The organism is Kitasatospora terrestris (genome assembly GCF_039542905.1).
Taxonomy (GTDB): Bacteria; Actinomycetota; Actinomycetes; order Streptomycetales; family Streptomycetaceae; genus Kitasatospora; species Kitasatospora terrestris.
The window spans coordinates 1,009,641-1,067,311 of the sequence record NZ_BAABIS010000001.1 but is presented as its reverse complement, the minus strand read 5'-3'; the positions used below and the strand labels follow the sequence as shown (position 1 = coordinate 1,067,311).

Sequence of the window (57,671 nt, the reverse complement as noted above, 5' to 3'; positions counted from 1 at the left end):
CTGGCCCGCTTCAACTTCCTCGACCCGGCCTCCCGCCCCTTCTACCCCGACTGGGAGCTCTTCGCCGACATGGCGGTCGCCGTCCTGCGCCGCGAAGCCGGCCGCGACCCCCACGACAAGAACCTGCACGACCTGATCGGCGAGCTGTCCACCCGCAGCACGGAGTTCCGCACCCGCTGGGGCGCCCACGACGTCCGTCGCCACGGAACCGGCACCAAACGCTTCCACCACCCCGCCGTCGGCGACCTCACCCTCGCCTACGAGTCGCTCGATCTCGCCGCCGAACCCGGGCTCCACATGACCGTCTACACCGCCGAGCCCGGCTCCCCTTCGGAAGAAGGCCTGCGCCTGCTCGCATCCCTCGCCGCGACCGAGGCGGTCGGCCCGGCCGTGCGGCGCCCCGCCGGTTGAAAGACCCCGCACGGGATGCGCTGAACCCCTTCCGGCAGCCAGGCGTGACCCAACCGGGCAGTTGGGCGTTTGGAAAGTGAAAGTGTCGAGGTGCACTGTCGGTATCCGGCCCACTTATGACTATTATCGGCGAAAGCTGCTATGTTCTGGGCAGGGCCTGGCCCGGGGTCGGGCGTCGTCGCATTGCGGCGTCGCGTGTGTGGGGAGGGAGGGTTGCTTCGGTGTCCGCGGAGTTCGAGGTCGGAGCCCGGGTCGTGCACTATCGCGACGTGACCCGTACGGGGACGCTCCTCGCGCTGCGGCGCTGGTGGTACCCGCCGGGCCTGCGTGGCTGGTTCGTCCGGTGGGACGGCAGCACGGAACCGGTCCGTGTACGGGCCGGAACGTGGCGCGTACCGGACGTCCCCCGGCACCGCACCCACCTGGTCGGCGCGACGCCGGCCCGGGTGTGACGCTGAAGCGCCCGCCCAGCGCCGCCACTGTGCGGGGGATGGGGCGGAGTCAAGGTAGTGGGAGAACCATGAGGTGGGGGGAGACTGTGCCCGGCAAGGACCGTGGTCCGGACGTCGAGCTCGCCGTCGCCGCTGCCGGGCTGGTGCTGCCCGGAAGCGTGGTGGCGTTGCCGGCCGGTCGGTCGGCCTGCGGCGTCGCGCGCCACCTGCTCGGGATTCCGCGCCTGACCGTGGTGACGAACAGTCTGCCCGCGGCCGGGGTCCTGCGGTACGAGGGCGGTGGGCCGGAGACGGCGGCGCCCGCCGTGCTGCTGACGGGCGGCACCACCACGCGATCCGGCACCGTCCTGGGTCCGTTGGCCGAACAGGCGATCCACTCGTTGCACGCCGATGTGGTGATCCTGGGTGCGCACGGGATCTCGGCCGACGGCATCACGGCGGCCGGACCGGCCGAAGCGCGGGCCGAGCGGGCGTTCCTGGCCTCCGCCCGGCGCGCCGTTGCCCTCGCGGACACCGCGGCCTGGGCCACCGCGGGCAGCGACGCCGTCGCGACGCTCGACGAAGTCGATGTCCTCGTGGTGCACGGCGCCCTGCCGGCGCGCACCCGCTCACGAGTGGCCCGCGCGGTGCGCGACCTCCTCGTGGCCGGGGCCGGCTGACCGCCCGGCGGCAGGTCCAGCCGCAGGTTGTCGGACCTGCGGTCGCCCCGGCACGGCCGCCCTGCGGTCGGCCCCGGCGGGGCCGCACCGGGCCCGGGCCCCAGGCGTGGCGGCCCTTGGCCCCGGCCCAGGCGTGGCCGCCCCGGCACCGCTGCCTCAGGCCTCCGCCCTGGCACGGTGCTCGGCCTGGGTCCGGGCGCCGGGGCCACCGGTGGTCACCCGACGCGACCTGCCGCGTCCGCAGCAGACAGGTCCGCCGGCTCGCCGCGGACCTCGATCTCGCGGTCGGCGAAGTCCGCCACCCGCGGCCGTAGCGTCGCCAGCACCACGGCGATGCCACAATCCACCGTCGCCGCCGTGAAGAGCTCCATCACGAGGTCGCTGCCGCGGCGGTCGAGTGCTCCCGTCGGCTCGTCGGCGAAGATCACGCGGGGCGAGAGGGCCAGCGTCCGGGCGATCGCCACCCGCCGGCACTCGCCGTCGGACAGTTCCTCGGGCCGCAGGCCGGCGAGGTCGGCCACGCCCATGCGTTCCAGCCAGGGCATCGCCTCGCGCTCGGCCTCCTCGGTCGGCCGACCGAGCAGCCGCAGCGGCAGGGCCGTGTTCTCGCGGCAGGTCAGGGTCGGCACCAGGTGCGCGAGCCCGGAGACGAAGCCGAAGGAGGTCCGGCGCAGGTGTCGGAGGTCGCTGTCGCCCATCGCCGTCACGGATCGGCCGTCGAACCGGATCTCGCCCTCGTCCGGGCGGACGATGCCCGACAGGCAGTGGAGCAGTGTGGAGGTGCCGAACGCGGATTCGCCCATGACGGCGACGATCTCGCCCGGCGCGACGGCGATCTCCCCGCCGTCGAGGACGACGGTACGGCCGTAGGACTTGCGAAGGCCTGTTGCGGACAGCAGCGGTTGCTGACGGGGCATGAGGGTGGTGCCTCTCTCCGGGACGACGAGTTCGGCGGGTCGGCCCCCCGCGGTGCCGGGCGGGAGGCGCGGTCGCGGGCTGGTGCCGAAGCGCTCGTGGTGCGCGTGCGGGCGTCCTCCAGGCGCCGGGTGCACGTGCACGCGGGGGCGTGCGGACACGGTCCAGCTAAGCCGTGTCCCCGCGCTCCACGAGAGCGGGGGACGGTCACGGCATGGTGTCGCCCGGGTCAATGCGTGGGGAGACGGTAGGTAGTGCCCTCGTCGACTACCTACCGGACGGTGGCGGAGGGAGGCTACGCGCCCGTGCCCGCGACGGCGAGGTCGACGGCGGCGGGGCTGAGCACGTGTTCGATGACCATGACGGAGGCGCCGATGACGCCGGCGCGGTCGCCGAGTTCGCGGGTGCGGATGGCCAGGTGCTGGGTGGCCAGGGGGAGGGACCGGGTGTAGATCGCCTCGCGGACGCCGGCGAGGAGGTGTTCTCCGGCGTCGGAGATGTCCCCGCCGATGACGATGACGGACGGGTTGAAGAAGTTCACCAGTGAGGCGAGCACCTCGCCGATGTTGCGGCCCGCCTGACGGACCGTCTTGACCGCCGCCGCGTTGCCGCCGCGTACCAGGTGGACGACGGCCCGGCTGTCGTGGGCGTCCAGGCCCTGGGCGCGGAGCTGGGCGGCGAGGGCGGATCCGCCGGCGAGGGCCTCCAGGCAGCCGGTGTTGCCGCAGCGGCAGAGCAGGTCGGTGGCGGCGGGCACCTGGATGTGTCCGATGTCGCCGGCCGCGCCCTGGGCGCCGCGGTGGAGGCGGTGGTCGGTGATGAGGCCGCAGCCGATGCCGGTGCCGACCTTGACGAAGAGCATGTCGGCGACGTCGGGGCTGGCGGCCCAGTGCTCGCCGACGGCCATGATGTTGACGTCGTTGTCGACCAGGACGGGGGCGCCCAGGCGGGGGCCGAGCCGGCCGGGGACGTCGAAGCCGTCCCAGCCCGGCATGATCGGCGGGTTGACCGGGCGTCCGGTGGAGTGCTCGACCGGCCCGGGCAGGCCGATGCCGACGCCGCAGACGTCCGCGAGGCTGTGGCCGGACTCGTCCAGCAGGCGCTGGAAGGTCTCGACGAGCCAGTCGAGGACGCGTTCGGGCCCGTCGGTGATCGGCAGGTCCTGGCCGTACTCGGCGAGGACCCGGGTGGACAGGTCCGTGACGGCCAGGCGGGCGTGGGTGGCTCCGAGGTCCGCGGCGAGGACGATCCTGGCGCCGGCGTTGAAGGAGAAGGCCACGGCGGGCCGGCCGCCGGAGGAGATCGCCTCGCCGCCGGGGGCGATCCACTGCTGGTCGAGAAGGGCGTCCAGGCGCTGGGAGACGGTCGACCTGGCGAGGCCGGTGAGCTGGACGAGCTCGGTCCGGGTCCGGGCGGGGCCGTCGCGCAGGATCGCCAGAATCGCCCCCGCGCCCGCCGGTTCGGTCGTCAACTCCGTGTCTCCTCCGTGTCACGTGCGCTTCTCGGCAACGGACTAATCATACCGAGGATCGCACTTTTGCTTGACGTTCGTCATAAGTCGTTCATACGATCTGCCCCATGCTCGACATACGACGACAGTCGGCGGAAGTCAGGACGGGAATCGTCGGAACTGGCTTCATCGGCCGCATACACGCCCGGGCGGTCCGACAGGCCGGCGCCCGGTTGGTGGGGGTCGCGGGGGCGGACAGGGACGACGCGATCAGGGGTGCCGAAGCGGTCGGGGCAGAGAAGGCCTTCGACTCGGCGGAGGAACTGATCGGATCCGGTCTCATCGACGTCCTGCACGTCTGCACCCCGAACCACCTGCACGCCCCCATCGCCCTCAAGGCGCTCGACGCCGGCCTCGCGGTGATCTGCGAGAAGCCGCTCGCCACCGACGCCGCGACGGCCGCACTCATGGCCGAGCGGGCCCATGACACGGGAGCGGTCGCCGCCGTCCCCTTCGTCTACCGCTTCCACCCGATGGTCCGCGAAGCCCGCGCCCGTCTCGCCGGCCTCGGCCGGATCAGCCTCGTCCAGGGCGGCTACCTGCAGGACTGGCTGCTCGAGTCGAGTGACGACAACTGGCGGATCGACCCCGCCAAGGGCGGCCCGGGCCGCACCATCGGTGACATCGGCTCCCACTGGTTTGACCTGGTGGAGTTCGTGACGGGCGACCGGATCACCCGGGTGTGCGCGCAGACCGCGGTCACCGTCGCCGACCGGGCGAGCGGACCCGTCCTCACCGAGGACCTCGCCACCGTCCAGTTCACCACCGCCTCCGGCGCCCTCGGCACGGTCTGCGTCAGCCAGGTCGCCGCCGGCCGCAAGAACCGGCTCTTCCTGGAGGTCTCGGCCGCGACCGGCAGCCTGGCCTTCGACCAGGAGAACCCGGAGCAGCTCTGGCTCGGCGGCCGCAGCGGCTCCCAGGCCCTGGTCCGCGACCCGAAGACCCTCTCGCCCGAGGCCCTGCGCTACGCGCCGCTGCCCGCGGGCCACCCGCAGGGCTTCCACGACTGCTTCAACGCCTTCGTCGACGACACCTACGCCGCGATCAGGGGCGAGCACCGCGAGGGCCTGCCGACCTTCCAGGACGGCGCGCGCGCCGCCCACCTCACCGACGCGGCCCTGAGGTCCGCGCACGAGGGCCGGTGGGTCCCGTGCTGAGGGCCGCCGGAGCCCGGGCCCCGAGGAGGTTCCGATGACCGCGACCACCGGCCGCCTGCCCGAAGCCGCGCCGCTGCTGCGGATCGAGGGGCTGACCAAGTCCTTCCCGGGCGTACGCGCCCTGGACGGCGTGGACCTGACGGTCCGCAGGGGAGAGGTGCACTGCCTGCTCGGCCAGAACGGCGCCGGCAAGTCCACGCTGATCAAGGTCCTGGCCGGTGTGCACCGGCCGGACGGCGGCACCGTCCACTGGAACGGCCGACCGGTCGACTTCCACGGCCCGCAGGACGCCATGGACGCCGGCATCGCCACCATGTACCAGGAACTCGACCTGGTCGCCGACATGTCGGTGGCGGAGAACATCTTCCTCGGCCACGAACCGCGCACCGCGGGCTTCGTCCGGCACGGCCGGATGCGCGCCGAGGCCAAGCGGATCCTCGCCCGCCTCGGCCATCCGGAGATCCCGGTCACCCGGCCCGTGGGCCGCCTGCCCGCGGCGTCCCGTCAGATCGTCAGCATGGCCCGGGCGCTGTCCCGCCGGGCCAAGCTGCTGATCATGGACGAGCCCAGCGCGGTCCTGTCCCACGAGGAGGTCGCCAACCTCTTCCGCACCATCCGGGAGCTGACCGCCGACGGCGTGGCCGTCATCTACATCTCCCACCGCCTGGAGGAGATCCGGGAGATCTGTGACCGCGTCACCGTCCTCAAGGACGGCCGCACCACCGCCGCGGACCTGCGCGCCGACGCGCCGACCGCCGAACTCGTCAGCCGGATGACCGGCCGCTCCATCGAGTACGTCTTCCCGCCGCGCCCCGCGCGCGTCGCGGGCCTGGACAACCTCCTGACCGTCGAACACCTCACCCGGCGCGGCGAGTTCGCCGACGTCTCGCTGACCGTGAAGCCCGGCGAGATCGTCGGCATCGCCGGCCTGGTCGGCTCGGGCCGCTCGGAACTGCTGGAGACCATCGCCGGCGCCCGGCGCCCCGAGGCGGGGCGCATCAGGGTCGCGGGCCGTCCGCTGCGGCCCGGCAGCGTACCGGCGGCCGTCCGCGCCGGGATCGGACTCGCCCCGGAGGAGCGCAAGAGCCAGGCGCTGCTGCTGGGGGAGTCCGTGCAGAGCAACATCGGCCTGGCGAGCCTGCCCCGCCACGCGCGGGCCGGATTCCTGCGGCGCTCCGCCGAACAGGCGGCCGCGACGGCCGTCGCCGACCGGCTGGAACTGCGTCCCCGGGACGTCACCCGCAGGGTCGGCACGCTGTCCGGCGGCAACCAGCAGAAGGCCGTCGTCGGCCGCTGGCTGCTCGGCGGCACCCGCCTGCTCCTGCTGGACGAACCCACCCGGGGCGTCGACGTCGGCGCCCGGGCCGAGCTCTACCAGGTCGTCAGGGACCTCGCCGCCTCCGGCGTCGGCGTCCTGATGGTCTCCAGCGAAGTACCGGAGGTGCTCGGCCTCGCCGACCGCGTCCTGGTCATGCGCGAAGGCCGGATCGTCCGCGAGGCCGACGCGAGACAGCTCGACGAACACAAGGTGCTCGACCTGGTCATGGCCGGGCCCCAGCCGGAAGGAACGACACCGTGACCGACGTGGCCCCGCCGCTGGTACCCAAGACCGACACCGCGTGGTTCAAGAGCGATGCGAGTGAACCCCTGCGCCGCAACCTCGGCCTGATCGCCGTCCTGGCCGTCCTGGTCGTGATCGGCACCCTCACCGCCCCCGGCCGGTTCCTGACCGGCGCCAACATCCTGATCATCCTCACCCAGGCCTCCGCCATCGGCGTGATCACCGTCGGGATGACCTTCGTCATCATCGGCGGCGGCATCGACCTGTCGGTCGGCGCCCTCGCGGCGCTGGCCGCCGTCTGGTCCACCACCGTCGCCACCCAGGAACTCGGCGCACCGGGGATCGTCTTCACCGCGCTCGCCGTCGGCGTGGTGGCCGGAGCGCTCAACGGACTCCTGGTCGCCTACGGACGCCTGGTCCCCTTCATCGCGACCCTCGCGGTCATGGTCAGTGCCCGGGGGCTGGCCACCAAGATCTCCGGCAAGCAGACCCAGCCGGTCGAGGTCGACGCCATCAACAACCTCGCCGAGTCCAAGGTCCTCGGCATCCCGATGCTGGTCCTGATCCTGGCCGCGGTCACCGCCGCGGGCTGGGTGCTGCTCAACCGCACCACCTTCGGCCGGCGCACCGTCGCCCTCGGCGGCAACAGCGAGGCGGCCCGGCTGGCCGGCGTCAACGTCCGCCGCCAGAGCGTCTACCTCTACGCGCTGTCCGGCCTGTGCTGCGGCATCGCCGCGATCATGATCGTCGCCCAGGCCAACGCCGGCTCCTCCGGTCAGGGCGAGCTCTACGAGCTCGACGCCATCGCCGCCGCCATCATCGGCGGAACCCTCCTGACCGGAGGCCGCGGCACCGTCATCGGCTCGCTGCTGGGCGTGCTGGCCTTCACCACCATCACCAACCTCTTCATCCTGAACAACCTGCCGAACGAGGTCCAGAACATCGTGAAGGGCGCCATCATCCTCGGCGCCGTCCTCGTCCAGCAGTTCAAGCCCGGCCGCCTCCTGCGCCGCGGCTGACGCCGAACCACCTCCCCCCACCCCTTCCCCGGCGCCGCCGTGCGCGGCGGTGACCACCCCTTCCCTCCGTGAGGTCGAAATGTCCGAGAGATCCGCCATGTCCCGCAGAGGCATCCTGTTCGGCGGCGCCGCCATCGGTGCCGGAGTCCTGCTGACCGCCTGCACCTCCAACGAGCACGACACCAAGGCCACCACCCCGATCGCCCCGGCCGGCGGCTCGGACAAGCCCGGCAAGCCGATCACCATCGGGTTCTCCGCCCCCGCCGCGGACCACGGTTGGATGGCCGCGATCACCGCCAACGCCCAGGCCACCGCCAAGCTGTACCCCGGCGAGGTGACCCTCAAGGCCGTCGAGGCGGGCAAGGACGCCACCGCGCAGCGGGCCGCGCTGGAGACCCTGATCCAGTCCAAGCCGGACGCGATCGTGATCCTTCCGCACGACGGCGCCCAGCTCACCGCCACCGCCCGCAAGGCCATGGCGGCCGGGATCCCGGTGATCAACCTGGACCGGGCGTTCACCGACGAGCTGGCCTTCCGCCTCCTGATCAAGGGCGACAACTACGGCATGGGCGTCGCGGCCGGCCACTTCATCGGAGGGCGGCTCAAGAAGGCCCAGGTCGCCGACCCGAAGATCGCCGAGATCGCCGGCATCGACAGCCTCCCGCTGACCCAGGACCGCAGCCGCGGCTTCAAGGACGCCCTCGCCACCTACGGCTTCGCCGTCTCCAACCGGGCCGCCGCCGAATTCACCATCGACTCCGGCCAGAAGGTCGCCGCCAACCTGCTCCAGGCGGCCCCGAAGCTCGACGCGCTGTGGAACCACGACGACGACCAGGGCATCGGCGTCCTCGCGGCGATCAAGCAGGCCGGGCGCAGCGAGTTCTTCATGGTCGGCGGCGCCGGTTCGCTGAAGGCCATGGAGGCCATCAAGCGCGACGACAGCGTCCTGAAGGCGACCGTCACCTACAGCCCCAGCATGGCGTCCTCCGCCGTCGCGCTCGCCCGCCTGGTCGCCAACGAGCGAGGGCTGGCGGGCCTGGCCGAGCTGGCGGTGCCCAAGGAGATCCGCCTGGCCTCCGAGACGATCGACAAGTCCAACGTGGAGAACTACCTGCCGCTCGGCTTCTGACCGGCCGACCGCCCATGAACGCCGGTCCGCGGTCCCCCCGGCCGTGGACCGGCCCCTCCGGACCCGTTTCTGACACTCCGTGCTCCCGCCGGCGTCCCGCCAGGACCCCCAGCCGCGCACGGACCCTGTTCCACCGGCCCCCACCCGGGCCGCCGGTGCCCGCTGCCGAGGGCCCACCCGGACGCCGGAGCCCGGCGTCCGCCCCTCGGCGGACCACCCGAAAGGAAACGATCATGAAGCGTGCGAGAGGCAGGTGGCGGGGAGCGGTCCTTGCCGCAGCGCTCGGCCTCGCCGGCCTGCCAGCGATCACCGCACCGCAGGCCGCCGCCGACGGCCAGCCGTTCAAGGTCCTCGTGTTCACCAAGACCGCCTCCGGAGCCCCCCGACACGACTCCATCGCCGCCGGCGTCCAGGCGATCAAGCAGCTCGGCGTCGACAACGGCTTCGACGTCGTCCAGAGCGAGGACTCCTCCGTCTTCAACACCGCCACGCTCAACGGCTATAACGCCGTCGTCATGCTCCAGACGTCCGGCATGGTCTGGGACACCGACGCGCAGCGCCAGGCCGTCCAGGAGTACGTGCGCAGCGGGCACGGCGTGGTGGCGGTCCACAACGCCACCGACATGAAGGTCGAGTCGACGTTCCCCTGGTGGGACGAGACCGTCATGGCCGGCGCCCACATGACGACCGCCGCGGCCTCCCAGCAGGCCACCGTCAAGGTCCTGGACAAGGTCCACCCCTCCACCAAGGGCCTGCCGGACCGCTGGACGCGCACCGACGAGTGGTACAACTTCGACAAGGACACCACCGGCAGCGTCCACGTCCTGGCCACGGTGGACGAGACCACGTACAACGCGGGCGCCGCCAAGATGCAGGTCCTCAAGACCGGGGCCGACGGCTACCAGGTCCAGCAGAACCACCCGATCTCCTGGTGCCGCGGTACCGACGGGCTCAAGGTCTGGGCCACCGCCATGGGGCACGACGCGGCCTCCTACTCGGACGTCCTGTTCAAGCAGCACCTCCTCGGCGGCATCAAGTGGGCAGCCGGCGCCGCCGCCGGCGACTGCGGAGCGACCGTCGCCAGCCGGTTCCAGAAGGTCACCCTGCAGCTTCAGCCCGACCAGCCCATGCAGTTGGACGTCGCGCCCGGCGGGAAGGTCTTCTACATCACCCGCCCCGGCAAGGTGCACGTCATCCACACCGACGAGGGCGCGCCGGAAACCCACGACGCCGCCGCGCTGAACGTCTACTCCGGCGGCGAGGACGGCGGGCTCGGCCTTGCGCTCGACCCGAACTACGCCACCAACCGGTGGATGTACATCACTTACGCGCCCAAGGCCACCAGCACCGTCCAGGTCTCGCGCTTCACCGTCAAGGCCGACGACACGCTGGACATGTCCAGCGAGAAGAAGATCATCGAATGGCCGGACGACCGGACCAACGACCCGGCCCACGCCGGCGGCAACCTCGCCTTCGGCCCCGGCGGCAACCTGTACATCGGCACCGGCGACGACACCAACCCCTTCTCCAGCAACTACGCCCCCATCGACGAGACCTCGGGCCGGGCCGGCTGGGACGCCCAGCGGACCTCGGCGAACACCAACGACCTGCGCGGCAAGATCCTGCGCATCCACCCCGAGGCGGCCGGCAACTACACCGTCCCCGCGGGCAACCTGTTCGCACCCGGCGCGGCCAAGACCAAGCCCGAGATCTACGCGATGGGCGTGCGGAACGCTTTCCGCTTCTCGGTCGACCAGAAGACCGGCAACCTCGCGGTCGCCGACTACGGACCGGACGCCAAGATCGCCGACCCCAACCGCGGGCCGGTGGGCCAGGTCGAATGGAACCTGATGACGGGGCCGGGCAACTACGGCTGGCCGTACTGCAGCGGCAACAACATCCCGTTCAACGACTACGACTTCGCCACCAAGACCTCCGGGCCGAAGTTCGACTGCTCCGCGCCGGTCAACAACTCTCCCAACAACACGGGTCTGACCGACCTGCCCCCGGCCAAGGCCCCGCAGGTGTCGTACGACTACAACCCGCCCACCGCGTTCCCCGAGCTGGAGTGGAAGTCCGGCAACGGCGCCGCCCCGATGGCCGGCCCGTTCTACCACTACGACGCGGCCAGCACCTCCGAGCGCAAGTTCCCCGAGTACTACGACGGGACGTCGTTCTTCTACGAGTGGGACCGCGGCTTCGTCAAGGAGATGCGCACCGACGCCTCCGGCGGCCTGCTGAAGATCAACCCGTTCGCCGCGAAGCTCGACGCCCACTCCCCGATGGACATGAAGTTCGGCCCGGACGGCGCGATGTACCTCATCGAGTGGGGCCACGGCTACGGCACCAACCCCGACGCGGGCATCTACCGCATCGACTACGTCCCGGGCAACAGGTCGCCGCAGGTCAAGACCGCCGCCTCCCCCGACTCCGGCCAGGCGCCGTTGAACGTCTCGTTCTCCTCGGCGGGCACCGTGGATCCCGACAACGACACGCTCACCTACCGGTGGGACTTCGGTGACGGTGCCACCGCCACCACCGCCGACCCCTCCCACGTCTACACCGTCAACGGGAACTACAACGCCACCCTGACGGTGACCGACAGCGGCGGCAAGACCGCGGCGCTGAGCGTGCCCGTCACCGTCGGCAATACCCGCCCCACGCTCACCTTCACCGAGCCGGCCCTCGGAAGCTTTGCCGCCGTCGGCGACTACGTGAACTACACCCTCACCGGCTCCGACCCCGAGGACGGCGCCCTCGACTGCTCGAAGGTCCTGGTCATCGCCGCACTCGGCCACGACACGCACACCCACGACGGCGGGTCGACCCATGGCTGCTCCGGGACGATCCGGATGCCGCTGGAGGGTCACGGCAGCGAGGTCGACACGTTCCTGCAACTGTCCGCCACCTACACCGACACGGGCGGACTCGATGTCCACGCCGGCGTCAGGCTGGCCGAGAAGGAGCGGCAGGCCGAGTACTACGAGGCACAGAGCGGCCTCAAGAAGATCAGCCGCGACACCGCCCAGGCCGGGTTCGCCCTCGGCGACGTCGGCAGCAACGAGTGGTTCTCGTTCAAGCCGATGAACACGGCCGGGATGGACACCGTGTCCTTCCGGGTCGCCGCACCCGCCGACGGCCATGGCACGATCGAGCTGCACGCCGACTCCCCGACCGGGCCGCTGATGGCCGCCAGCCCCGTCGCGCCCGGCAAGGACTGGTACACCTACACCTGGGCGCCGCCGGTGAGGATCACCGACCCGGGCGGCACCCACCCGGTGTACGTAGTCTTCAAGAACCCCCGGTTCGACATCGACTCGGTGGCCTTCGCCGGCGCAGGACTCGCCGTCCCCAACTCCCCGCAGGCGAGCCACACCTACACGCTCACCTCCGCAGTCAGCGGCAAGGTCATGGACGTGAAGGGCGCGTTCCTGGACGACGGCGTGCCGGTGCTCCAGTACAACCCGACCGGCAAGCCGAACCAGCAGTGGAAGCTCGCCGACGGCGGAAACGGCACCTTCACCCTGACCTCCGTTCTCAGCGGCAAGTGCCTGGAGGTCCCGGTCGGCGCGGTCGACCAGGCGGGCGCCGGCCTCGTCCAGTCGACCTGCACGGGTGCCGCTAACCAGAAGTGGACCTTCGAGCCCGTCGGCAAGGAGACCTACCGGCTCGTCTCCGCGGCCGGCAGCAACCGCTGCGTGGACGTCCCCAGCGGCACCACCGACGTCAGGCAGCTCGTCCAGTGGACCTGCGGCTCGGGCACCCCCGCCACCAAGCAGCAGTGGACGCTCAGCAAGCTCGCCTGATCCCCGACCCCCGGTGCCCGTCCCCCCTTCCCCCGGAGGGGCGGGCACCGGGCCCCCGCAACAGGCCCCACCCGTCGCGAACGAGGAGCCGCGCAGCCAGCGCCGGCCCCACCTCCCACCCGAGGAAACCCCCATGCCACGTTCACGCTCCCTGATGGGCGCCCTCGCCCTGTGCAGCGCCCTCGCCCTCACGACCCCCGCGCACGCCGCCGAAGCGGCGCCGGCACCGTACAAGGTCCTGGTCTTCTCCAAGGCCGCCGGCTACGTCCACGACTCGATCCCCACCGCGGTCCAGACCGTCAAGGACCTCGGCGCCGCGAACGGTTTCACCGTCGATGCGACCGCGGACGACACCGTCTTCACCGATGCCGACCTCGCCCAGTACAAGGCGGTCGTCTTCGTCAGCACCACCGGCGACTTCCTTCCCGACCCGGATGAACAGGCCGCGTTCGAGCGGTACATCCGCGCGGGCGGAGGCTACGCCGGCATCCATGCCGCCGCCGACGGCGAATACCAGTGGCCGTTCTACGGGAAGCTCGTCGGGGCCTGGTTCCGCGGCCACCCCTCCCAGCAGAACGCCAGGGTGACCTTCGAGGACCGCGGCAACGCCAGCACCTCCCACCTGCCCTCCACCCCGTGGACCAGGTGGGACGAGTGGTACAACTACCAGACCAACCCGCGGGCCAACACCCACGTGCTCGCCTCCCTGGACGAAACCTCCTACCAGGGCGGCACGATGGGCGGCGACCACCCCATCACCTGGTGCCAGGACTTCGCGGGCGGCCGCTCCTGGTACACCGGCATGGGCCACACCACCGCCTCGTACACGGACCCGGCGTTCCGCGCCATGCTCCTCGGCGGGATCCAGTACGCGGCGGGCACCGTCCACGCGGACTGCCGCCCCGAGACCGGCTACACCCCGCTCTACAACGGTGATGCGACCGGCTGGACCCAGGCCGGCCCCGGCGGCTTCGACAACTCCGACGCGACCCTGAGCACCCGGGGCGGCATGGGCCTGTACTGGCGCTCCACGCAGCTCCCGTCCAACCGGTACTCCCTCAAGCTCGACTGGAAGATGCAGGGCGACGACAACTCCGGCGTCTACGTGGGCTTTCCGGACCCGCACGGCGATCCCGCGGTGGCCGTCAGCAAGGGTTACGAGATCCAGCTCGACGCCACCGACACCCCGGCCCGCTCCACCGGCAGCGTCTACAACTTCCGGGCGCCCGATGCCGCCGCCCGCGACGCCGCGCTGAATGCGCCCGGCATGTGGAACACGTACGAGATCGTCGTGGACGCCCCCCGGATCCAGGTCTACCTCAACGGTGTGAAGATCAACGACTTCACCGGCGACCCGGCCCGCTTCACCGGCACCAACATCGGCCTGCAGAACCTCTCCGACAGCAACCACGTCTCCTTCCGCAACGTGCGCGTCAAGTCCCTGGACGCCGTACCCACCGGCCCGCAGGCCGGCCGCACCTACACGCTCACCAGTGTCGCGAGCAACAAGGTCGCCGACGTCGCGGGCGCCTCCACCGCGGACGACGCCAAGGTCGTCCAGTGGCCCGCAGCCGGCAGCGCCAACCAGAAGTGGAAGCTCACGGACACCGGCGACGGCACGTACACGCTGACCGCCGCCCACAGCGGCAAGTGCCTCGACATCCCCGCCGGCGGCACCGCCACCAACGGGACCAAGCTCGACCAGACCACCTGCACCGGCGGCGCCAACCAGAAATGGGACCTGCGCCCCGCCGGCCCACTCGACCAGGACACCTACCTGCTCACCTCCGCGGCGAGCGGCAAGTGCCTCGACGTCCCCGGCGCCACCCTCACCTCCGGCACCCAGCTGCAGCAGTGGAGTTGCTCCGGAAACCCCGCTCAGCAGTGGAAGCTCACCCAGCTCGACTGACCCCGAGTCCCCGGCACCCGTCCGCTCCCCCCGGGCGGGTTCCGGGCCACCGGCTCCGGTGCCCACCCACCCTGACAGGGATGGGCACCGGGCCCCGGCCGGCGCCCCGCCTCGACCCTGCCCGGGGCGGGCGCCGGCTCCGCATCCCCGGTGCCCGTCCGAGCGAGGGCGGGCGGGTACCGGGGACCCCACCAGCCCAGCCCCACCAGACCAGGAGCGCGATCCCTGATGTCACGTCCGATCACCCTCTTCACCGGCCAGTGGGCGGACCTCCCCTTCGAGGACGTCTGCCGCCTGGCCGCCGGCTGGGGCTACGACGGCCTCGAAATCGCCTGCTGGGGGGACCACTTCGAGGTCGACCGGGCCCTCGCCGAGCCCGGCTACGTCCGGGAGAAGCGGGCCGTGCTCGACGCGTACGGCCTCGGCGTGTGGGCGGTCTCCAACCACCTCGTCGGCCAGGCCGTCTGCGACCACCCGATCGACGAGCGGCACCGGGCGATCCTGCCCGAGCGGCTGTGGGCGGACGACCCGGAGCAGGTGCGGCGCAACGCCGCCCGCGAGATGGCCGACACCGCCCGCGCCGCCGCCCTCCTCGGCGTCGACACGGTCGTCGGCTTCACCGGCTCGTCGATCTGGCACGCCGTCGCGATGTTCCCGCCCGCCACCCCCGGGATGATCGACGCCGGCTACCGCGACTTCGCGGAGCGCTGGAACCCGATTCTCGACACCTTCGAGGAACACGGCGTCAGGTTCGCGCTGGAGGTCCACCCCAGCGAGATCGCCTACGACTACTGGACCACCCGCCGCACCCTCGAAGCCATCGGCCACCGCCCGTCGTTCGGCCTCAACTGGGACCCCTCCCACATGCTCTGGCAGGACCTCGACCCGGCCGGATTCATCCTGGAGTTCGCCGACCGGATCTACCACGTCGACTGCAAGGACACCCGCCTGCGGATCGGCGACGGCCGCCGCGGCCGGCTCTCCTCCCACCTGCCGTGGGGCGATCCGCGCCGCGGCTGGGACTTCGTCTCCACCGGCCACGGCGACGTCCCGTGGGAGGACTGCTTCCGCGCCCTCAACGCGACCGGCTACCGAGGCCCGGTCTCCGTCGAATGGGAGGACGCCGGCATGGACCGGCTGGCCGGAGCCGCCGAAGCCCTCACCTTCATCCGCCGCCTCGCCGCCATCAACCCGCCCGCCGCCGCCTTCGACGCGGCGTTCAGCACCCCCGACCGAATCACAGGAAAGCCATGACCAGCACCCCCACCCCGCCCGCCGACCGGATCGGCGTCTGGCTGATCGGCGCCCGCGGCTCGGTCGCCACCACCGCGATCGCCGGCGCGGCCGCCGTCGCCGCCCGCCTCGCCCCGCCGACCGGCATGGTCGCCGAACTCACCGACTTCGCCGACAGCGGGCTTCCCGCGCTCGACCGGCTGGTCTTCGGCGGCCACGACACCGACGACACCCCGCTGACCAAACGCGCCGAACAGCTCGCCGGGACCGGCATCCTGCCGCCCGCCCTCCTTGCCGCCGTCACCCCCGCCCTCGACGCCGCCGACGGCGAGATCCGTCCCGGGTACCGCACCGCCCCCGGTCTGCCGCAGGCCGCCGCGGCAGCCCGGCTGGCCACCGACCTCGCCTCGTTCCGCGACCGCCACCGGCTCAGCCAGGTCGTCGTCATCAATGTCGCCTCCACCGAACCGCCCGTCCACCCGCACCCCGCCCACCGCGACCTGGCCGCCCTGGAGGCCGCCATGGCCACCGAGGCCGGCATCCTCCCCGCCGGCTCCCTGTACGCCTACGCCGCGCTGCGCGCCGACTGCGCCCACCTCGACTTCACGCCCTCGCCCGGCATCCGCATCCCGGCCCTGCGCGAACTGGCCGACGTGCAGGGCCTGCCGTACGCCGGGAGCGACGGCAAGACCGGCGAGACCCTGGTGCGCACCGCGCTGGCGCCGATGTTCGCCCACCGCGCGCTGCGGGTGCGGTCCTGGTCCGGGACCAACCTCCTCGGCGGCGCGGACGGCGCCACCCTGGCCTCGCCGGACGCCGCCGCCAGCAAGAACGCTTCCAAGCGCAGCGGCCTGGAGGCGATGCTCGGCGCCGGGGTCGAGGGACTCACCCACATCGACTACGTCCCGAGCATGGGCGAGATGAAGACCGCCTGGGACCACATCGCCTTCGAGGGCTTCCTCGGCGCCGCGATGACGATGCAGTTCACCTGGCAGGGCTGGGACTCCGCCCTCGCCGCCCCCCTCGTCCTCGACCTGGCCCGCTTCCTGGCCCGCGCCCGGCAGTTGGGCGCCGCCGGTCCGCAGGAGCAGCTCGGATTCTTCTTCAAGGACCCGCTGCGCGCCGGCGGGTCCACCACCGAGCACCGCCTGATCGCCCAGTTCGAGGTCCTCCGCTCCTGGTACGCCGGGGGGCCGCAGTGAGCAGCGCGCGCACCCTGGCGGAGCTCGTCCGGCCCCGGCCGCCCTGACCGTCCTCGGCGACACCCTGACCGGCGCCGCCGCGGCGGGCCGCCCGATCGGGCCGCGGGCGGTGCCACTGGCCGCCGCGTCCGTCTGCCTGTACTGGGCCGGGATGGCGCTCAACGACTACGCCGACCGGCAGCTGGACGCGTCGGAGCGACCCGACCGGCCCATCCCCTCGGGCCGGATCAGCCCCCGCGGCGCGCTCGCCGCGGCGTCCGCCCTCACCGCGGCGGGCCTCAGCCTGTCCGCCGCGGCCGCAGGGCGGCGGGCCCTCACGGTGGCCGTGCCGCTTGCGGCCACCGTCTGGGCCTACGATCTGGCCCTGAAGGACACCCGCTGGGGGCCCGCCGCGATGGCCGCCGCCCGCGGACTCGACGTCCTCATGGGAGCCGGAACCGGGTTCTTGGGCCGCGCCCTGCCCGCCGCCGCCGTGGTCGCCGGCCACACCTTCGCCCTCACCGTGGTCAGCCGCCAGGAGACCCGCGGCGCTACCGCGTCCCTGCCCGCCGGCGCCCTGGCCGCCACCTGCGCCGTCGGCCTGGCCGCTGCCTCGCTGCCCGATCCCGTCGCACCACCGGCCCGCCGCGCCACCTCCGCCGCCCTGCTCGGCGGATACACGGCGGCCGCCGGCGGCGCGCTGCTGCAGGCCGTCGTCCGCCCGGACGCGGCGCACCTGAAGCGGGCGGTCGGCGCCGGTATCCACGCGATGATCCCGCTCCAGGCCGCACTGATCGCCCGCAGCCGGCCCCTGCGCGCCGCGCTGCCGCTGCTGGCGGCCTACCCGCTGGCCAGGCGCCTGTCCCGGAAGGTGTCCCCGACATGACCGCACTGCGCTTCGGCTACGGCACCAACGGCCTCGCCGACCACCGCCTCGACGAGGCCCTGGAGGTGATCGCGGGCCTCGGCTACACCGGCGTCGCCCTCACCCTCGACCACCAGCACCTCGACCCGTACGCTCCCGGCCTGACCCGGCGCCTCGCCGCGCTGCGCCGCAGGCTCACCGCCCTGGGCCTCGCCGTCGTCGTCGAGACCGGCGCCCGCTACCTGCTCGACCCCTGGCGCAAGCACGGCCCCACCCTCCTCGACACCGACCCGGCGAGCCGTGCGCGCCGGACCGACCTCCTGCAGCGGGGCATCAGGATCGCCGCCGACCTCGAAGCCGAAGCGCTCTCCTTCTGGAGCGGCACCCCCCGGCCCGGCACCGACCCCGACCACGCCCACCAACTCCTCATCGACGGCTGCGCGCACCTGGTGGACAGCGCCCAACGCGTGGGCGTACGACTCGGCTTCGAACCCGAACCGGGGATGCTGGTCGCCGACCTGGACGGCTGGGAGCGCCTGCGCGACGCCCTCGGCGCCCCGTACGCCTTCGGCCTGACCCTCGACATCGGGCACTGCGAGTGCGTCGAGGACGCCGACCCGGCGGGCTGCGTGAAACGCGCCGCCCCCTGGCTGGTCCACGTCCAGATCGAGGACATGCGGCGCGGCGTCCACGAGCACCTCGAATTCGGCGACGGCGACATCGACTTCCCGCCCGTCCTGGCCGCGCTCGCCGACCACGGCTACCAGGGCCTGGTCTCGGTCGAACTGCCCCGCCACTCGCACAGCGGACCCGACAGCGCCCGGCGCTCGCTCGACGCGCTGCGGACCGCGTCCGCCCATCCCTGGACCGTCGAGGCGATCCGGCAGGTCCGCGCCGACCCCGGCACCATCACCACCTTGTTCCCGCAGGCGGCCCGTCGTACCGGTACCGGCGGCGACGTCGTGCGCGCCCAGCTCCTGCAGGCGCTCACCACCGACGTACCGGCGGTCCTCGGCGAGCTCTACCGGCACGGCGACACCGCCGAACGCCTCGCGGTGCTGCGCGCCCTGCCCCTGCTCGACCAGGGCGGCCTGGTCGGCGGCGCCGCCCTCCCGCTGGTCGCCGACGCGCTGCGCACCAATGACGTCCGGCTGGTCACGGCCGCCGTCGGCCCGTACGGCGCCCGGCACCTCGACCAGGACGCGTGGCGACAGGCCGTCCTCAAGTGCGTCTTCATGGGCATCCCGCTGGACGCCGTCGCCGGCCTCGCCCGCCGCACCGACGCCGAACTGGTGCGCATGTACGCCGCGTTCGCCACCGAGCGCACAGCCGCCCAGCGCCCCGTCCCGCACGACCTCCAGCTCCACCTCGACCACCGCACGGGAGACGGCCATGCGCATCCTTGACCCCCACATCCACATGACCTCCCGCACCACCGACGACTACCGGGCGATGCGCGACGCGGGGGTGCGCGCCGTCGTCGAGCCCGCGTTCTGGCTCGGCCAGCCGCGCACCTCGCCCGGCAGCTTCCACGACTACTTCGACGCCCTCCTCGGCTGGGAGCCGTACCGCGCCGCCCAGTACGGCATCCGGCACCACTGCGCGATCGCCCTCAACCCGAAGGAGGCGAACGACCCCCGCTGCGCACCGGTCCTCGACGACCTGCCGCGCTACCTCGCCAAGGACGGCGTCGTCGCCGTCGGTGAGATCGGTTTCGACGCCATGACGGCGGCCGAGGAGCACGCCTTCACCGTCCAGCTCGCCCTCGCCCGCGAGCACGGCCTGCCCGCCCTGGTCCACACCCCGCACCGGGACAAGGCCGCGGGCACCGCCCGCACCCTGGACATCGTCCGCGCCGACGGCATCGATCCCGGCACGGTCGCCGTCGACCACCTCAATGAGGTCACCGCGCCGATGGTCGCCGCCACCGGCTGCTGGATGGGCTTCTCGATCTACCCCGACACCAAGATGACCCCCGAGCGGATGGTCCGCATCCTCCAGGAGCACGGCACCGCCCGGATCCTCGTCAACTCCGCCGCCGACTGGGGCCACAGCGACCCGCTGCTCACCCGGGACACCGCGCTCGCCATGCTCGCCGCAGGCTTCACCGACGACGACGTGGACCAGGTGCTGTGGCGCAACCCCGTCGAGTTCTACGGGCAGAGCGGCCGCCTCGACCTCGGGCCCGATGCCGCGGCCCGGGCGGAGGAGTCGTTCGCCGGCAACTCCGTGCGCAGGGGAGGCAGCTGATGCGCCTGCACCACCGCGGCGGCGACGTGGTCCACCTCGGCTACTGCACCAACGTGCACCCGGCCGAGGACCTCGCCGGCATCCTCCACCAGCTCGACACGTACGCGGTGCCCGTCCGCGAACTCCTCGACGAGCCGGTCCTCGGCGTCGGCCTGTGGCTCGCCCGGCCCGTCGCCGCCCTGCTGGCCGCCGACCCGCGCGCGACCGGACGGCTGCGCGGCGAACTCGCCGCGCGGGGCCTGGAGGTTGTCACCCTCAACGGCTTCCCCTACCAGGGCTTCCACCGACCCACCGTCAAGCACGCCGTCTACCGGCCCGACTGGTCCACCCCCGAGCGCCTGCACCACACCGCCGACCTCGCCCGGATCCTGGCGCTGCTGCTGCCCGACGACGTCGCCGCCGGCAGCATCTCCACCCTGCCCTTCGGCTGGGCCGACGGATGGACGGCCGGGCAGCTCAGCCGCGCCCGGCGCCACCTCGACGACCTCGAACGCGCCCTCGTCGAGGTGCGCGAGGAGACCGGGCGGACGATCCGGATCGCGTTCGAACCCGAGCCCGGATGCCTCGTCGAGACCGCCGGGGAGGCCGTCCACCACCTCTCCGACCTCGACCCGCACCACTTCGGCGTCTGCCTGGACGTCTGCCACCTCGCCGTCGCCTTCGAGGACCCGGTCGAGGCGCTGGCCGAGCTGGGCCGCGCCGGGATCCCGGTCGTCAAGACGCAGGTCTCCTGCGCCCTGCACGCCGAGGCCCCGGCCGACCCGACCACCCGGGCGGCCCTGGCCGGCTTCGTCGAACCGCGGTTCCTCCACCAGACCCGCCAGGCCCACCGGACCGGGCGCCCGGCGCGCGCCGACGACCTTCCCGACGCGCTCGCCGGACCGACCGCGCTGAGCGGGGACGGCCCGTGGCGCACCCACTTCCACGTCCCCGTGCACGCCGACCCCGCGCCGCCGCTCACCTCCACCCGGCCCGAGCTGCGGCGCGCCCTCGCCGCCATGCTCGCCGCCGACGTGCCCGCCACCCGCCACGTCGAGGTGGAGACCTACACCTGGTCCGTCCTGCCCGACCCGCCGACCACGCCCGGCGCCCTCGCCGCCGGGATCGCCGCCGAACTCGCCTGGACCCGCCGCGAACTGCTGCGGCTGGGCCTCACCGAAGCACCCGTCCGCGCCCAGTAGGAGACCCCCATGCCCGTCGCGGTCCTCGACGTCGTCGGACTCACCCCCCGCGCCCTCGCCCACATGCCCCACCTGCGGTCCGTCGCCGAGCGCGGGTTCACCGCCCGCCTCGACACCGTCCTGCCCGCCGTCACCTGCTCCGTCCAGTCCACCTTCCTCACCGGCCTGATGCCCGCCGAGCACGGCATCGTCGGCAACGGCTGGTACGACCGCGACACGGGCGAGGTCGCCTTCTGGCGCCAGCACCACCGCCTCGTCGGCGGCGAGAAGGTCTGGCAGACCGCCCGCCGCACCGACCCCGCCCTGACCGTCGCCAACATCTGCTGGTGGTACGCCATGGGCGCCGACGTCGACATCACCGTCACCCCTCGCCCCGTCTACCACTACGACGGCCGCAAGTCTCCCGACTGCTACACCCGGCCGCCCGAGCTCCGCGACACCCTCACCGCGGAACTCGGCCGCTTCCCGCTCTTCGACTACTGGGGGCCCAAGGCCGGCATCGCCTCCTCCCAGTGGATCATCGACGCCACCCGGCGGGTTCTCGACGACCACCGGCCCGACCTCACCCTCGCCTACATCCCGCACCTCGACTACGACCTGCAGCGCCACGGCCCCGACTCCCCGCAGGCCCACGCCGCGGCCCGCACCCTCGACACCGCCCTCGCGCCGCTCCTCGACACCCTCCACGAACGCGGCACCACCACCGTCGTCCTCAGCGAGTACGGCATCACCCGGGTGGAACGGCCCGTCGACATCAACCGCGCGCTGCGCCGCGAAGGCCTCCTCCACGTCTTCACCCAGCAGGGCATGGAGTACCTCGACCCCTGGACGTCCCGGGCCTTCGCCACCCCCGACCACCAGCTCGCCCACGTGTACGTCGCCGATCCCGCCGACCTGGAACGGGTGCGCGGGGCCCTGCTCCGGATCGACGGCGTCGAGGACGTCCTCGACCGCACCCAGCAGGCCGAGCACGGCCTCGACCACCCGCGGGGCGGCGAACTCGTCGCCGTCGCCCGCGCGGACAGCTGGTTCACCTACTACTACTGGCTGGACGACGAACGCTCCCCGGACTTCGCCCGCGGCGTCGAGATCCACCGCAAGCCCGGCTACGACCCCGCCGAGCTGTTCTTCGACCCGGGCGACCCGCTCGTCATGGCCCGCGCGGCGATGTCCCTCGCCAAACTCAAGCTCGGGATCCGCGACGCCATGGACGTCGTCCCCACCGACCCCGCGTGCGTACGCGGCAGCCACGGCCGCCTGCCCGACACCGCGGACGACGCCCCCGTGCTGCTCTGCTCGGCGCCCGAGCACGGCCGCGAGCGCATCCACGCCACCGAGGTCAAGCAGCTCATCCTCGACTGCCTCGCCCAAGGCGCCGGGTAGCGACCGGACGGGGGGCGAGAGCCGGCGGCCCCGGCGGGACCTGCGAGCCTCCCGCAGCGCCCGGGGCGGTCAGCGGGGCGGTGGGGTGAGAAGGCGGTCGAGGGCGCGGCGGGTGCGGGCGGGGGCGTGGGGGTCGGCGAGGAGCTGGATGGACTGGTTGAGGCCGAGGTAGAGGCCGACGAGTTCGAAGCAGAGCTGCTCGGGGTCGGTGTCGGCGGGGAGTTCGCCGTTGGCGACGGCGGTGGTCAGGTCGGTCAGCAGGACGCGGCGCCAGCGGAGTTGGAGGCGGCGGACGGCGTCGTGCAGCGGGCCCGGCCTGGCGTCGAACTCGACCGAGGCGGTGGTGAAGAGGCAGCCGCCGGGGAAGATGTCGCGCGCCGTCTCCAGGTAGTCCACCCAGTACTCGCAGACCGCCCGCAGGCGGGTGAGGCCGGGCGGCAGGTCGGCGGCGGGCTCCCAGACCAGGCGCGTGTAGATCGCCGAGGCCTCGGCGAGTGCCGCGAGCTGGAGGGCCTCCTTGGTGCCGAAGTGGCCGAGGACGCCCGCCTTGCTCATCTCCAGGTCGGCGGCGAGGCGGCCCAGGGTGAGTCCGTCCAGGCCGTCGACGGAGGCGATCGCGACCGAGCGGCCGACGATCCGCTCGCGGGTGCGGCGGGCTTCGGCGGCGGACTTCCTGGGGCTCATGCGGACCATCCTAGTCCGCGGCCCGCTCTTTAGCTTCCGACCGTTCGGTTGCTATATTCGCGGCGGACCAGACGAGAAGGAGCCCGCCGTGACCACGACGCCCGCACCCCGGATCCGCGCCCTCGGACACCACCAGCCCGAACGCGTCCTGACCAATGACGACTTGGCGGCCATGGTCGACACCAGCGACGAGTGGATCCGGCGGCGCACCGGCATCGCCACCCGCCGGATCGCCGCCCCCGACGAATCGGTCACCGACCTCGCCGCGGCCGCCGCCGCCAAGGCCCTCGCCGCCGCCGGACTCGACCCCGCCGACATCGGCCTGGTCACCGTCGCCACCTGCAGCGCGGTCGACCGCTGCCCGTCGATCGCCGCCCAGGTCGCCGGACGGCTCGCGATCCCGTCCGCCGTGGCGTTCGACCTCAACAACGGCTGCGCCGGGTTCTGTACGGCCCTCGCCGTCGCCGACCACTCGCTGCGGGCCGGCGCGGCCCGGCACGCCCTGGTGATCGGCGCGGAGAAGATGTCCGACGTCACCGACTGGACCGACCGGCGCACCTGCGTCCTGCTGGGCGACGGGGCCGGGGCGGCCGTGCTCAGCGCCGATGGGGCAGCCACCGGAGGGTTCGGGATCGGCCCGGTGGTGTGGGGCTCCGACCCGACCCGCGGCGACGCGGTCCGCCTGCAGGGCGCGTGGCAGCCCACCTTCGAACAGGAGGGTCAGACCGTCTTCCGCTGGGCCACCACCACGCTGCCCGACCTCGCCCGCGAGGCCTGCGCCCGCGCCGGCCTCACCCCGGCCGACCTCGCCGGCGTGGTCACCCACCAGGCCAACCTGCGCATCATCGAGGCGGCCCTCCGCCCCCTCGGCCTCCCCGAGCACACCGTCGTCGCCCGGGACGTCGTCGACTCCGGCAACACCTCCGCCGCGTCCGTGCCGATCGCCCTCGCCAAACTCGTCGAACGCGGCGAACTGCCCACCGGCGGACCGGTCCTCCTGCTCGGCTTCGGCGGCGGCCTGTCCTGGGCCGGCCAGGTGGTCGCGGCTCCCTGACCGTCCCGCGGGTCGGCCCCCGGCGGGCGCGCCGACGGGGGAGGATGGGGCCGGACACTGCTCGAAAGGACGGACGTCGTGAACCTTCCCGCCGCGGGCCGCACGGGGCCCTGGACCGTCGAGGACGTCCTGGCCCTGCCCGACGACGCACGCCACCGCGTCGAGCTCGTCGGGGGATCCCTCCTGCTGAGCCCGGAGCCCGACGTCGCGCACCGATGGGCCGGCCTGCGCTTCGCCATGCTCCTGGGCGCCGCCATCGACGCGGACGGCGAACCGCAGCTGTTCCAGGTGCTGGAGTCGGCCCACGTCGCCGTCCCGGACGGCCTGCTGGCCCCCTACCTGGTGCTCGCCGACGTGGGCGCGGGGACGGCGGCGGGATCCGGAGCGCCCCTCGGCGCCGACAGCGTGGTGGCCGTCGTCGAGGTCTCCTCACCTGCGACCCGGGCCGTCGACGAGGCGCTGAAGGCGCGCCTGTACGCGGCCGCGGGCGTCCCCCACTACTGGCGCGTCGAACTCGACCCGGTCCCGCGCCTGCGCCTGGGGCGTCTGCGGCCGGGCGGCTACGTCGACCGGATCGTCGAAGCCGGCGAGACCACCCGGCTCGACGACCCGTTCCTCCTCGACATCGATCCCGCGGTGCTGCGCCGGTGAACCCGGCCCGGAGCTCACCGGCCGAGGGCTATTCGGACGCCGTGACGAGGCCCGTCTCGTACGCGGTGATGACGAGTTGGACGCGGTCGCGGGCGTCGAGCTTGGTGAGCAGGCGGGAGACGTGGGACTTGGCGGTGGCCACCGTGATGTGGAGGTCCTCGGCGATCTCGGTGTTGGAGCGGCCCCGGCCGATCAGGGTGAGGACCTCGCGTTCGCGGTCGGTGATGCCCTCGACCGGGCGGACGGTCGCCGTGCCGGCGGCGATGGGCGCGCCGCGGGTGACGAAGTCGGCGATGAGACGGCGGGTCACGGTGGGGGCGAGCAGCGCCTCGCCCGCCGCCACGACGCGGATCGCGGCGAGGATGTCGTCCAGCGCCATGTCCTTGACCACGAAGCCGCTGGCCCCGGCGCGCAGGGAGCCGTAGACGTGGTCGTCCTCGTCGAAAGTGGTGAGCATCAGGACACGGGCCGTCCCGGCCGGGTCGGCGGTGATCAGCCGGGTTGCCTCGATGCCGTCCATGCCGGGCATCCGGATGTCCATCACCACGACGTCGGGGGCGAGTTCGGCAGCCAGCCGGACGGCCTCGGCGCCGCCGCCCGCCTCGCCGACCACCTCCAGACCGTCCTGGTCTCCCATCAGAAGGCGCAGGCCGGAGCGGACCAGCGGCTGGTCGTCGACGAGCAGGATCCGGACGGTCATCGAACCTCCACGGCGGTACGGACGGGCAGCGGCAGGTGGGCGGCGACCCGGAAGCCGCCCTCGGGGCGGGGTCCGCCGCTGAGCCGCCCGCCGAGCAGGGCGGCGCGTTCGCGCATGCCGATCAGCCCGAATCCGGTGCTTCCCCCGCCGCGGGGCACGGGGCCGCGCCCGTCGTCCACGATCTCCACCAGCAGTTCGGTGTCGCCCTGGTCCACGGTGACCCGGCACCGCCCGACGCCCGCGTGGCGGACCACGTTGGTGAGCGCCTCCTGGACGATCCGGTACGCGGAGAGGTCGACCTCGGCGGGCAGCGGGCGCCGCTCTCCGGTGCGGCGGAGCTCGACGCGGACGCCCGCGTCGCCGGTGGCGGCGGCCAGCCGTTCCAGGTCGGCCAGGCCCGGGGTGGGGGAGAGCGAGGGGTCGTCGTCATCGGCCTGACGGAGTGACACCAGGGTGCGGCGCAGCCCGGCGAGGGTCTCCCGGCTGGTGGTCTCGATGGTCCGCAGCGCCTCCGCGGCGTCGTCGGGCCGGGTGGCGATGATGCGGGCGCCGACGCCGGCCTGGATCGCGATCACGCCGATGCTGTGGGCGACCAGATCGTGCAACTCCCGCGCGATGCGCAGCCGTTCAGCGGAGACGGCCTCGACGACCTCCTGCGCGCGCAGCGCCACCGCGTGCTCCCGGCGCTCGCGGCCCAGCAGCCCGGCGATCGCGGCGGCGACGGTCGCCAGGAGGGAGATCAGCAGGTTGACGGTCAGGTTGTCGCCGTGCGCGAACACCCCGATCACCAGCAGCTGGACGGAGCAGGACACGGCCGTGGCGACGGCCGCGGCCCGCCGGCCCCGGGTGGCGACGGTGAAGCCGAGGACGACGTCGGCCGCGAGGTAGGCGAGGAACTGCCCCTGGTACGCGGCGGCGGGGAGGTCGGCGGGTGCGGCGTTCGGGCGGGCCGCGACGATGGCGGTGGAGCCGAGCAGGGCCAGCGCCAGCGCGGCCGGCGGGTTCCGGCGCAGCAGGCCCGCCAGCAGGCTCGCGGCCAGCAGCGCCCCGATCCCGTGCACGGTGCCCGACGCTCGTGGCGCGCCGCCGAACAGCAGGGCCACCGCGAGCAGGTACGCGGCGCCACCGGCCCGGGCCAGGACGGGGGAGCGGAGCGGGGCGGGAAGATCGTTCACGCCGCGAGGGTATCGGGCGGGCCGGGCGGCGGCATCAGCCCGGGGACGTACACCCACGGTCGAAGGCCGGCCTGCCGATTGCCCACCTGGGCCGCATGTGCGGCACCGGGCCGTCCGGGCAGGCTCGGTGCCGTGATCGAAGTCAGCGAACTCACCAAGAGCTACGGCCACCGGACCGCCGTCGACCGGCTGTCCTTCACCGCGCGACCCGGCCGGGTCACCGGATTCCTCGGCCCCAACGGCGCCGGGAAGACCACCACCCTGCGGCTGCTCCTCGGCCTGGACGCGCCCACCTCCGGCACCGCCACCGTCGACGGCGTGCCCTTCCACCGGCACCCGCGCGGGCTGCGGCACGTCGGCGCCCTGCTCGACGCCGGCCACGTCCACCGCGGCCGCAGCGCCCGCGCCCACCTGGCGGCCCTCGCCCGCAGCAACGGACTCCCGCTGCGGCGGGTCGACGAGGTGCTGGCCGAGGTCGGACTGGCGGAGGCGGCCGGGCGGCGGGTCGGCGGCTTCTCGCTCGGCATGCGCCAGCGCCTCGGCATCGCCGGGGCCCTGCTCGGCGACCCGCCGGTGCTGGTCCTCGACGAGCCGGTCAACGGCATGGACCCGGAGGGCGTGCGCTGGGCGCGCCGCCTCTTCCGCCGCCTGGCAGGGGAGGGACGCACCGTGTTCCTCTCCAGTCACCTGATGGCGGAGATGGAGCACACCGCCGACGACCTGGTCGTCATCGGGCGGGGCCGGCTGATCGCCGCCGAGCCGCTCCGGGACTTCGCGGCCCGGGCCACCCGCGGCGAGGTGGTGGTGGGCTCCCCGCAGGCCGACCGACTCGCGGAACTCCTCACCGCCGCGGGCGGAACGGCCACCCCGGCGGGCGACGAGCAGTTGGTGGTGGCCGGCCTGACCGCGGAGCGGGTGGGTGCGCTCGCCCACGAGCACCGGATCCGACTGAGCGAACTCACCGGCAGGACAGCCGGATTGGAGGAAGCATTCATGGAACTCACCGCCGACAGCATCGACTACCAGGCAGGAGCCACCCCGTGACCGCGCGTTTCGGCGACCTGGTCGCCGCCGAATGGATCAAGGCCCGCTCGCTGAGGTCGAGTTGGTGGAGTGCTGTGCTCGCGGTGGTGTTCGTGACGGGCTGCGCCGCGGCCGCCGCCCTCTCCGACGAGGCCGCCGGGGACGGCGGCTTCCGTCCGTGGGACGCCTTCCCGGCCGCCGGGTACTGGACGCTGATGCTGGTCGCCGCCGGGGTGGGAGCGCTTGGCGCGGCGAGCGAGTACAGCAGCGGACTGATCTGCACCACGACGGTGGCCGTGCCGGCGCGCGGCTCGGTGGTGCTCGCGAAGGCCGTCGTCACGGCGGCGGTGTGGACGGTGGTCGGGACGGCCGCCGCGGCGGGCTCCTGCCTGGCAGCGCGGGCGGTGCTCGGCGGACGCCAGGCCGGGGTGCCGCTCGGCGACCCCGGGGTCCTGCGGGCACTCGCGGCGTCCGCGCTGCTGGCACCGGTGTGCGCACTGGTCGGGCTGGGACTGGGAGTTCTGACCCGGCACGGTGCGGCCGGCATCGGCGCGGGCGTGTTCGCGCTGCTGATGCTGCCCGCCATGCTCTCCGACGGCAACCGCTGGAGCGCCGACGTCAAGCACGCCCTGGTCGGCGCCGCCTGGAAGCGCCTGGTCGAGACCTGGGAACCGGACCCCGACTCGCTCGCCTACACCGCCGGCGTCCCCGGCTCCTGGGCCGTCTACCTGCTGTGGCCGCTCGTCGCGGTGGCGCTCGCCGTGCACACCGTGCGCCACCGCGACGTGTGAGGCGAGGTCAGCCGTCGAGGGGCAGGGAGCGACTCTCGTCGAGGACCGCGTAGCCCGCACTGTCGTACAGCGACAGGGCCACGTGGTTGCCGCCGAAGACGTTGAACAGCAGCGCCAGGTCACCCGCCGCCACGACGGCCCGGTCGGCCAGCACCATCGCGGACCGCCCCAGCCCCCGGCCCCGGTGCTCGGCCCCCACCGTCACCGAGTACAGGAAGCTGACGCCCGGCAGATAGTTGTGGCGCAGCCAGACCGAGGCGACCGGCACCCCCGCGGACTCCACGGTCAGCACCGTGGTCTCCGGGGTGGCCAGCCCGTCCGGCAGGACGTCCAGGTAGTCCTGCTCGGCCTGTTTCCGGGCCTCCTCCGGCGTCTTCACCCCGGACCGGACGATGTCGGCGACGTACTGCTCCTTCTCCTCGGCCAGCCACGCCGGGAACTCGTCCTCGGCCATCGGACGGACGAGGACCGCCGACGGTCCCTCGGGCGCCGAGGCGATCGCCTTGAAGCGGCTCTGCGCACGGATCGGCAGGTCGGCGAAGGTCTCGTCCGGCTCGGCGAGGACCACCGACATGCGCTGCGCCGCGCGTTCGGCGCACCAGGCGCGCGCCCAGCCGCGGGCGGCGCGGCGGTGACCGCCGTCCGCGTCCAGGGCCGGGTCGGTCCACAGCTCGACGATCCGGCCGACCGGCGTGCCCTGCGGACGGACGATGCCCAGCACCAGCCGTCCGACCCGCCGGCCGTCGGCGTCGTCGATCGCCACCGCCGTCCAGTCGTACTCCGGGTCCACCGACTGGTCGACCAGCGCCTCGGCGGCAGCGGCGGGTACGCCGAGCGCCAGGTGCGCATCGAGACGCCGACGGCGGTAGGCCGGGTACCAGTCGTCTCGGTCCGTGAGCGGTACGAAGTTTGTCATCCGGGCAGGATAGGCCCGGGGACCGGCCGTGCTTCAAGGGATTTCCCCACCCGAACTGCCCCGGTGCGCAAGGACGGTGGATCCGCGTCCGGGCCGCGGTGGCCTAGGCTCCGGGGTGTGACCGACGAGATCGCGGAGATCGCGGCAGGGCTGCCGGAGCTGAAGGACGTTCGTGAGCTGTGCGGGATGCTCTCCCGCCGGGTCGAGCGGGGCGACCTCGGGTTCGTCGGCGACCTCGGGGTCGAACTGGCCGGGATGCGGCGGGATCCGGCGGCCTGGCAGGACAGGACCGTCCTCGACCACGTGCTGCGGCTGCTCGCGACCACCGCCGGGGCCGAGAGCGTCGCCCAGGTGCTGCGGGTGGTGTCCCGTGCGGTGCCCGGAGGCCCGGCGCCGGCGCGGCACGTTGCGGCGATGCTCGCCGCCGACCAGCGGCCGGAGGACCTGGCGCAGGCGTTCACCGACGCGGTGCCGCAGGAGCTGCGGGCCTGTCTGCTGCACGAGCTGCTGCTCCGGGGCGCCGCGGTCACCGCGTGGGCCGATTCCGTGCCGCTCCCGGAACACCCCTTGTCCGTACTGCCGTTGACGCGCCTGGAGATCGAGCGCCGGGCGGTGCGGCCGCGCGGGTTCGCGAACGGAAGCGGGGTCGCGGCGTACGGCGCGTGGAAGCTCCGGCCGCCGAACGAGGCCTTCGCCGGCCCGGCGGTGCTGGACGTGACGAGCGAGAAGGTCGCCACCGCGATCGGCTCGGCGGTGGCCGCGTGGCCCGAGGAGTCCAACGGGCAGCTGGAAGCCCGGGTCTTCGCGTTCGCGGATCCGCTGGACCCGGTGCTGGTGCCGGCGGCGCTCCCCACCCTGGGGCTGGCCTGTCTCGCGGGCGCGGCGGAGTCGTCGGGCCTGGTGTGGAACTTCCGTACCCCCGAGGAGGCCTGGCAGGTGCTCTTCGCCGCCGCGTACAACGGCGGGGCGTACGGGCCCGGTCTCGGCGGCGCCTACGGCCGGCTGGCGGCGTGGCAGTCGGCGGCCGCGCTGGTGGGAGCCGCCCCCGACACCGGCGCGGAGCGGGTCGAGGAGCTGGCACGGCGCTGCACCTGGTACGGATTCGCCGCCGGGACGGACTGGTTCGACCAGGTCGCGTGGGACCTCGGCGTCGCCGTCCTCGGGCCGGACGGACGACGCCTGGCCGTACTCGCCGCGACCGACACGGACTGACCGTGGCCGGCCCGGGTCGGTCCGCGCGGCGTTCCGGCGACTACCGGAACTCGTGCACGACCTGGATCTCGCCGACGATGTGGGAGTTGAACTCGTCCAGCTCCTCGGCGGGCACCCACAGTTCGAGGATCGTCCGGCCCCCGACCTGCTGGACGGGGTAGCGGCCCAGGAACTCGGTCTCGACCTCGAAGCGGGTCACGTACCCGACGCCGCTGTGCTTCACGTTCCAGTCCCGGGCGATCCTGATCGCGTAGTCCTCGTTGAGGACCGGGTAGAAGATCGGCTGCTCGGGCAGGCGCGGCGGCCAGGCACACCAGTCCAACTGCCGGACCAGGTCCAGCTCCTGGGGACCGGTCGGTCGCCAGAGGGTCGTGGTCTGCGGCTGGCTGGTCATCGTGATCACTCTCTGCGTTCGGGGAGCCGCCGGCGCGGCGCGTCGGAAGCCGGACGCTATCGGTGCGGGGCCCGCGAGGGCCAAGGGATTTCCCGACCGCCCGCTTCTCCTGCTTCCGGCTCCCGAACGGGCGGGTGGCTCAGGTGGAGTCGGGGCGGGCGCGGCGGGACCACTCCATCAGGCCAAGTCCGGCGAGGGCGATGCCTCCGCCGAGGGGCCACAACGTGGTCTCGTGGCCGGCGGCGGCCATGCCGTAGGTGCCGCCCGCGGCGAAGAGCAACTGCCCGGCCCCCCAGAGCCGGGGGGAGGCCACACCGGGCCACCACCGGGGCGTCCGACCCCGCACGACGGCCGGAACGGCAGTGCCGAGCGCGACGGCCCAGAGCACTCCGCTGCAGACCCACCCGAAAACGTTCATCAGCTGTCGAACCCCTCCCGGACGGCGCGCCGTGCGCCGCCGGACACGGATCCTTCCACCCGCAGGCGCCCCTCCCGCGCGCGGGGCCCCGGCGGCCGCAGCACCGATCCGGACGGAGCGTCAGAGCACGGCGCTCTCGTACGCCCGGCCGTGGTCGACGGAGCCGGTGGCCGCCAGCGTGGGGTAGTCGGTGTAGCTGGCCGACCCGCCCGTGTACATCAGGCCGTGGTCCCGCACCTGGTTGATCGGCGCCCCGGTGCGCAGGCGTTCGACCAGGTCGGGGTTGGCGAGGAACGGGCGGCCGAGCGAGATCAAGTCGGCTCCCGCGCTGAGGAGCCGCTCGGCCTGCCGCCTTCCGCCGTCGGCGGGCAGCGGCTTCCCCCACCCGAGGACCGGGTTGGCGATCAGCGTGCCCGGCCAGGCCGCGCGGATCTCGTGGAAGTGCGGCTGGTCCGGATCCGCGAAGACCACGTGCAGGTAGGCCGGGCCGACGTCGGCGAGCGCGGCGACGAGCGCCGGATAGATCTCCTCGGTGTCGCCCTCGTCGATGCCGTTGACGGTCAGTCCGGGCGAGATCCGCACCCCGACCCGTTCGGGGCCGATCGCGTCGGCGACCGCCCGGACGACCTCGACCGTGAACCGGATGCGCCTGGCCACCGGGCCGCCGTAGGCGTCGGTGCGCCGGTTGGTCCCCCGGGCCAGGAACTGGTGGAGCAGGTAGCCGTTGGCGGCGTGCACCTCTACCCCCTCGAAGCCCGCGTCGACGGCGTTGCGGGCGGCGGCCGCGAAGTCGGCGACGGTGGAGCGGATCTCGTCGAGCGTCATCTCGCGCGGTACGACGGCGTCCTGGGGTCCGGTCGGGGTGTGGACGGTCTCCGGCAGCGGGATCGGCGAGGGGGCGACCGGGGTGAGGCCGCTGTTGTCGGGGTGGCCGACCCGGCCGCCGTGCTGCAACTGCAGGAACATCCGGCCGCCTTCGGCGCGCACGGCGTCGGTGACGCGCCGCCATCCCGCCACGTGCGCACGGTTGTGGATCGCCGTGATGTCGGGGTAGGTCTGCCCGACGGCGTTGGGGGTGGACGCCTCGGCGACGATCAGTCCGGCGGTGGCCCGTTGGGCGTAGTAGGTGGCCATGATCGGTTGTGGGACGCCGTCCGCGGAGGCGCGATTGCGGGTCATGGGCGCCATCACCAGACGGTTCGGCAGGCGGAGGGAGCTGAGGGACGCGGGCTCGAAGAGGCGGGATTCCACCGTTGTGTTCGTCATGCCGGAACGGTAGAACCTGACACCGGTGTGAGGTTCAAGTCCAGGAGGTGAGCGATGCGGATCGGCGAGCTGGCCCGCCGCAGCGGGGTGAGCGAACGGTCGCTGCGCTACTACGAGGCGCAAGGGCTGCTACGGGCCGAGCGCACCCCCGGCGGCCAGCGCGAATTCGGCGAATGGGCAGTGGACCGGGTCATCCGCGTCCAAGCGCTGTACGCCGCGGGGCTGAACAGCAGGAAGATCGCGCAGCTGTTGCCGTGCCTGCGCGACACCGACGGCAGCCCGAGCGAGATCGCCACCGCACAGCTGGTCGACGAGCTCACCGCGGAACGGGACCGCATCGACCGGATGATCGGCGACCTGTTCCGCTCCCGCGAGGTGCTGGACGAGGTCATCAGCACCGCGAGGGACAACCTGGACGGCCTCGCCCGGTGACGAACCGCGCGAAGAACGCGGCGCGGCTCCCGGGCGGGAATTTCCGGTAGGCCTGCGACCGGCTCGGGGCCGCGCTCCGAATTCCCCGACCTCCGGGGAGCCTTGGAAGGCATGCCCACGTCAATCCCGCGCCGCGCGGCGATCCGACATGATCCGAAGGAGGCCCGGAGACCCCGGAACGCTGCAGGTGGGCGGGTCGGCGCACGCCGCGGCGCGGAGCGGCCGGGGCTCCCGACTTGGCGGGCCCCGCGCGTCCGGCTATACGCTGGAGGGGAATCCCAGCGCCCGCCGACGCTCGCCCCCGAGCAGTTCGACCGCAGCGGCCCGACGGTGGTTCGGTGGGCAGTCCGTCCCGCGGCGGTCGTCGTGAGGGAGACCGGTTCCCATGGACCTCAACACCGTCACCGAGGTCGTCCGGCGTCCGCCCGCCCGACCCGATCCGGACTGGCGCGAAGGCGATGCCTGGCTCGCGGGCGGCACCTTCCTGTTCTCGACCGAGCAGCCGGAGCTGCGCCGCCTGATCGACCTGACGTCCCTGGGCTGGGCCCCGCTCGTCGCGGACGGGAGCGGCCTGGAGATCGGTGCGACCTGCACGATCCGGGACCTGTACGCGTTCGGGCCGCCGCGGGAGTGGACCGCGGGCCCGCTGATCGCCACTGCCTGCGAGGCGTTCCTGTCCTCGTTCAAGGTATGGAACGCGGCGACCGTCGGCGGCAACATCTGCCTCTCGCTGCCCGCCGGACCGATGATCACCCTCACGGTCGCCCTGGAGGCCGGGTACGAGCTGTGGGCGCCCGACGGGTCGACCCGGGTCGTCGACGCCCTCGAGTTCGTCACCGGCAACAACCGCAACGTCCTCGGACCGGGCGAACTCCTGCGGCGGATCCGGATCCCGACCGGCGCGCTGCGCAAACGCGCGGTGCACCGCCGCTTCGAGCTGACCCGGCTCGGCCGGTCGACGGTCTTCCTGATCGGCACCCAGACGCCCGGCCGGGACGACCTGTTGCTGACCGTCACCGCCGGGACCACCCGGCCGGTCCGGATCGCCTTCGACGCCATGCCCGACGCGCGGACGCTCCAGCACAGCATCGACGTGATCCCCGCCGACGTCTGGTTCGCCGACCCCAACGGGACGCCCGAGCACCGGCGCCACCTCACCAAGCACTTCACCGAAGAGATCCGTCACGAACTCGTCACCGGGAGCCCCGCATGACCTACGTCGTGAACGGCCGGAGCTTCGACGAGGAGCCGCGACCCGGCCAGTGCCTGCGCACCTTCCTCCGCTCGCTCGGCACCTTCGGCGTCAAGAAGGGCTGCGACGCGGGCGACTGCGGCGCCTGCACGGTGTGGTTGGACGGGCAGCCGGTGCACAGCTGCATCACCCCGGCGTTCCGCGCGGACGGTCGCGAGGTGACGACGGTCGAGGGGCTCGGATCGCCCGGCGACCTGCACCCGGTGCAGCGGCGGTTCCGGGACGCCCCGGGGTTCCAGTGCGGCTTCTGCACGGCCGGGATGATCATGACGTCCGCGGCGCTCACCGAGGAGCAGAAGGACGACCTGCCGAGGGCGTTGAAGGGCAACCTGTGCCGCTGCACCGGCTACCGGGCGATCGAGGACGCCGTCCGCGGCCGGACCGGCATCGAATCGGCCGCTCCTGGGAAGGCCGTGGGGACGAGCGTCGGCGCACCGGCGGCCGAGGACGTGGTGACCGGCCGCGCCGAGTTCACCATGGACACCCACCTGGAGGGCATGCTGCACCTCAAGGTGCTGCACTCGCCGCACGCCCACGCCCGGATCCGCTCGATCGACAGGAGCGCCGCACTCGACGTGCCCGGCGTGCGCCGCGTCTACACCTGGGAGGACGTGCCGCAACGGCGCTTCACCACCGCGATCCACACCGACCACCTGGTCGACCCGGACGACACCTTCATCCTCGACCGCACGGTCCGCTTCGTCGGGCAGCGCGTGGTCGCCGTCCTGGCCGACACGGTCGCGGCGGCGGAGGAGGGCTGCCGGAGGGTCGTGGTCGACTACGAGGTGCTGCCGGCGGTGTTCGACCCCGAGGAGGCGATGGCCGACGGTGCGCCGCAACTGCACGGATCCGACGACCCGTTCGTCCGGGACCCGGTCCACAACGTCCTGCTGGAGATCCACTCGCACATCGGCGACGTCGACGCCGGCTTCGCCGAGGCCGACGTCGTCCACGAAGCCACCTACACCTCGCCGCGGGTGCAGCACGCCCACCTGGAGACGCACGGCTCGATCGCCTGGATGCAGGACGGCCGCCTGAACGTGCGCACCAGCTCGCAGTCGCCGTCGATCGCCAAGGTCAAGCTCGCCTACCTGTTCGCGCTGCGACCGGACCAGCTGCGGGTGTTCTGCAAACGGGTCGGCGGCGGCTTCGGCGGCAAGCAGGAAGTGATCTCCGAGGACCTGGTCGCCCTCGCCGCGCTCGACACCGGCTCGCCGGTCTGCCTCGAGTACACCCGCGAGGAGGAGTTCACCACCGCCTCGCCCCGGCACCCGATGGCCCTCACCGTGCGGCTCGGCGCCAGGGCGGACGGCACACTCACCGCCCTCCAGGTCCGCAACGTCTCCAACACCGGCGCCTACGGCAACCACGGCGGCGAGACCCTGTACGCGGGCGGCGCGGCCGTCATGATCTACCGCTGCCCCAACAAGAAGTACGACGCGTTCGCCGTCTACACCAACACCGTGCCCAGCGGCGCGCTGCGCGGCTACGGCATGACCCAGCCCGCCTTCGCCGTCGAGTCCGCCATGGACGAACTGGCCCGCGCCCTCCACCTCGACCCGCTCGAACTGCGCCGCCGCAACATCGTCCGGCCCGGCGACCCGCTCGTCGCCCTGCACGACGGACCCGACGACGTGCTCTTCACCGAGGACGGACTCGGCCGGTGCATCGACCTGGTGGACGCCGCGATGGCCCGCGCCACGCACCGGCCGCCCCCCGGACCCGACTGGCTGGTGGGAACCGGAGTGGCCTCCTCCCTGCACGAGACCGCGCCCCCCACCGAGCACATCGCGGAGGCCTGGGTCACCCTGGGCGACGACCTCGTCTACGAACTGGCGGTCGGCACCGTCGAGTTCGGCGAGGGCACGTCGACCGCGCACGTCCAGATCGCCGCCACCCAACTCGGCACCACCCCGGGGCGGATCCGCCTCGTCCAGTCCGACACCGACCGCACCGGCTTCGACACCGGCGCCTTCGCCAGCGCCGGACTCTTCGTCGCCGGCAACGCCGTCCTGCGCGCCGCCAACGCCGTACGCGACCGGATCCTGGAGTTCGCCGCCGCCCACACCGGCGTCCACGTGGTGATGTGCGCGATGGACGACGACGGCGTCCGCTGCGGCGAGGAGCGCGTCCCGCTCGCCGACCTCGTCGCCCTCGCCCGCGACCGCGGCATCCGCTTCACCGCCGCCCGCAAGGCCTACGGCTCACCCCGCAGCGTCACCTCCAACACCCAGGGGTTCCGGATCGCCGTGCACCGCGTCACCGGCGAGATCCGCATCCTGCACAGCGTGCAGGCCACCGACGCCGGCGACGTCATCAACCCCGCCCAGGTCCGCGGACAGGTCGAGGGCGGCGTCGCCCAGGGCATCGGCTTCGCCCTCACCGAGAACCACCACCTCGACGCGGACGGCGCCGTGGTCAACCCCAACCTCCGCAACTACCGCATCCCCACCTACGCCGACGTCCCCCGCACCGAGGTGCTCCTGGTGCCGTCCTCCGACTCGGTCGGACCGATGCGCTCCAAGGGCATGGCCGAATGCTGCATCAACCCGGTGTCCGCGGCCCTCGCCAACGCCCTCCACGACGCCACCGGCGTCCGCTACCGCGCCCTGCCGCTCACCCCGGAACGGATCTACGGCCCGCTGAACGCCACCGCACCGGTCCCGTCCGGGGCGGCCGGACCGCAATGAACACCGTGCAGCCCCTGGACGGGGACGCCGCCGCCACCGCCATCCTCGGGCTCAAGGTCCGCCCCGGCCTGGAGGAGGAGTATTGGGCCTGGCAGAAGGCCGTCAACGCCGCCGCCGCCGACTACGCCGGCTACCTCGGCGCCGAAGTCTCCCCGCCGACCCCCCTGCAGCCCGACTGGCTCGTCATCTACCGGTTCGACTCCATCGCCCACCTCCAGGCCTGGATCAACAGCGCGACCCGGCAGAACCTGCTCGACATCGGCAGCCGCTACTTCGACGGCCCCGGCACCCAGCAGGTCGTCCGGGGCGGCCGGCAGGCCCCCGACCCGCTCGTCACCGTCGTCGTCGCCCACCGCGTCGACCCCGACCACGTCGACGACTTCCTCGACTGGCAACAGCGGATGAGCGAGGAGGAGCGGACCTTCGCCGGCTTCCGCGGCACCGAACTCTTCCGCCCGATCGACGGCCTCCAGGACGAATGGACCACGCTCTACCGCTTCGACAGCGCCGAACACCTCGACGCCTGGCTGACCTCCGGCACCCGCCGCCGGATCCTCGAAGAGGGCGAGAAGTTCAACGAGTTCAAGCTCCGCACGATCGACAACTCCTTCGGCAGCTGGTTCGCCTTCGAGGAGAACGGGAGGGAGGCCCCGCCCCCCGCGGCGAGCAAGACCGCCATCGCCGTCTGGGTCGGCCTCTACCCGACCGTCGTCCTGCTCACCCTCGCCCTGGCCCCGCTGAAGATGCCGCTCTGGATCGGCCTGCTCATCGGCAACCTGCTGTCGAGCTTCATCATGAGCTTCCTGACCATGCCCTACTACGTGAACCCCCTGCTCGGACGCTGGCTCCGCCCCGCTCCCGGCGAACCCGCGGCCCGCACCAACCGCATCGGCCTCGCCATCGTCGCCTCCGTCACCGCCGTTTGGGCCGCCGCCTTCTTCCTCATCACCAGGGACATCTGGCACCTGCCCTGACCGCGGGTCGTGGCAGGGTTGGACCGTGACGACCATCGAGACCACAGATCCGTTCACGGCCGCAGGCCCGGGTGACGACGGGAGCCTCTACGCGTACCGGGTGCGCGGGACCGGCCGCAGCGCCGTGGTGCTGTGGATCGGCGGCGAGGGCGACGAACCCGATCGGGTGGTGACGCTGCCGGACACCGGGCGCAGGCAGGTACCGGTGTTCGTGACGGTCCGGCAGGCGCGGGCGTACGCGAGCCGCCGGGGGCGGACGTTGGCCACCCCCGACGCCAACACGCTGGAGCTCGTCCACGTCCAGCGCTGGCTGGACGACCCGGTGCGCCGGCGGGTCCCGCCGGGTGCCGTGCTGGGTGCCTGGAACTTCTTCGAGGACCTGGCCCGGGGGCTCGACGCGGAGCACCGGTTGCCCCGGCAGGGGGCGGTGCACGACGGCGCCTACGAGAAGCTGTTCGGGAGCGAGTGCGCAGCGTGGACGCCCGACGAGCGGCGCGCGGTCATCGAACTGCTCACGGCCGGGGTGGAGCTGTGGGACTCCTGCCCCGTGGTCGTCAGGCCGCGCTCGCGCGGCTGACCCGCTGCGGTGAAGGCGATGCCCGCGGGCCTGGGGGCGGCGGTGCGCTGCTGGGGGACGGCGGGCTGCGGCGGTGTCGCCGGTTCCCGGAAGGGGGAGCGCTGGACCGGGGGCAGGGGGTGCTCCTCGGTCAAGGGCTGGTCGGAGGAGGACTCGGAGAAGGGCTGCCACAGCGGGCGCCGGTCTGAGGTCATGATCACCAGTCTCCCGACTCCGCTCGCCGGGCCATGCCCGACACGGAGGCTCAAGGGCCGAAGGGATCGACTGCCGGGTCGTGGGGGACACGCTCCCCCGAGGGGACCCGGTCGGTCGCAGGGCAGCAGCGCAGGGGACAGGGCGCGGCTGCTCAGCCGGGCGGCCGTGGCCGGTGGGGCGAGGCCGCCGTTGCGGGAATGCTAGACCGGAACCCGGCGGTCGCCAAGGCCTTGACCTGCGTGCTTTCGGTCACGATGCCGCATCCGCGCCGGACCGCCGCCCCGGCGGCAAGTGCGTGACGGCCCACCGCGCCGCTCGGCCGGGCCCGCGGGCGGGTCATCCGAGCCGGGTGACGGTCGCCGTGCCGGCGGCGCGGGCGTGGTGGCGGAAGGCGAGGCGCCGGCCCGTCTCCAGGGCGACGGGGTGGTCCAGGGCGACGGTCACCGTGCCCTGGTGGAGCGGCTGCAGCGGGTCGGCGCCCGGGGGCAGGGTGACAACGCCGAGGACCGTGGCGGTGCGGACGTGGAACTGGAGTCGGTCACCGGTGCGCACCTCGGTGCCGCCGTCGGCTTCGGACAGCAGGGCGAGGTCCGCGGTGAAGCGGTGGTGGGCGTCGATCGCGCCGGGTGCCGCGAGGACGTGCCCGCGTCCGACCGCGGTGCCGGCCGTGCCGTGCAGCAGGAGTCCGACGTGCATGCCGGCGGACGCCTCGTCGACGTGCCGCCCGTGCAGGTCGATGCCGGTGACGTGGGCGGTCAGGGCGCGGTCCGGGCCGACGAGCTGCACCTCGTCGCCCGTGCGGACGCGTCCGCGCTCGATCCGGCCGGTCGGCATGGTCTGCCGCCCTCGGCGGAAGACGACTTCGACCGGCATCAGGAACGGCTCCTCGACGGCGCTCACCCGAAACACTCCCCCCGACGGTCCCCGCGGACCGGGACGACTCAGACGCAGATGACCTCGACGCCCTTGGCGACGAACTGTTCGACCAGCTCGTCCGGGGCGTCCTTGTCGGTGACCAGGGTGGAGATCCGCTCGACGGCGCAGACCTGGGCGAGGGCGCGGTGGCCGAGCTTGGTGGAGTCGGCGACGACGATCACGCGTTCGGCGCGTTCGGCCAGGGTGCGGTTGACCTCGGCCTCGCCCTGGTCGTGGGCGAAGGCGCCGCCGACGGGGTCGACGGCGTTGACGCCGAGGAAGGTGAAGTCGAGGGAGAGCTCGCGCAGGACGAGCGGGGCCAGCGGCCCGGTGAGTTCGAAGGAGGTGGCGCGGGCGACGCCGCCGGTCATCACGGTCTTGACGTAGGGCCGGACGGCCAGTTCGCCGGCGATGTTGACGGCGTTGGTGACGACGGTGAGGCCGATCTCGTCGATGTACTCGGCGAGGTCGGTGCGGACGGTGAGTTCGCGGGCCACTTCGGAGGTGGTGGTGCCGCCGTTGATGCCGATCACGGCGCCGGGCGGGACGAGGCGGGCGGCGGCTTCGGCGATGCGCTGCTTCTCGCCGGCCTGGCGGGCGGTCTTGTAGCGCAGCGGCAGGTCGTACGCGGCTCCGCCGAGGACGGCGCCGCCGCGGGTGCGGGTGAGGAGCTGCTGGCGGGCGAGTTCGTCGAGGTCGCGGCGGACGGTCGCGGTGGAGACCTCCAGCAGCTGGGCGGCCTCGGTGACGTCGATGCTGCCGCGTTCGCCCAGGACGGCGAGCAGCCGCGTCCACCGCTCGTTCGTGCCCATCGTCACTCCTCAGGTCCGTGAGTGATCAAGCGTAGCCGCGGCCGGTGCCGGCCCTGCGCCGAATGTCGTGGTGGAGCCGGGCCCCGAGCACCCGTCACCTACTCTTTGCTCGAAGCTGCGCATTTGGGCTATAACCTCTGCATATTCGAGCATGTGGAGGGAATTCCATGACCGGTCCCGTCACGGTGGCCGCCCTCGACGTCGGCGGCACGTCCATCAAGGCATCGATCCTCGACGCGCACGGGGCCGTGCTGCACCGCGAGAGCGTGGTCACCGGCGTCAGGGACGGACGGGACGCCGTCACCGAGAACGTCCTGGCGCTGGCGCGGAGGCTGGTGGACGGCTTCGGCTGCGCGGCCGCGGGCATCGCGCTGCCCGGTGTCGTCGACGAGGCCGCGGGCACCGCGGTCCGGTCGGCGGCCCTGGACTGGCGGGACGTCCCCGTCCGCCGCTGGGCCGAGGACGAGCTGGACGTCCCGGTGGCGATCGGGCACGGGGTGCGCGCCGGCGCCCTGGCGGAGGCCAGGCTCGGCGCGGGGCGGGGCTGCCCCTCCTTCCTCTTCGTGTCGGTCGGCACCGGGATCGCCGGGGCGAGCGTGCTCGACGGCCGTGCGGAGCAGGGCGACGGCGGGGGAGCGGGCGGGATCGGCCACCTGGTGGTGCGCCCCGGCGGCCCGGAGTGTGCCTGCGGGGGCCGCGGCTGCCTGGAGGGCGTCGCCTCCGCCTCGGCCGTCGCCCGCCGCTACCGGGCGGCGGGCGGAGCCGCCCCGGGCGGGCAGGTGTCGGCGCAGGAGGTGCAGTGGCGGGCCCGGGCGGGCGACGCGCTCGCCGAGGCGGTCTGGCGGGACGCGGTGGCCGCGCTCGCCGACGGGCTGGCCGCGGCCGCGACCGTCCTCGACCCGCACTGCGTGATCGTCGGCGGCGGCCTGTCCCGGGCCGGCGCCGCGCTGTTCGCCCCGCTGCGCCGGGCCTTCGCCCACCGGCTCGCCTTCCGGTCCGCGCCCCGGCTCGTGGAGGCCGGCCTCGGCGACCGCGCGGGCAGTCTGGGGGCCGGGCTGCTCGCCCTGGAGCTGCTGGGCCACTCCCTGGAGGCCCTGGCACTCGAGCCCGCCACCGCTGCCGTCGTGGGCGGGCTCGGATGATCCTCACCGTCACGCCGAACGCGGCGCTGGACGTGACCTACCGGGTGGCGCGGCTGGAACAGGGCGGCAGTACCCGGGTCACCGCGGTGGACGAACGGGCCGGCGGCGAGGGCGTCAACGTCTCCCGGGTGCTGCAGGGGCTGGGCGTGGACACCGCGGTCAGCGGCTTCGCGGGCGGCGCGACCGGCCGGGCGGTGCGGACCGATCTGATCGTCGCCGACCTGCCCGACGCGATGGTGGGCATCAGGGCGGAGACCCGGCGGACGGTCGCCGTGGTGGACGAGGGCGCGGGCACCACGTCGGTCCTGCTGGAGCCGGGCCCGGAGGTCTCGGCGACCGAGTGGGCCGAGCTGGTGGTCCGCTTCACCGGCCTGGTGAGGTCGGCCAAGGCCGTGGTCCTGTCCGGCAGCCTGCCGCCCGGCCTGCCCGTGGACGCCTACGCGACGCTGGTCAGGATCGGCCGCGCCCACGACCGGCCGGTCGTGCTCGACACCGACGGCGAGCCGCTGCTGGCCGCGCTGTCGGAACGGCCGACGCTGGTCAAACCCGATGCCGGGGAACTCCTCGCCGCGACCGGGGAGACGGACCCCCGGGCGGCGATCTCGGCGCTGCGGGCGGCGGGCGCGCAGAGCGTGGTGGCTTCGATGGGGGAGGGCGGCCTGATCGCCGTCGCACCCGGCGAGGCGTGGCAGGCGGGCCCGCCGTCGCGGGTGGCCGGTCGTGCGACCGGTGCCGGTGACGCGGCCGTCGCCGCGCTGGCGGCCGGTCTGGCCGTCGGCACCCCTTGGCCGCGGATGGTGCGCCGGGCGGTAGCCCTGTCCGCGGCGTCCGCCGCCGTGCCGCTCGCCGGCAGCTTCGACGCCGAGCTGTACGGCCGGCTGTGCAGGCGTGTGGTTCCGCGTCCCTTCGCGACCTGACGGGCCGGACGGGGTCGGCCCGGCCTCGCGGTGCTGGAAGTTGCGCAGATTCTGCCATGAGTGCGCATCTCTGCGCATCCACCGGTGGTGCACGACCTGTGGGGAGAAGCGCGCACGTTCAAACATCGGAGGCGCCTCAGCCGTGCATTATTTTGGTCGAACGTGTTGACATCTGCGCGCAATCGGGCTGGATACTGCACGAAACTGCAGCGAGCCGAAGGATGTCCCGCCCGTGAGCATCAAGCCCGGCCTCCACGGCCTCCTCTCCGCCCTGGCGGCGCTGACGCTCGTCGCCGGTGCCGCCGCCTGCGGGGCGCAGGGCGGCGACCACCGCGTCACGGTGGCCTTCTGGGGCTGGGCGCCCGGCTACCCGGAGGCCGTCGCCCGGTACAACGCCACCCATCCCGGGATCCGCGTCGAGTACACGACCGTCGCCCCCGGCAGCCAGGGCGGCTACGAGGCGGTCCAGGCCTCGGTGAAGGACGGCAAGGCGCCCTGCCTGGTGCAGATGGGCTACGAGTCGCTGCCGAGCTTCGCCTCCGACGGCCTCGTCCAGCCGATCAGCGACGAGGTGCTCGGAACCCGCGTCTACTACTCCGAGACCGCCTGGCAGCAGGCCACCGTCGCCGGCGAGATCTACGGATTCCCGGTGGACGTCGGCCCGATGGCGCTCTACTACCGCAGCGACCTCTACGCCCAGTACGGACTGGAACCGCAGCGCACCTGGCAGGACTTCGCCACCGACGCGGCCCGCCTCCACCAGGCGGCCCCCACCCGCTTCCTGACCGCGTTCACCCCCGACGACCCGTGGTGGTTCGCCGGACTCGCCGCCCAGGCCGGCGGCAGCTGGTTCGACGTCAAGGGCCGCTCCTGGCAGGTCGACACGGCCGACCCGAACAGCGCGAGGTTCACCGCCTACTGGCAGTCGCTGCTCGACAAGGGCCTCGCCAAGTCGGAGACCGCGTTCGGCGACGGGCTCTTCGAGGACCTCCAGAACGGCACGCTCGCCGCCTTCCCCGGCCCGGTCTGGTTCTCCAGCCTGCTGGCGCAGAAGTCGCCTGCGGCGAGCGGCAAGTGGGCGGTCGCACCGATGCCCCGGTGGACCGCGGGCGATACCGCCTCCGGCTTCGACGGCGGCTCCGCCACCGCCCTGCTCAAGGGCTGCGCCGCCGCCAGGCCCGCCCTGGACTTCGCCAACTGGCTGAGCAGCGACCGCGATTCGCTCCAGATCCTGGTCGACAGGGCCGGCATCTACCCGGCCGCCGTGACCGCCGACACCCTGCCCGCGCTGAACCGGCCCGACCCGTACTTCGGCAACCAGCCCATCTTCGGCGTCTTCCGCGACGGGCTGGGCCGCACCAACTGGACCTGGGGGCCGGTGATGACCGACACCTCCAAGGCGCTCAGCACCGAACTCGGCAAGGCCGTCACCACCCGCACCCCGCTCAAGTCGGCGCTGCAGACCGTCCGCGACCGGACCGTGGCGGCGATGCGCGGCAAGAACATCGAGGTCTCGGCCCGATGACCCGTCACCCGACCCGCTCCGGCCCGGGTGCCCGCGCCCCGCCCGGCCGAACGCACCACCGGCCCCCCACACCCCCACGCAGGTGCACCATCAAGGAGTACCCGATGATCCCCCAGCTCCGCAGGCCGCTGGCGGCCGCCGTCGCCACCGCCGTCCTCGCCCTGACCCCCGTCCTGGCGACCCCCGCCGCCGCGACCCCCGCCTCGGCGACGTACTCGGTGAGCGTCGGCTCGCCGGTCCCGTTCGCCTACCCGACCGACACCCAGGCCACGCCGTACATCGACAAGGACGGCACGTTCTACTACCAGCAGTCGGCGGCGCTGTACGGCGCGACCGACAACCGGAAGTGGGACTTCTACACCGGCACCGACTTCGACACCGCGACCAAGTCGGCGTCGCTGAGCGGCTACGTCAACCCGGCCAACTCCCAGGACCGCAACGACAACACCACCTGGCGGTGCAACAACAGCCCGACCGGCCTGATCGCCAGCTACGACCCGGGGAGCACCACGCACTCCGAGAAGAACTACTGCGACCTGGCGGGCCTGTGGGTCGACCCGGACACCGGCGACTGGTACGGCCTGGTCCACAACGAGTTCACGCCGGACCCCCTCGACGCCGGCGACGACCTGCACTACGACGCGATCGACTACGCGGTCTCCACCGACCAGGGCAGGACCTGGAAGATCAAGGACCACGTGATCACCTCGCCGTACTCCACCGTGCGCGGTGACACCACCGCCTTCCCCAACCAGACGTACTACTACGGCGACGGCGACCAGCGCCTGCTGGTCGACACCGCCTCCGGCTACTTCTACGTCTTCTACGGTTCCCGCGTCGTGGACAAGGGCAGCGGCTGGAAGGCCTTCCACGAGCACGTCGCCCGCGCCCCCATCTCCGGCAAGATGGCGCCCGGTTCCTGGCAGAAGTGGTACAACGGCGCCTGGACGGAGGCGGGCGTGGGCGGCCGGGAGTCCAACATGGTCCCGGTGAACGGCTCCAGCACCACCGGCTACACCCCGACCAGCGGCGAGTACAACCCGGCCAACACCGGCACCACCGCCCAGCAGGTCGCGGCCGGCAAGATGCCCGCCACCTCGCCGCTGTTCGTCATGGACGTCACCTGGAACGCGTACCTGGGCCTGTACGTGGGCCAGCCGCAGGGCGTCGACCAGAGCGGCAACGCCCCGCAGCAGTACTACGTGACCGACAACCTCGCCACCCAGAAGTGGTACCTCGCCGGCGACACCGGCAGCTACCACACCGCCTCCTGGTACCGCTGGTTCCTCGACGGGGTCAACAGGACCGGCTCCCAGATCGTCGGCAAGAACTTCCGCACCTACTGCGCCTTCGGCTGCTCCAACGGCTCCTCGGGTGAGTACGTGCCGGTCACGCTCAACTCCTCCTCGCCCGCGGCGGCTCCGTTCGACCTGACCAAGGCCTACCGGATCGCGAACGGTGGTGGCCGGGTCCTGGCCCAGGTCTCCGGCAACACGACGACCACCTCCCAGACCTCCACCGGCAACGCGCTGGAGAACTGGGTCTTCAGCTCCATCGGCGACGGCTCCTACCGGATCGCCAACGCCTCCACCGGCCAGCTGCTGGGCGTCGACTCCACCGCCAACGCCGGCCGCGCCTGGGGCACCAAGCCCACCGCCACCACCGTCGGCGGCAGCGGCCCGACCGTCGGCCAGCAGTGGTTCGTGATCGCCGGCACCGGCACGGACAACACCCCCAACGGCACGTACAAGCTGGTCAACCGCTACAGCGGCCTGGTGCTCGGTCTCTCCGCCACCTCGGGCCGGCTGGCCGAGACCACCCCGACCCGCAGCTGGAGCGACTCCGGCAACGCCGTCGGCGCGTCCCGCACCGCGGCCGAGCAGACCCTGAGCCTGACCGCGGTCGGGGCCGCCCCCGAGACCGTCTGGGTGAACAACCCCGGCAGCCAGGCCACCAAGGTCAGCACCGCCGTCTCGCTGCAGATCGGCGGCACCGACACGGTCGGCAAGAGCCTGACCTACAGCGCGACCGGCCTGCCCGCCGGACTGTCGATCAGCTCCACCGGTCTGATCTCCGGCACGCCGACCACCGCCGGGTACTCCTCGGTCACCGTCACCGCGTCCTCCGGCACCGCCAACGGCTCCACCACCTTCGGCTGGGCGGTCAACCCGGTGCTCAGCGGTTCGCACACCCTGACCGCCTCCGGCAAGGCGCTCGACGACCCCAACCACTCGACCGCGCAGGGCACCCAGTTCATCACCTGGGCCCCCAGCGGCGGTGCGAACCAGCGCTGGGTCTTCACCCAGCAGACCGACGGCTCCTACCAGATCGTCAACGGTGAGTCGAACCTCTGCATGGACGTCAACGGCGGCTCCACCGCGCCCGGCACGGCCATCATCCAGTGGGCCTGCTCGGGTGGCACCAACCAGCGCTGGACCGTGAACGCCGTCTCCGGCGGCTACACGATCACCTCGCAGAAGAGCGGCCTGCTGCTGACCACCGCTTCGACTGCGGACGGTGCCCTGGTCACCCAGCAGGCGGACACCGGCTCGGCCCTGCAGCGCTGGGCCATCGGCTGATCCCAGCCTTCCCGCCGACGGGACCCGCGGACCACGTCCGCGGGTCCCGTTCCGCGTTTTACGCAGGGGCTCGACGAAATCCGTCGTGTCACGCCTCTTGACGCGGGCCCGCCCGCTGCCCAACCCTTGCTCAAAACTGATTGATTCACGCTCGTTCGAATCAAAATCAAGCACACATGTACGCTTGGGAGCAGCATGAGATGGCACCACCGCATGGCCGGAATCTGTTCGGTCGCGGTCCTCACCGCCGGCCTCGTCTCGTCCTTCGACACCCCGGCCAGGGCTGACAGCACCGCCGCCAACACCAGCACCCCGGTGGGGGCGAAGCCGATGATGGGCTTCAACAACTGGGCCCGCTTCACCTGCGCCGCCCAGGCCCGCCTGGACGGCACCCGTGACGGGTACTCCTTCCAGCAGTTCATGCAGGACCAGGCCAAGGCCATGAAGGACACCGGCCTGGTCGCCGCCGGCTACACCAACCTGACGGTCGACGACTGCTGGATGCAGCGCACCAGCGCCGGCTACCTGCACGGCGCCGCGAACTGGGGGAGCAGCTCCCAGCCGGGCTTCGACTGGGAGCTGACGGACTACGCGAACTACGTGCACAGCCAGGGCATGGAGGCCGGCCTCTACAGCACCTCCGGCGTCAACACCTGCCAGGGCGTGCCCGGCGGCGTCATGGGCCACGAGCAGGCCGACGCCAACTCGCTGGCGTACTGGGGCATTGACTCCATCAAGCTCGACAACTGCGGCACCAACCAGAGCAACCGCCAGACCGAGTTCACCACCTTCGCCAACGCGCTCGGCACCGCCACCGCCAACAAGACGCGCAAGATCCTCTTCAACGAGTCCGCGCCCGCCGGGTACGGCCCGACCAGCGCCGAGAAGTACAACTCCCTGGAATGGGTCCGGGGCCTGGGCCAGATGTGGCGGGTCAGCCCCGACATCCAGGTCTGGCACGCCAACCAGCCGAACACCGGCTGGGACTGGCAGCACGGCGCCGACTACTACGAGGGCGGAATCCTCCAGAACTTCGAGGACACCGTCTCCATCGCCCGCTACAACGGCCCCGGCAACCACAACGACGCCGACATGCTGCTGATCGGCGACAACAACCAGCTCACCCTCGCCGAGCAGCGCAGCCAGTTCGCGCTCTGGTCGGCGATGGGCTCGCCGCTGATGATCACCAGCGACGTCCGCAAGATGGCCGCCGACCCGGTCACCTACGCGCCGCAGCTGAACATCCTCAAGAACGCCGACATCATCGCCGTCGACCAGGACACCACCGCCGGCGGCTACCTCGCCGCCCGCGACGGCGCCACCACCACCGCCGGCACCGAGGTCGTCGTCAAGCCCCTCGCCGACGGCTCGCGCGCCGTGGTCGTCGTCAACAAGAACGCCACCGCGACCAGCTTCACGCTCGACCTCGCCCGCGTCGGCTTCACCAACACCGGCTGCTCGCGCACCGCCAAGGACCTGTGGAACCACACCACCTCGCAGGTCACCGGCTCCCTCACCACCACCATCGGCGCCCACGACAACGCGATGTACACCATCGCCCCCGGCAGCTGCGGCGCCGCACTGCCCACCGGCCAGATCCAGGCCGCCCAGCCCGGCTTCCAGGCCTACGCCTACTGCCTCGACGCCTACAACGGCGCCACCAACGGCGCCACCGTCGGTCTCTGGGACTGCCACAGCGGCAACAACCAGCAGTGGCAGCGCCAGACCAACGGCCAGATCACCTCGCTCGCCTCGCCCGGCCTCTGCCTCTCCGGCGAGTCCACCGGCCTGAAGCTGCGCACCTGCAGCAGCGGTGACACCAAGCAGATCTGGACGTACACCCTGGCCGGCCAGCTCAAGGCGGGCGGCGTCTGCGCCGACATCGCCGGCGGCGCCGTCAACGACAAGACCAAGGCCGTCGCCACCTACACCTGCGGCACCCACCAGGCCAACCAGACCTGGAGCGCCCCCTTCGCCACCCCGCCCACCCCGTGACCACCTGCCCGCCCCGCACGGCGGACAGGTGACCCCCCGGCCCGGTGCGGGCACCGCCACAACGGCGCTGCCCGCCCCGGGCCTGCCGGTCATTGCGCCACCGCATAACGAATTCACGTTCATTCGCGGGCGATTGGTCCTGATTCAGGATGATCGTCCGCGGAAGATCCGAGTCGTACGTGCACGTGTTGCCACTAGGGTGCCGCGCATGCTCCTCACGATCGACACCCATTCCACGGCCTACCTGAACGGACGGATCGTCGGCCAGATCATCGTCCTGGCCGCCGGCATCGCCCTCGCCTGGGTGCTCACCCGTAAATGGCGCAACCCGGTCGCGCTGATGCCCGCCGACCTGCCCCGGGTCACCGTGGCGCGGAAGAGGCGCCGGCTCCTGCTGGTGCTGATCACGGCGGCGGCCTGCGCCCTCTCGGCGACCGAGCTCATCCTGGACCTGCGGCGCGAGTCGCCGTACGGGGCGGCCGCCTCGACCGGGCCGACCGATCGGACCGTCGACGCCCCCGACACCGTCGCGGGCTACCACCTGATCACCGGCGAGGCCGCGGCCCGGCTCATCGCCAAGCGGCCGGCCCGGACCGGGGAGCACCTCTGGTACTACTCGACGACGCCGGGCGCGACGGAACCGAACCTGATCTTCACCGCGTCGACGAACGCCTGGGATCCGGCAGGCGCCGCCGAAAAGGCCAAGCACTCGCTGGACCAGCTCTTCACCGACTTCTTCGCCGGCGCCAAGGTCGAGGACGCCGAAGACGTCGACCCCGGCCCGCTCGGCGGGCTGATGCGCTGCGGCCACTCACAGAACGGCAACTTCGTCATCTGCCGCTGGGAGGACGCCGGCGCCGCGGGCACCGTGGTGGCCGCCGACGCCACCGGCATCCAGGAGGCGGGGGCACTGGCCCTCCAGTTCCGCAACGCCGCCGAACACAGCGGGGCCCGGTCCTCCTGACGACGGCCCCGCCGGGCCGGGGGCGGTACGGGGCGGTACAGGGGCCCGTCCCTCCAGGTCAGCGGCGGGAGCGGCTGCGGGTGCGGGGCAGGGGATCGGTCGGCAGGCCGTGCGCGCGGAGGGCGGCGAGTGCGCTGCGGGCGCGGCTCTCGTCCTGGGCCACGACGGCGGCGAGCAGGGCACCGTACAGCTCGGCATCGGCGTGCACCTGCGCCGCGAGGGCGCCGATGTCGGCGGCCTGACGGAGTCGCACCACCTCGCCGACCAGGCCGAGGGCGAGCGTGCGGTCCAGCGCCAGGACCACTGCCGCGACGTCGGCGGTGGGGCGCCCGGCCGCCTGCCGGAGCAGGCTGCGGACGTCTGCGGCGCGGCCCGATTCCCAGAGCCGCAGGGCGAGTTCGGCCAGTTCGGGCGCCGGTGCGGATGCCCATTCCCAGAGCAGGGTCTGCCCGTCCGCCGATTGACCGGTGCTCTCCAGGGCGGTCAGCAGGGCGGGCAGCGCGACTGCCGGGGTCGACCACAGCGCGTGGAACAGCGCGGCGGCCTCGTCCGTCTGCCCGGTCCGGCGCAGTTCGGCGAGCGTTCCGGCCGCCTGTCCGGCGGAGCTGTGGGCGACCGACCGGGCCAGGTAGCCGGCCGAGCCCGCCGGGCCGCCGGCGCGCAGCAGCGCGACCAGCCTCGCCACGTCGGCGGGGGCCAGGGTCACGGCCGCCTGGGCGACGACGGCCGCCGATTCGTGGGCCGCGCCCCGGCGGTGGAGCTCGCCCACCCGCTGGGCGAGCGCGGTGAGTTCACCGGGTGAACGCAGCGGGGCCGCCGGCGCGGCCGGTTCGGGGCGGTCCGCGTCCGCTGGGAGTGCGCCGGGGGGACGGGGCGCGGCGTCGGCGTGCTGCGCGTCCGGGGGCGCGGCCTGGACGCCGCCGAACCGGGCGCCGCGCAGGGGCTGGGCCGCGACCGGGGGGAGGACGGGCTCGACTTCGGGCTCGTACTGGTGGACGCCACCGAAGCGGGCCCCGGTGGGGCGTTTGCGGGCGGGCTGTGCGGGGCGGGCCGCCCGGCCGGTTGTCGCGCCGGCAGTCGGCGCGGCGGGAGAGTGTGGTGCGGGCCCGGCAGCCGACGGGTGCCGGTGGCCGGCCTCGGCGGTGGAGCGGGCGGAGGAGTGCCGCTCGGACTGCAGCCGGTCCTCCAGCGCGAGCAGCCGGTCGCTGAGTTCGAGGCACCGCACGCCCAGCCCTTCGCGCAGGGTCCGGGCCTGGGCGAGTTGCCGCAGGAGCTCCTGGTCGGCCGACGCCGGCGCTTGGGCGTAGTCGGCGCGGACGGCCTCGGTGAGCCGTCGCTCCCGCTGCGCCGCGAACTGCCGGGCCCGCAGCAGTTCGTCCAGCTCCGCGCGGAGCGACTGGACGTCGGCCGGGTTCGGCCCCAGTTCCTGTACCGTCATCAGGCCCTGACCTGACCTCTCTGCCGGAGGCGTCCCGACTCGCCTCCCGCGGTGGACTGGGGGACATCCTGGCCCCGCCGTACGGCGGGCGCGTTACGGAAGCGAGTCCGGACCATTTCGCCGCCGACGGCGTGCTGCGGCGGTCCCGGCTGATGCGCCGTCGGGCGCCGTTGGTGCAGAACGGCGCCCGACGGCGTGCGGAGACCCCGCCGACCCTCTTCGGCGGACGCTCCGGCCTCCCGCGCGGCCCGGACGCTCCGGCGTTCCGCCACGTCGTCGTGGCGGCTGCTGCCGGGTACGGGCCGGGCGGGAAGTCGTGTGGGGCGGGGACACGCTGCCGGTGTCCCGGGAGTTGGAGGGGACACCGGCAGCGCCGGGCGAACGGTCGGCCGACCCTCACCGGCCACCGTCCGGACGTCCCACCGCGGCCGGGGACCGGACCGTCGCATGCCGAGTGGCGGCCCCCGGCCGCGGGTGGGAGCTGGTGGACTGCCGCCGGCCCGATGTCAGGGCCGGCCGGCGGCAGTCCGGTCTGGTGGTGTGTCAGCTCTTGTTGTCGGTGGTGGGGAGTTGGGCCTGGATGAGGTTCATGACGGTGGAGTCGGCGAGGGTGGTGGTGTCGCCGACCTCGCGGCCTTCGGCGATGTCGCGGAGCAGGCGGCGCATGATCTTGCCGGAGCGGGTCTTGGGGAGTTCGGCGACGATCTTGATCTGCTTGGGCTTGGCGATCGGGCCGAGGGTCTTGCCGACGTGGTTGCGCAGGTCGGTGACGAGGTCGTCGTCGGGGGTGGCGGTGCCGCGCAGGATGACGAACGCGACGATGGCCTGGCCGGTGGTGGCATCGGTGGCGCCGACGACGGCGGACTCGGCGACGGCGGGGTGGCCGACCAGCGCGGACTCGACCTCGGTGGTGGAGATGTTGTGGCCGGAGACGAGCATGACGTCGTCGACCCGGCCGAGCAGCCAGATGTCGCCGTCCTGGTCCTTCTTGGCGCCGTCGCCGGCGAAGTACTTGCCCTCGAAGCGGGACCAGTAGGTGTCGATGTAGCGCTGGTCGTCGCCCCAGACGGTGCGCAGCATGGAGGGCCAGGGCTCGGTGAGGACGAGGTAGCCGCCGGAGCCGTCGGGGACCTCGGCGGCGTTGTCGTCGACGACGGTGGCGGCGATGCCGGGCAGCGGCCGCTGGGCGGAGCCGGGCTTGGTGTGGGTGACGCCGGGCAGGGGGCTGATCATCATGGCGCCGGTCTCGGTCTGCCACCAGGTGTCGACGATCGGGGTCTTGCCGGCGCCGATGTGCTCGCGGTACCAGATCCAGGCCTCGGGGTTGATCGGCTCGCCGACCGAGCCGAGGATCCGCAGGCTGGACAGGTCGAAGCGGGCCGGGATGTCGTCGCCCCACTTCATGAAGGTGCGGATCGCGGTGGGGGCGGTGTAGAGGATGGTGACCTTGTACTTCTGGACGATCTCCCAGAACCGGCCCTGGTGCGGGGTGTCGGGGGTGCCCTCGTAGATCACCTGGGTCGCGCCGTTGGCCAGCGGGCCGTAGGTGATGTAGGAGTGGCCGGTCACCCAGCCGATGTCGGCGGTGCACCAGTACACGTCCGACTCCGGCTTCAGGTCGAACACCGCGTGGTGGGTGTAGGCGGTCTGGGTGAGGTAGCCGCCGGAGGTGTGCAGGATGCCCTTGGGCTTGCCGGTGGTGCCGGAGGTGTAGAGGATGAACAGCGGCTGCTCGGCGTCGTGCGCCTGGGCGGTGTGTTCGGGGCTCTGGGTGTCGACCAGCTCGTGCCACCACACGTCGCGGCCCTCGGTCCAGGCCACCTGCTGGCCGGTGCGGCGCACGACCAGGACCCTCTGGACGCCGTCGACCTTGGTCAGGGCCTCGTCGATGGCGGGCTTGAGCGCGGAGGGCTTGCCGCGGCGGTAGCCGCCGTCCGCGGTGATCACCAGTTTGGCGTCGGCGTCGGCGATCCGGGAGGCCACCGCGTCGGCGGAGAAGCCGCCGAAGACCACGGAGTGGGCGGCGCCGATGCGGGCGCAGGCGAGCATCGAGATGACGGCTTCGGGGATCATGGGGAGGTAGACGGCGACGCGGTCGCCGGTGGTGACGCCGAGGGCGGTCAGGGCGTTGGCGGCCTTGGAGACCTCGTCCTTGAGCTGGGCGTAGGTGATGGTGCGGCTGTCGCCGGGTTCGCCCTCGAAGTGGATGGCGACCCGGTCGCCGTGGCCGGCCTCGACGTGGCGGTCGACGCAGTTGTGGGCGACGTTGAGCCTGCCGTCGGCGAACCACTTCGCGAACGGCGGGTTGGACCAGTCCAGGGTCTCGGTGGGCTCCACCGCCCAGTCCAGGCGCCGGGCCTGCTCGGCCCAGAACGCGAGCCGGTCCTCCAAGGCCCGGGTGTAGGCGTCCGCGGTGACGTTGGCCGAAGCGGCCAGCTCCGCGGGCGGGGCGAAACGCCGCTCCTCCTTGAGCAGATTGGCCAGGCTCTCGTTGCTCAACGCGCACTCCTCGTCTGGTCCGCCGCCCACCGGCCGGACGGTTCGAAACCCTACGCCGTTTGATCGATCTCGCGCAATACTGCCACTCTTCACGCACAATCGAGCATTGCGAGCGCAAAAGGTGGTGCCCGCCCCACCCTCCGCGGGCGGCCCGCGCTACGCGCATAGGATCGTTCGGGCGCGGCGGTCCGTCCCGGACGCCGGCACGGGCGCGAGGAGGACCGGTGCGACAGGCGAGCGGCGACGGGAGTTTCCTGCGGCGGCTCAACCAGGTCGCGGTCCTGCGGGCGCTGCGCGGGACGGAGAGCGCGACGCTGGCCGAGCTGGCCAAGGCCGCACAGCTCTCCCGCGCCACCGCCGACGGCATCGTCGAGACACTGCTGCGCGACGGCTGGGCCGAGGAGGTCGTGCCCTCGGACGGCCTGCGGGGCCGCCCGGCACGCCGGTTCGCCTTCCGGGGCGAAGCCGGGCACGTGGCGGGCGTGAGCGTCGGAGCCACCGGGGTGCTGGCCATGGTGGCGGACCTCAACGGCCGGGTGGTGGCGCGCGCCGCCGAGAGCCTGCCGTCCGACCTGCCCTCCGCGCGCCGCCTGGCGGCGGTGGTGGACCTGGTCGAACGGGCCTGCGCCGAGGCGGGGTTGACCGCCGGGGCGCTGACCGCGGTCGGCGTCGGCACCACCGGGGTGATCGACGGCGAGGGCCGGGTGGTGAAGAGCGTGGTGCTGGAGGACTGGACGGGTGTCCGCCTGCAGCAGGAGCTCGCCGCCCGGATCCCGGTGCCGCTGCGGGTCGAGAACGACATGCGGCTGGCCGTCCTGGCCGAGCACTGGCAGGGCGCCGCCCGCGGCCGACGGGACGTCATCTACCTGCACACGGGCAGCCGGATCGGCCTGGGGCTCCTGCTCGGCGGCGTCCCGCACCGGGGCTCCCACGCTGCGGCCGGGGAGCTCGGCGGGCAGCCGAACAGCCGCTGGAGCGCCTTCCACCACGTGCTCGACTTCGCCCTCTCCGCCGACCCCGGCGAGCTGCGGGCGCCTTTGCAGGCGGCGCTGTTCGCGCTGGAGCGGGCCCGGGCGGGCGACGCGCGGGCGGCGGACGCGGTGGAGGCCTTCGCGACCGGCCTGGCCGAGGGGCTGGTCACCCTGGTGACGCCGCTGGATCCGGAGCTGGTGGTGATCGGCGGCAGCCTGGCCCGGGCCGGCGAGCTGCTGGCCGGGCCGGTCCGCCGGTACCTGGAAAGTGTGTGCCTGTACCCGCCGGAGGTCGTGGTCTCCGAGCTGGGCAGCGACGCGGTCTGCGTCGGTGCGGTCCGCTTCGCCCTCGACCACGCCGAGCGCCTGCTCCTCGCCTGAGTCCTGCCACCGATTTTTCACCGTCTCTGATCAAAACGAAGGGCGGACCTCGCCGTGCAGGGTCACGTTCCGGTCTCGTGCGCTCATTGATGCTCGATTAACGCTAGAAGTAAGCATTAATGCGCGCTAGTGTCCCCTCCACGCAACCGCAACCACCCGCGGAGAGGACCGAAGATGATCAGAAGGGTGTCGGCGCTGCTGTGCGCCGGACTGCTGGTGGCCGGGGTCGCCGGCTGCTCGTCCGACTCGACCCCGTCCGGCCAGGACGGCAAGGCCGCCGGCCCGGTGACCCTCACGTACGGCATCTGGGACGCCAACCAGCAGCCCGCGATGCAGAAGATCGTGGACGCCTTCCAGGTCGCCCACCCGGACATCAGGGTCAGCATCCAGCTCACCCCGAGCGCCGACTACTGGACCAAGCTGCAGACCGCGGCCGCCTCCGGCTCCGCGCCGGACGTGTTCTGGATGAGCTCCACCCGGATCGGCCTCTACGCCGACCAGGGCCAGCTGCTGCCGCTCTCCGACCGGCCCGGCTTCGACAGCGGGAAGTTCGCCAAGGCGCTCAACGACATCTACACCCTCGGCGGCAAGCAGTACGGCATGCCGAAGGACTACGACACCATCGGCCTCTGGTACAACAAGAAGCTCTTCGACGCCGCCGGGGTGAAGTACCCGGACGCGAGCTGGACCTGGCAGGACGTCATCGACGCCTCGCAGAAGCTGACCGACCCGGCCAAGGGCGTCTGGGGCATCGCCTCCCCCTCCTGGACGCAGGAGAACCTGTACAACACCATCCACCAGGCCGGCGGCCACGTGATCTCCGCGGACAGGAAGACGTCCGGCCTCGCCGACCCGGCGTCCGTCGAGGGCCTGCGGTACGCGCTCGACTTCGTCACCAAGTACAAGACCTCGCCGACCGCGCAGCAGATGACCGACACCGACCCCTCGCAGCTGTTCGCCTCCGGCAAGGTGGCGATGTTCACCGACGGCGACTGGGACACCCTCACCTACAAGAACGCCCCCGGCCTGGTCGCCGACGTGGCGCCGCTGCCGGCCGGGCCGAAGGGCCGGGCCACCGTGGTCAACGGCCTCGGCAACGTGATCTACGCGAAGACCAAGCACGCGGCCGCCGCCTGGGAGTTCGTGAAGTTCCTCGGCGGCCGCGAGGCCAACGAGATCCAGGCCTCCACCGGCACGGTCATCCCGGCGTACGAGGGCCTGGCCGACACCTGGGTGAAGTCGACCCCGCAGTTCAACCTGCAGATTTTCGTCGACGAGTTGCAGAATGCCGTGCCGTACCCGGTCTCCAAGAACACCTCGGCCTGGAGCAAGGACACCCAGGCGCTGCTCGACAAGGTGTGGGCCGGCCAGCAGGACCTAGACAGCGCGGCCGCGCAGATGGCCGCCACCATGAACGCCGCACTGGCCAAGGAGTAGCCGGTGGCCACGATCGAAGCGACCCCCGCCGCCGCCCCGGCCGCGGCGGGGCCCCGCCCTCGTCGCAGCCGGGCCGGCGGCCACCCCCGGGAGTGGGTCTGGGGCTACCTGATGGTCCTCCCGCTGCTGGCCGGTCTCGGGGTGTTCTACCTCTGGCCGATCGCCCAGTCGGTGTACTTCAGCTTCACCGAGTGGGGCGCCTTCGGCGGCCAGCGGTGGGTGGGCACCGCCAACTACCGGGACTTCCTGTCCGACCCCGAGCTGCCGAAGGCCGCCTGGAACACCCTGCGCTACTCGCTGCTGGTGCTGCTGGCCGTCCCGCTCTCGGTGGTGCTGGCGGCCCTGCTCAACCAGGTCCGCGACCGGCACGTGGCGCTGTACCGCACGCTCTACTTCCTGCCCGTGGTCTCCATGCCGGCGGCGGTGGCGATGGTCTGGCGGTGGCTCTACAACGGCGACTACGGACTGATCAACTACCTGCTGTCGCTGGTCGGCGTGGACGGCCCGCACTGGGTGTCGGACGAGCGGTTCACCGTCTACGCGATGGCCGTGGTCGGGGTCTGGGCCTCGCTCGGCTACAACATGATCATCTTCTCCGCCGGGCTCAAGTCCATCCCCCGGCACTACTACGAGGCCGCCGCGATCGACGGCGCCGGCCGCGTCCGGCAGTTCTTCGCCGTCACCCTTCCGCTGCTCAGCCCGAGCATCTTCTTCGTCTCGGTGCTGTCGGTGATCGGCGGCCTGCAGATGTTCGACACCGTGCTGATGATGCTCGGCAAGTCCAACCCCGCGCTGGCGGGCAGCAAGACCGTCGCCTACCTCTTCTACGAGGACGCCTTCCTGGACAACCGGCAGGGCATGGCCTCCGCCGTCGCGGTCGTGCTGATGGCCGTCCTGCTGCTGCTCACCGCGGTCCAGTTCCGACTGCAGAAGAAGTGGGTCCACTATGAGTAGGCAGCAGCGGCTCTGGCCGGTCCACGTGGTGCTCGCGGTCGGCGCGGCGGCCATGGTGGCGCCGTTCTTCTGGCAACTGCTCACCTCGCTGCAGACCTTCGGCGAGGCGACCAGCGT

Annotated in this window: 49 protein-coding genes (2 of these 49 cut by a window edge); 36 read left to right on the top strand and 13 right to left on the bottom strand. The window is 72.9% G+C overall.

Going from position 1 to position 57,671, the window contains the following annotated elements; translation table 11 throughout:
• The 3 genes from ABEB06_RS05150 to ABEB06_RS05140 all read left to right on the top strand — a co-directional run.
• A protein-coding gene (locus ABEB06_RS05150) for a helix-turn-helix transcriptional regulator (RefSeq protein WP_345695585.1) crosses the window boundary here: on the top strand, nt 1-411 show its end. The gene continues 480 nt to the left of window position 1, outside the view; only the last 411 of its 891 coding nucleotides appear in the window; its start codon lies beyond the left edge, outside the window; it ends in the stop codon at nt 409-411.
• Between the two features lie 269 nt (nt 412-680).
• On the top strand, nt 681-863 hold the full coding sequence (locus tag ABEB06_RS05145; protein WP_345695584.1) for a hypothetical protein: 183 nt from the start codon (nt 681-683) through the stop codon (nt 861-863).
• 86 nt (nt 864-949) lie between these two features.
• The gene (locus ABEB06_RS05140; protein WP_345695583.1) at nt 950-1,522 is read left to right on the top strand and encodes a DeoR/GlpR family DNA-binding transcription regulator; all 573 of its coding nucleotides are present in this window, start codon (nt 950-952) and stop codon (nt 1,520-1,522) included.
• 215 nt (nt 1,523-1,737) lie between these two features.
• Here the strand turns inward: ABEB06_RS05140 and ABEB06_RS05135 are convergent, their stop codons facing one another.
• Nucleotides 1,738-2,439: an ABC transporter ATP-binding protein gene (locus ABEB06_RS05135; protein WP_345695582.1), complete on the bottom strand. Its 702-nt coding sequence runs from the start codon at nt 2,437-2,439 to the stop codon at nt 1,738-1,740.
• A 293-nt stretch (nt 2,440-2,732) separates the two neighbouring features.
• Complete coding sequence (locus ABEB06_RS05130) at nt 2,733-3,908, bottom strand: ROK family transcriptional regulator (protein WP_345695581.1); 1,176 nt, start codon at nt 3,906-3,908, stop codon at nt 2,733-2,735.
• 107 nt (nt 3,909-4,015) lie between these two features.
• On the opposite strand from ABEB06_RS05130, the gene ABEB06_RS05125 reads away from it, so the two are divergent.
• From ABEB06_RS05125 to ABEB06_RS05060, 13 genes are all read left to right on the top strand, one after another.
• Entirely contained in the window at nt 4,016-5,104 is a 1,089-nt protein-coding gene (locus ABEB06_RS05125; RefSeq protein WP_345695580.1) for a Gfo/Idh/MocA family protein, read from the top strand.
• 34 nt (nt 5,105-5,138) lie between these two features.
• A complete protein-coding gene (locus ABEB06_RS05120; RefSeq protein ID WP_345695579.1) occupies nt 5,139-6,683 on the top strand; it encodes a sugar ABC transporter ATP-binding protein in 1,545 nt (514 codons plus the stop codon).
• Entirely contained in the window at nt 6,680-7,684 is a 1,005-nt protein-coding gene (locus ABEB06_RS05115; RefSeq protein ID WP_425559573.1) for an ABC transporter permease, read from the top strand. The genes ABEB06_RS05120 and ABEB06_RS05115 overlap by 4 nt, the downstream gene beginning before the upstream one ends.
• Before the next feature lie 97 nt (nt 7,685-7,781).
• Nucleotides 7,782-8,813, top strand: coding sequence for a substrate-binding domain-containing protein (locus ABEB06_RS05110; RefSeq protein WP_425559572.1), 1,032 nt, complete (start codon nt 7,782-7,784; stop codon nt 8,811-8,813).
• A gap of 233 nt (nt 8,814-9,046) precedes the next feature.
• Entirely contained in the window at nt 9,047-12,619 is a 3,573-nt protein-coding gene (locus ABEB06_RS05105; RefSeq protein WP_345695577.1) for a ThuA domain-containing protein, read from the top strand.
• A 133-nt stretch (nt 12,620-12,752) separates the two neighbouring features.
• Nucleotides 12,753-14,528, top strand: coding sequence for a ThuA domain-containing protein (locus tag ABEB06_RS05100; protein ID WP_345695576.1), 1,776 nt, complete (start codon nt 12,753-12,755; stop codon nt 14,526-14,528).
• A 228-nt stretch (nt 14,529-14,756) separates the two neighbouring features.
• The gene (locus tag ABEB06_RS05095; RefSeq protein ID WP_345695575.1) at nt 14,757-15,782 is read left to right on the top strand and encodes a sugar phosphate isomerase/epimerase family protein; all 1,026 of its coding nucleotides are present in this window, start codon (nt 14,757-14,759) and stop codon (nt 15,780-15,782) included.
• Nucleotides 15,779-16,963, top strand: a complete 1,185-nt coding sequence (locus ABEB06_RS05090) for an inositol-3-phosphate synthase (RefSeq protein ID WP_345695574.1) — start codon at nt 15,779-15,781, stop codon at nt 16,961-16,963. The genes ABEB06_RS05095 and ABEB06_RS05090 overlap by 4 nt, the downstream gene beginning before the upstream one ends.
• A gap of 43 nt (nt 16,964-17,006) precedes the next feature.
• Nucleotides 17,007-17,828 carry an SCO3242 family prenyltransferase gene (locus ABEB06_RS05085; protein WP_345701739.1) on the top strand — a complete coding sequence of 274 codons (822 nt, stop codon included), beginning with the start codon at nt 17,007-17,009 and terminating at the stop codon, nt 17,826-17,828.
• Nucleotides 17,825-19,213, top strand: coding sequence for an EboA domain-containing protein (locus ABEB06_RS39270; RefSeq protein ID WP_425559571.1), 1,389 nt, complete (start codon nt 17,825-17,827; stop codon nt 19,211-19,213). Before ABEB06_RS05085 ends, ABEB06_RS39270 begins: the two co-directional genes overlap by 4 nt.
• On the top strand, nt 19,200-20,057 hold the full coding sequence (locus tag ABEB06_RS05070) for a TatD family hydrolase (RefSeq protein ID WP_345695573.1): 858 nt from the start codon (nt 19,200-19,202) through the stop codon (nt 20,055-20,057). The genes ABEB06_RS39270 and ABEB06_RS05070 overlap by 14 nt, the downstream gene beginning before the upstream one ends.
• Nucleotides 20,057-21,238 (top strand): metabolite traffic protein EboE, encoded by a 1,182-nt coding sequence (gene eboE, locus ABEB06_RS05065; protein ID WP_345695572.1) that lies wholly within the window; start codon nt 20,057-20,059, stop codon nt 21,236-21,238. The genes ABEB06_RS05070 and eboE overlap by 1 nt, the downstream gene beginning before the upstream one ends.
• 9 nt (nt 21,239-21,247) lie before the next feature.
• Nucleotides 21,248-22,621: an alkaline phosphatase family protein gene (locus tag ABEB06_RS05060; protein WP_345695571.1), complete on the top strand. Its 1,374-nt coding sequence runs from the start codon at nt 21,248-21,250 to the stop codon at nt 22,619-22,621.
• A gap of 69 nt (nt 22,622-22,690) precedes the next feature.
• Here the strand turns inward: ABEB06_RS05060 and ABEB06_RS05055 are convergent, their stop codons facing one another.
• Nucleotides 22,691-23,305: a TetR/AcrR family transcriptional regulator gene (locus tag ABEB06_RS05055; RefSeq protein ID WP_345695570.1), complete on the bottom strand. Its 615-nt coding sequence runs from the start codon at nt 23,303-23,305 to the stop codon at nt 22,691-22,693.
• Between the two features lie 88 nt (nt 23,306-23,393).
• Between ABEB06_RS05055 and ABEB06_RS05050 the strand changes: the two genes are divergently transcribed.
• Nucleotides 23,394-24,359: a beta-ketoacyl-ACP synthase III gene (locus ABEB06_RS05050; RefSeq protein ID WP_345695569.1), complete on the top strand. Its 966-nt coding sequence runs from the start codon at nt 23,394-23,396 to the stop codon at nt 24,357-24,359.
• Between the two features lie 78 nt (nt 24,360-24,437).
• Nucleotides 24,438-25,010 carry a Uma2 family endonuclease gene (locus ABEB06_RS05045; RefSeq protein ID WP_345695568.1) on the top strand — a complete coding sequence of 191 codons (573 nt, stop codon included), beginning with the start codon at nt 24,438-24,440 and terminating at the stop codon, nt 25,008-25,010.
• Between the two features lie 28 nt (nt 25,011-25,038).
• On the opposite strand, the gene ABEB06_RS05040 is transcribed toward ABEB06_RS05045, so the two are convergent.
• Together ABEB06_RS05040 and ABEB06_RS05035 are read right to left on the bottom strand one after the other, a co-directional pair.
• A complete protein-coding gene (locus ABEB06_RS05040; protein ID WP_345695567.1) occupies nt 25,039-25,710 on the bottom strand; it encodes a response regulator in 672 nt (223 codons plus the stop codon).
• Nucleotides 25,707-26,885: a sensor histidine kinase gene (locus ABEB06_RS05035; RefSeq protein WP_345695566.1), complete on the bottom strand. Its 1,179-nt coding sequence runs from the start codon at nt 26,883-26,885 to the stop codon at nt 25,707-25,709. Before ABEB06_RS05035 ends, ABEB06_RS05040 begins: the two co-directional genes overlap by 4 nt.
• 132 nt (nt 26,886-27,017) lie before the next feature.
• Between ABEB06_RS05035 and ABEB06_RS05030 the strand changes: the two genes are divergently transcribed.
• Nucleotides 27,018-27,929, top strand: a complete 912-nt coding sequence (locus ABEB06_RS05030) for an ATP-binding cassette domain-containing protein (RefSeq protein WP_345695565.1) — start codon at nt 27,018-27,020, stop codon at nt 27,927-27,929.
• Nucleotides 27,926-28,699 (top strand): ABC transporter permease, encoded by a 774-nt coding sequence (locus tag ABEB06_RS05025; protein ID WP_345695564.1) that lies wholly within the window; start codon nt 27,926-27,928, stop codon nt 28,697-28,699. The genes ABEB06_RS05030 and ABEB06_RS05025 overlap by 4 nt, the downstream gene beginning before the upstream one ends.
• 7 nt (nt 28,700-28,706) lie before the next feature.
• Here ABEB06_RS05025 and ABEB06_RS05020 read toward each other — a convergent pair whose 3' ends face one another.
• On the bottom strand, nt 28,707-29,615 hold the full coding sequence (locus ABEB06_RS05020; RefSeq protein WP_345695563.1) for a GNAT family N-acetyltransferase: 909 nt from the start codon (nt 29,613-29,615) through the stop codon (nt 28,707-28,709).
• Between the two features lie 117 nt (nt 29,616-29,732).
• On the opposite strand from ABEB06_RS05020, the gene ABEB06_RS05015 reads away from it, so the two are divergent.
• The gene (locus tag ABEB06_RS05015) at nt 29,733-30,827 is read left to right on the top strand and encodes a DUF6183 family protein (protein ID WP_345695562.1); all 1,095 of its coding nucleotides are present in this window, start codon (nt 29,733-29,735) and stop codon (nt 30,825-30,827) included.
• 40 nt (nt 30,828-30,867) lie between these two features.
• Here ABEB06_RS05015 and ABEB06_RS05010 read toward each other — a convergent pair whose 3' ends face one another.
• The 3 genes from ABEB06_RS05010 to ABEB06_RS05000 form a co-directional block, all read right to left on the bottom strand.
• A complete protein-coding gene (locus tag ABEB06_RS05010; protein WP_345695561.1) occupies nt 30,868-31,221 on the bottom strand; it encodes a hypothetical protein in 354 nt (117 codons plus the stop codon).
• 139 nt (nt 31,222-31,360) lie between these two features.
• The gene (locus ABEB06_RS05005; RefSeq protein WP_345695560.1) at nt 31,361-31,534 is read right to left on the bottom strand and encodes a hypothetical protein; all 174 of its coding nucleotides are present in this window, start codon (nt 31,532-31,534) and stop codon (nt 31,361-31,363) included.
• Nucleotides 31,535-31,759: 225 nt separating this feature from the next.
• Nucleotides 31,760-32,905 (bottom strand): alkene reductase, encoded by a 1,146-nt coding sequence (locus tag ABEB06_RS05000; RefSeq protein WP_345695559.1) that lies wholly within the window; start codon nt 32,903-32,905, stop codon nt 31,760-31,762.
• A gap of 54 nt (nt 32,906-32,959) precedes the next feature.
• Here ABEB06_RS05000 and ABEB06_RS04995 point away from each other — a divergent pair, with 54 nt between their 5' ends.
• From ABEB06_RS04995 to ABEB06_RS04975, 5 genes are all read left to right on the top strand, one after another.
• Complete coding sequence (locus ABEB06_RS04995) at nt 32,960-33,337, top strand: MerR family transcriptional regulator (RefSeq protein ID WP_345695558.1); 378 nt, start codon at nt 32,960-32,962, stop codon at nt 33,335-33,337.
• 385 nt (nt 33,338-33,722) lie between these two features.
• Nucleotides 33,723-34,550 carry an FAD binding domain-containing protein gene (locus ABEB06_RS04990; protein WP_345695557.1) on the top strand — a complete coding sequence of 276 codons (828 nt, stop codon included), beginning with the start codon at nt 33,723-33,725 and terminating at the stop codon, nt 34,548-34,550.
• Nucleotides 34,547-37,279, top strand: coding sequence for a molybdopterin-dependent oxidoreductase (locus ABEB06_RS04985; RefSeq protein WP_345695556.1), 2,733 nt, complete (start codon nt 34,547-34,549; stop codon nt 37,277-37,279). The genes ABEB06_RS04990 and ABEB06_RS04985 overlap by 4 nt, the downstream gene beginning before the upstream one ends.
• Nucleotides 37,276-38,253: an antibiotic biosynthesis monooxygenase gene (locus ABEB06_RS04980; RefSeq protein WP_345695555.1), complete on the top strand. Its 978-nt coding sequence runs from the start codon at nt 37,276-37,278 to the stop codon at nt 38,251-38,253. The genes ABEB06_RS04985 and ABEB06_RS04980 overlap by 4 nt, the downstream gene beginning before the upstream one ends.
• A 25-nt stretch (nt 38,254-38,278) precedes the next feature.
• Complete coding sequence (locus tag ABEB06_RS04975; protein ID WP_345695554.1) at nt 38,279-38,830, top strand: hypothetical protein; 552 nt, start codon at nt 38,279-38,281, stop codon at nt 38,828-38,830.
• Nucleotides 38,831-39,361: 531 nt separating this feature from the next.
• Here the strand turns inward: ABEB06_RS04975 and ABEB06_RS04970 are convergent.
• Together ABEB06_RS04970 and ABEB06_RS04965 are read right to left on the bottom strand one after the other, a co-directional pair.
• Nucleotides 39,362-39,925 (bottom strand): EF-Tu/IF-2/RF-3 family GTPase, encoded by a 564-nt coding sequence (locus ABEB06_RS04970; RefSeq protein ID WP_345695553.1) that lies wholly within the window; start codon nt 39,923-39,925, stop codon nt 39,362-39,364.
• Between the two features lie 41 nt (nt 39,926-39,966).
• On the bottom strand, nt 39,967-40,752 hold the full coding sequence (locus ABEB06_RS04965) for a DeoR/GlpR family DNA-binding transcription regulator (protein WP_345695552.1): 786 nt from the start codon (nt 40,750-40,752) through the stop codon (nt 39,967-39,969).
• A 167-nt stretch (nt 40,753-40,919) separates the two neighbouring features.
• Here ABEB06_RS04965 and ABEB06_RS04960 point away from each other — a divergent pair, with 167 nt between their 5' ends.
• The 6 genes from ABEB06_RS04960 (at nt 40,920) to ABEB06_RS04935 (ending at nt 49,874) form a co-directional block, all read left to right on the top strand.
• A complete protein-coding gene (locus tag ABEB06_RS04960; protein ID WP_345695551.1) occupies nt 40,920-41,894 on the top strand; it encodes an ROK family protein in 975 nt (324 codons plus the stop codon).
• Nucleotides 41,891-42,811: a 1-phosphofructokinase family hexose kinase gene (locus tag ABEB06_RS04955; RefSeq protein ID WP_345695550.1), complete on the top strand. Its 921-nt coding sequence runs from the start codon at nt 41,891-41,893 to the stop codon at nt 42,809-42,811. The genes ABEB06_RS04960 and ABEB06_RS04955 overlap by 4 nt, the downstream gene beginning before the upstream one ends.
• A 232-nt stretch (nt 42,812-43,043) precedes the next feature.
• On the top strand, nt 43,044-44,336 hold the full coding sequence (locus ABEB06_RS04950; RefSeq protein WP_345695549.1) for an ABC transporter substrate-binding protein: 1,293 nt from the start codon (nt 43,044-43,046) through the stop codon (nt 44,334-44,336).
• A 104-nt stretch (nt 44,337-44,440) separates the two neighbouring features.
• A complete protein-coding gene (locus ABEB06_RS04945; protein WP_345695548.1) occupies nt 44,441-46,915 on the top strand; it encodes an RICIN domain-containing protein in 2,475 nt (824 codons plus the stop codon).
• Between the two features lie 195 nt (nt 46,916-47,110).
• A complete protein-coding gene (locus ABEB06_RS04940) occupies nt 47,111-48,910 on the top strand; it encodes a ricin-type beta-trefoil lectin domain protein (protein WP_345695547.1) in 1,800 nt (599 codons plus the stop codon).
• A 208-nt stretch (nt 48,911-49,118) separates the two neighbouring features.
• Nucleotides 49,119-49,874, top strand: coding sequence for a hypothetical protein (locus ABEB06_RS04935; protein WP_345695546.1), 756 nt, complete (start codon nt 49,119-49,121; stop codon nt 49,872-49,874).
• A gap of 58 nt (nt 49,875-49,932) precedes the next feature.
• Here ABEB06_RS04935 and ABEB06_RS04930 read toward each other — a convergent pair whose 3' ends face one another.
• Nucleotides 49,933-51,312 (bottom strand): hypothetical protein, encoded by a 1,380-nt coding sequence (locus ABEB06_RS04930; RefSeq protein WP_345695545.1) that lies wholly within the window; start codon nt 51,310-51,312, stop codon nt 49,933-49,935.
• A gap of 543 nt (nt 51,313-51,855) precedes the next feature.
• Entirely contained in the window at nt 51,856-53,811 is a 1,956-nt protein-coding gene (acs, locus tag ABEB06_RS04925) for an acetate--CoA ligase (RefSeq protein ID WP_345695544.1), read from the bottom strand.
• 224 nt (nt 53,812-54,035) lie between these two features.
• Between acs and ABEB06_RS04920 the strand changes: the two genes are divergently transcribed.
• From ABEB06_RS04920 to ABEB06_RS04905, 4 genes are all read left to right on the top strand, one after another.
• Nucleotides 54,036-55,163: an ROK family transcriptional regulator gene (locus tag ABEB06_RS04920; protein WP_345695543.1), complete on the top strand. Its 1,128-nt coding sequence runs from the start codon at nt 54,036-54,038 to the stop codon at nt 55,161-55,163.
• A gap of 174 nt (nt 55,164-55,337) precedes the next feature.
• Nucleotides 55,338-56,600: an ABC transporter substrate-binding protein gene (locus ABEB06_RS04915; RefSeq protein WP_345695542.1), complete on the top strand. Its 1,263-nt coding sequence runs from the start codon at nt 55,338-55,340 to the stop codon at nt 56,598-56,600.
• 3 nt (nt 56,601-56,603) lie between these two features.
• A complete protein-coding gene (locus ABEB06_RS04910) occupies nt 56,604-57,554 on the top strand; it encodes a carbohydrate ABC transporter permease (protein WP_345695541.1) in 951 nt (316 codons plus the stop codon).
• Nucleotides 57,547-57,671: the 5' end (the start) of a carbohydrate ABC transporter permease gene (locus tag ABEB06_RS04905; protein ID WP_345695540.1), read on the top strand. It continues 691 nt past the right edge of the window; only the first 125 of its 816 coding nucleotides appear in the window; the start codon lies at nt 57,547-57,549; its stop codon lies beyond the right edge, outside the window. Before ABEB06_RS04910 ends, ABEB06_RS04905 begins: the two co-directional genes overlap by 8 nt.

What these genes read in the sequence shown, in the direction of transcription:
- ABEB06_RS05135 (WP_345695582.1), bottom strand. Translation starts at nt 2,439, where the DNA reads ATGCCCCGTCAGCAACCGCTGCTGTCCGCAACAGGCCTTCGCAAGTCC.
- ABEB06_RS05125 (WP_345695580.1), top strand. Translation starts at nt 4,016, where the DNA reads ATGCTCGACATACGACGACAGTCGGCGGAAGTCAGGACGGGAATCGTC.
- ABEB06_RS05120 (WP_345695579.1), top strand. Translation starts at nt 5,139, where the DNA reads ATGACCGCGACCACCGGCCGCCTGCCCGAAGCCGCGCCGCTGCTGCGG.
- ABEB06_RS05110 (WP_425559572.1), top strand. Translation starts at nt 7,782, where the DNA reads ATGTCCCGCAGAGGCATCCTGTTCGGCGGCGCCGCCATCGGTGCCGGA.
- ABEB06_RS05105 (WP_345695577.1), top strand. Translation starts at nt 9,047, where the DNA reads ATGAAGCGTGCGAGAGGCAGGTGGCGGGGAGCGGTCCTTGCCGCAGCG.
- ABEB06_RS05100 (WP_345695576.1), top strand. Translation starts at nt 12,753, where the DNA reads ATGCCACGTTCACGCTCCCTGATGGGCGCCCTCGCCCTGTGCAGCGCC.
- ABEB06_RS05095 (WP_345695575.1), top strand. Translation starts at nt 14,757, where the DNA reads ATGTCACGTCCGATCACCCTCTTCACCGGCCAGTGGGCGGACCTCCCC.
- ABEB06_RS05090 (WP_345695574.1), top strand. Translation starts at nt 15,779, where the DNA reads ATGACCAGCACCCCCACCCCGCCCGCCGACCGGATCGGCGTCTGGCTG.
- ABEB06_RS39270 (WP_425559571.1), top strand. Translation starts at nt 17,825, where the DNA reads ATGACCGCACTGCGCTTCGGCTACGGCACCAACGGCCTCGCCGACCAC.
- ABEB06_RS05070 (WP_345695573.1), top strand. Translation starts at nt 19,200, where the DNA reads ATGCGCATCCTTGACCCCCACATCCACATGACCTCCCGCACCACCGAC.
- eboE (WP_345695572.1), top strand. Translation starts at nt 20,057, where the DNA reads ATGCGCCTGCACCACCGCGGCGGCGACGTGGTCCACCTCGGCTACTGC.
- ABEB06_RS05060 (WP_345695571.1), top strand. Translation starts at nt 21,248, where the DNA reads ATGCCCGTCGCGGTCCTCGACGTCGTCGGACTCACCCCCCGCGCCCTC.
- ABEB06_RS05055 (WP_345695570.1), bottom strand. Translation starts at nt 23,305, where the DNA reads ATGAGCCCCAGGAAGTCCGCCGCCGAAGCCCGCCGCACCCGCGAGCGG.
- ABEB06_RS05040 (WP_345695567.1), bottom strand. Translation starts at nt 25,710, where the DNA reads ATGACCGTCCGGATCCTGCTCGTCGACGACCAGCCGCTGGTCCGCTCC.
- ABEB06_RS05020 (WP_345695563.1), bottom strand. Translation starts at nt 29,615, where the DNA reads ATGACAAACTTCGTACCGCTCACGGACCGAGACGACTGGTACCCGGCC.
- ABEB06_RS05010 (WP_345695561.1), bottom strand. Translation starts at nt 31,221, where the DNA reads ATGACCAGCCAGCCGCAGACCACGACCCTCTGGCGACCGACCGGTCCC.
- ABEB06_RS05000 (WP_345695559.1), bottom strand. Translation starts at nt 32,905, where the DNA reads ATGACGAACACAACGGTGGAATCCCGCCTCTTCGAGCCCGCGTCCCTC.
- ABEB06_RS04995 (WP_345695558.1), top strand. Translation starts at nt 32,960, where the DNA reads ATGCGGATCGGCGAGCTGGCCCGCCGCAGCGGGGTGAGCGAACGGTCG.
- ABEB06_RS04990 (WP_345695557.1), top strand. Translation starts at nt 33,723, where the DNA reads ATGGACCTCAACACCGTCACCGAGGTCGTCCGGCGTCCGCCCGCCCGA.
- ABEB06_RS04985 (WP_345695556.1), top strand. Translation starts at nt 34,547, where the DNA reads ATGACCTACGTCGTGAACGGCCGGAGCTTCGACGAGGAGCCGCGACCC.
- ABEB06_RS04980 (WP_345695555.1), top strand. Translation starts at nt 37,276, where the DNA reads ATGAACACCGTGCAGCCCCTGGACGGGGACGCCGCCGCCACCGCCATC.
- ABEB06_RS04965 (WP_345695552.1), bottom strand. Translation starts at nt 40,752, where the DNA reads ATGGGCACGAACGAGCGGTGGACGCGGCTGCTCGCCGTCCTGGGCGAA.
- ABEB06_RS04960 (WP_345695551.1), top strand. Translation starts at nt 40,920, where the DNA reads ATGACCGGTCCCGTCACGGTGGCCGCCCTCGACGTCGGCGGCACGTCC.
- ABEB06_RS04955 (WP_345695550.1), top strand. Translation starts at nt 41,891, where the DNA reads ATGATCCTCACCGTCACGCCGAACGCGGCGCTGGACGTGACCTACCGG.
- ABEB06_RS04945 (WP_345695548.1), top strand. Translation starts at nt 44,441, where the DNA reads ATGATCCCCCAGCTCCGCAGGCCGCTGGCGGCCGCCGTCGCCACCGCC.
- ABEB06_RS04940 (WP_345695547.1), top strand. Translation starts at nt 47,111, where the DNA reads ATGAGATGGCACCACCGCATGGCCGGAATCTGTTCGGTCGCGGTCCTC.
- ABEB06_RS04935 (WP_345695546.1), top strand. Translation starts at nt 49,119, where the DNA reads ATGCTCCTCACGATCGACACCCATTCCACGGCCTACCTGAACGGACGG.
- ABEB06_RS04930 (WP_345695545.1), bottom strand. Translation starts at nt 51,312, where the DNA reads ATGACGGTACAGGAACTGGGGCCGAACCCGGCCGACGTCCAGTCGCTC.
- ABEB06_RS04915 (WP_345695542.1), top strand. Translation starts at nt 55,338, where the DNA reads ATGATCAGAAGGGTGTCGGCGCTGCTGTGCGCCGGACTGCTGGTGGCC.